The organism is Pseudocitrobacter vendiensis (assembly GCF_943590815.1).
In the GTDB taxonomy this organism is placed as follows: domain Bacteria; phylum Pseudomonadota; class Gammaproteobacteria; order Enterobacterales; family Enterobacteriaceae; genus Pseudocitrobacter; species Pseudocitrobacter vendiensis.
Genome location: NZ_CALSBS010000032.1, coordinates 1 through 46,541 on the forward strand (window position 1 = coordinate 1; position 46,541 = coordinate 46,541).

Here is a 46,541-nt window from a genome sequence, read left to right on the forward strand (position 1 = left end):
CTTTCCAACGTATGATTTGTTTGATTTTTTATCCTATCTATATGAATTTTATTGATTTTATTTTTTTTGTTCATTTCCTTCTTCTCGTGTTCGTTCATATGAATATCGCTTCTTTTTTCAGTGGAAATCATCACGTTTCAATAGAATCAACATTTGTCTTAATAGATTCCATTATCACTAGAATCACTTTTTTTCAGTGTTTAAAGTCACCGTGAACTTAAGTAGAACACGGAGTAACAAGATGGAATATGCAAACAACCTTTCAGATAATCAGACTCTTATCTCAGCAAAAGAGGTGTTAAGACGCGTTCAGCGTAGCAAGGCATGGCTTTACAAACAGCTTTCAAACAATACATTTCCCCGCCCGGTGAAAATAGGAACTCGTGCAATTTCATTTGTTGAAAGCGAAGTCGATCACTGGATTCAAGAGCAAATATATGCCTCTCGTGGTGAACGGCATGAAAATCACTAATAAAAAAGCCCGACATATTGAGTTTGTGGGCTTAAAAATATTGTCGCTTGCTGAAATTAGCATGGAGCCTGAGAGAGCGTCTGTTAGCTTCTCTATTCAGCTTCCTTGCTCTGGCTTAACTTTCCTGCGCTGGCGGCGTTTAATCTCACTTTGCATGGATGTAATGATGAATTGTGACGTACTTTCGTCCTCTTCTTTCACCATTTCCATTGCTTCAACTACGTCATGTGGCACTCGTGCCTTTAAGGCTTGTGATTTAGCATTCTTTGTACCGGTAGCCATTACTGAATCTCCGTATGTTTGGTGGGCCACAGTATACACGAGAAAAGAACAAAGAAAAGCATTGACGTGGGCCACACCTAGAATCTATAGTGGGCCACACCTTAAGTGTTCTAGGGTGAAAAAGGCGAAGCCCGGCAGTGCAGCAACACTAACCGGGCCTCTGACCAATCCGCTGTATGAGGAAACGAAGATGGCTAAACAGAAGTGTACCTGGTTATTTGCGGCGATCAACCGCAGTCAACGCAATGCCCGCCCTGTGATGTTAAGGATAACCGCAGATAATGAGCGCTCAGCGCGGCGCAGACTTGCCCAGGACTACGTGCTGAGTTTTGCCGGTCGCATTCCCTGCGGAGGTGAACATGCGTAATTATCCGCAACCAGGCGAACGCTGGCAGCATGAGCGTGGCTGGACTGTCACGATTATCAGATTAACTGAAGCCTCGCCCTCCGTGGCGCTGGTTAACCCTGAATTCAGCTGTGAAGTGCTGATTCGTCATGACAGCGACAATAAGCTTTCTTCCTGCCCTCTGGCATGGTTTGAGCAGCGGTATACGCGCCTGTTTAATGCCCCGCTCTTTAAACCTTCGCCAGCTCCCGCGGGGGGTAGCGGCTCTGGCTCGCTGACGCTGCATCCGTCGGTGGTATTTACCCGCTGGCGGGAGCGCAGCATACGGCGTTCTGCTGAACCTGACGACAGTCACTATTCAAAGTTTCTCTGACAAAACACCGCTGAAAACGGAGTAATCCACGATGAATATTTCAAACGGGCACAACGGTGCTCAGGGCCACGCTTTGCCTGAAAAACACAATAGCGGTGCTTTTGCGTATGGGTTGTCAGAGGACGGTTTCGGAAAGCTGGCCCGCGCCAGAAAGGCCTGCGACATGTTGCAGCTTCTCTTTTCTGAATACCCCTCGCAGGGCGGAACGCTGGATGCAGGATGTGCGCCAGGCATCGCCGCGCTGATGGAGTACCTGCGGGCAGATTTGACGGATATTGCGCACAGTTGCGAACTGATTGAAGGAGGCACCCAATGAACCAGCCGCAGGTTTCTATTTTTCCGGCAGAAATGACCACTGCGCTTTACCGGCGGGCTATTGCATCGGCCTGGCGCCAGAAAGCGCTGACCGAAACCGGCTGCGATCACTATGGTCCGCACAGCCTGACGGTTGAACGTATTGAAATGGCCATTGCCCTGCATATCGAGTGCGCACTGATTAACGAATATGGCGAAGCACAGGGAGCAGCGGCTGCACTGGCGCTGCTGACTGACATGCTGGAGCCATCATTGCTGACCGCGCCACCGGTACTGACTGTGCGCGGCTGTGAAGTGATGGCGGAGCTGTACCGCACACTTCCGGCGGCATTTGATGACTTCTGCAGCTCGGGTGTATCGCTGTATCAGGGGGAAGTATGACAACACAGACGGTTACGCAGATTTCAGCCGCAGCGCGGGGAAAATGGCCCGTTATTCTGCAGATGCTGCGTATTGATGTACCTGAAAACGGCAGGCACGGTCCCTGCCCGAAATGTGGGGGCAAGGATCGCTTCCGCCTCGATGACCTCGACGGGCGCGGGACGTGGATTTGCAGCCAGTGCGGCAATGGTGATGGTCTGGATCTGGTTAAGCTCATAACCGGTTACGGCGTCAGAAAGGCAGCGCAGGAGGTGGCGCAGGTGCTTAATGTGCCGGATGTGCAGGAACTGCCCGTTAAGCCCGCCAGGCAAAAAGCCCCTAAACGCGATATGAGCCTTACCGTGGCGGCCCTGATGAAAGAGAGTCACACGGGAGAAAGCCCCTATCTGACCGGAAAAGGGTTCGCCGGATACCCGGCCTCCCTGACCGGGAGCGTGCAGCATATCAGTGGTAAGGATTTCCCTGCCGGTTCCCTGTTGTTACCGCTCACGACGAACGCCGGAGCCGTGACCGGTGCACAGCTTATCGCCCCGACGGGTGAAAAAAGCATACTGCCCGGCAGCACGATGAAAGGCGCGTTTGTGGCGCTCAGCCCGTTACCGTCTGAACCGCCGGTACAGGTGGTGATTACCGAAGGTTACGCCACGGCGCTGACGGTAAGCCAGCTCACCGCCGGATGCGTAGTGGCGGCCATATCGGCGGGCAACCTGCCCAACGTCGCACAGGCGCTGCGGGCACGCTGGCCTGAGGTAAAAATTATCATCGCCGGTGATAACGATTTTCAGGACGGGGGCGAGAATCCCGGCAGATCCTTTGCTGAACGGGCGGCAAAATCAGTCGGTGGCTGGGTGACGCTGCCACCGGGAGAAATTAAAGCTGACTGGAATGACTTCCACCGTGAGCACGGTATTACACGTGCCCGTGAAGCCTTTCGTAACGGTCTTGTACTGTGCGGAGAAGGCCGAACGCAGTTGCCGCACGGGTTCCGTCTTACCCAGGAATATCTCTGGTATGAAAAACAGGTACAGCGCAACGGTGAGACGGAGATCCAGAACGTCAAAATATGCAACCCGTTGCGCGTGACGGCAATCACCTGCGATGCCGATGGCGGTAATTTCGGGCGACTGCTGGAGTGGGAAGATACATGGGGAGAGCGCCGCCGCTGGGCGATGCCGATGGAAATGCTCAGTGGTAGCGGTGAGGAACTACGCCGGGTACTGCTGGTTAACGGGCTGTCCTATATCAGCACCACCGGTGAGGCCCGCGCCCGCCTGATGGAATATATCTCGCTGTGTAAACCGGAACGCCGCGTGACCTGCGTCAGCCGTACTGGCTGGCATGGTCAGGTTTATGTCCTGCAGGATGAGGTCAGCGGTGAAGGTGCTGAGGGTGTCATTCTACAGACCACTTCCGTGCAGGGGCGCGATTTCCGCGTGTCGGGCACAACGGAGGAATGGCGGGAGCACGTTTCCCGGTACTGCACCGGCAACTCCCGCGTGGCGTTTGCCGTCAGTCTGGCCTTTGCTGCACCCCTGTTACGGCTGGTTGGTATGGACGGCGGCGGCTACCACCTCAAGGGAGAATCGACGGACGGTAAGACCACCACCATGAAAGCGGCAACTTCCGTCTGCGGCGGGCCTGACTACTGGCAGACGTGGCGGGCAACCGGCAACGCGCTGGAGGGATGCGCAAGCCGCCGCAACGATGCCGCCATGATGCTCGATGAGATCCGGGAGGTGGACGGACGCGAGGCAGGCAATATCGCCTACATGCTGGCAAACGGTCAGGGCAAGGGCCGTGCCGGTACGGACGGTGAGCTGCGCACCCGTAAGCAGTGGCGGCTGCTGTTCTTTTCAACCGGCGAGCTGTCACTGACTGAACATGCGGCAAAAGCCGGTGAGCGTACTTTTGCCGGGATGGAAGTCAGGATGATCCAGATCCCCAGCGATTCCGGAAAATTTGGCGTATTTGAGGAACTGCACGGCTTCGACAGCGGCAAGGCACTGGCAGAACATCTGGAATGGGCTACGTCCAGCTACTACGGTTCGCCGTTCCGTGAGTGGCTGAAAGCCCTGACCGCTGACCTTAACGGGCTGACGGCACAGGCAAAGTCACTGATGAAGGAATATACCGCAGCTCTGACCCCGAAAGATGCGGGCAATCAGGTGGGCCGGGCAGTGAACCGCTTTGCACTGGTGGCGATGGCGGGCGAGCTGGCAACCCGCCTGGGTATCACCGGCTGGCCTGAGGGGGAAGCCCTGAGGGCAACCCGCGTCTGCCTGAACGCATGGCTGAAAGAGCGCGGGCACACCGCCAACCAGGAAGATATTGCCGCACTGGAGCAGGTACGTAGTTTCTTTACCGCGAATCAGTACAGCCGCTTTGCAGACTGGCACGACGAGCGCAACCGCCCCGGCAATATGGTGGGCTGGCGCAGGGTGGAGAAAGGGAGTACCGCACAGGGCACGGAAGCCGTCACCACGTTCTACGTCATGCCGTCCGGCTGGAAAGAAATCTGCCGGGGATTTGACCCGCGCAAGGTGGCGCGTTTGTGCGCAGATCGTGGATATCTGCTGCCTTCTGCCGACGGAAAGCTCCAGACAACCGTTCGCCCGCCAGAGATGAATCCCCGCAGGCTCTATGTCTTCAACAGCGAGGTACCGGGTTAAGGCTTTGCGTGAGTCTTATTTATTAAGGGTAACAGGTGAAACAGGTGGAACAACCTTATTTTACAAGGGCTGAACCTGTTCCACCTTCTGAAATGGTGAGGTGGAACAGGTGGAACGCCAGCCGATCCGCTGTTCCACCTTGTTACCTGCGATGTTCCACCTGCGCTGTGCATGTAAATGCCTTACAAAACAATGCTGTAACACATGTTTCACCTGTTCCACCGCATCGGGGACATCAAGCAGACTGAAACAGAGGGCATTTTTATCTGGCTGGCTGTCATAGCCACGTCTGAGTAACCGCAAATGTGCGATGTGCCAGCCACCACACACTGAGCACTGATAGTGAGCTTGTGTCAGCCACGACACAATTGACGTAGCGAACCAACCCGACAGGAGAAGTCATGAACAACATCGTAGAAAATAATAACCTTTCCACTTTTCCGGCTGTAACGCAGCGGGCACTGGAAACCCTGAACACAGCCAGAAACGCATGGCTTGATGCACGTCGTAAGCAGAAAGCGGCGGCGGATAATGTTGCGACAATCCGCCAGCGTCGCGCTGAAATGGAAGCCACAACGAACGCACTGAATGAGGAGTGGCGTACGCTGTTTCGCAAAAGTCAGGGCGTAGTCTCAAAGGAAATGAAAAAGCTGCGCGCGGAAATTGCGCTGGGGCGTGAAACGCTTGAGGATTTTGACGATCTGCTGACGGCTCAGGAATCCGAGAATGCACTTTTGCCGCAGGAGGCTGCAGAATTAGCCGGGAAGTATATCCACGCGCACGATGCCCTTGTGGGTATTCGCGCAAAACAAATCTGGGAGGATTTTATGCAGTCGCATGGTAAAGCCCTAATCCAGACACTGAGCCTGCTTAAATCCACAATGGGCCGGGAAGCCAGCGCAGTTGTCGGTGTGGTGCATTCAGTTAATGACCCGGACACAGTGCTGAAAGACTTTATTCATAAAAATATCACCAAACCAGCTCTCACTAACGATGCGATGCCGGACCAGGACCCTGTGTTTAAACTGGCGGGCGTAGCCCCGGATTATGCGGCCCGTCTGGATTTCAGTAAGCAACTATCCCCTGCAGCCCTGCATAAGATGAAGATACGTCAGGAACAGATGTTGCTGCAAAAAAACAATAGTGTATCGGAGGGGTTGTAATGGCGCTGAAATGTCCTGAATGCGGCACTATGGCCCATGCCAGAACCAGTTCTTATGAAGCACCTTCGGTTAAACGCTCATGGTACCAGTGCCAGAATCTTGAATGTTCCTGCACATTTACAGCGCTGGAAAGCGTTGACACGATAATTATGAAGCCGCATAAACCCGTGCCATCTGAACCTGAGTCGCAGGATGATTCTCCCGCACGTAAGCCGCAGACGCTGGGCCGCTACGGTTCGGCCTGTACCCTTAAAGACCGTCATGCACAATAAAATGGAGAGGAACCATAATATGACAGAACAACAATTGACGGAAAACCAGATTCAGGCCGCAACCGGACATGTAGTGACACTCCTCGCCAGGGCAAAGAAACCACTTCAGGATGCGGATTGGCTCATGCGGTTGCCTGCAGATGAAATCGCCCGCCAGACGGAAACACTGACAAAAGGCCTTTCTTCCGACTGGCAGTCCAGGATAATTGACCTTTACCAAAAAATGCAGGCCTGGGTGGAGGCCAGACAGGCCGAAGATGCAGCTATTGAAAACCTCAGGGCTCTGCGTCAGCATCAGGCCGAAACTGAACAGGCGAGCAAAGACAATCGGGTGCAGTTCAGGGAATTGCTTAGCCAGAACGGCGGTATCGTGACCCCAGAGATGAAAGCTCTTCGGGCTGAGTATCTGGAACAACAGGAAACCGCCGCCGAGCTGGCCGGTCTGATTACTGAAAAAGAAGAGCAGTTGCCGGTACTGGCTAACGCGACCGGTCGTAAGGCAAACGCCTACGTAAACTGCCATCATAGCATCACGGAAGAGCGTATTGATGAGCTTCTTCGTGACTTCTTTATTTTCAACGGTGCTGAATTGAGCAGCCTGCTCAGGATGAAGTACAGACAATTTGAACGGGATAGCTCAGCACATATCCCGGGGATTATTGAAGGAACAAATGATGCAGATACACTGTATCGTGAATTTATCCTGAATTTGATGCTGAAATGGACGAGTGAAATATTGCCGCTGAGATTCCGGGACGACGTGATGAGCCTGGCCGGTTCAGCGCCGGTATCAGGCTCAAATGATGACAGGAAAAAAAGAAAACTGTTTTGATCTGAACAGAACCACTCACTTAAGCCCGGCCTGTGCCGGGTTTTTGATGCCTGTAGCCTGATGCATGTCTATGCTGCATGAAAACGCATGACAGTCATGCGCTATTTTTGACGCAAAAGCCCTTGTGCGGCGGCTTCTGAGACGATTTACGGGGTGCATGAAAACCAGTCTGTTAAGCGAAGCGGGCAGGCGGGCGGGGCTGCGCACGTAAGCGCTGAAAGTAATGGTTTTTATCAAAAAAAGGAACGATAGTATTATTCGATAATTTGGAACGAATTTTATTCAATACGTAGAGGGTTGGTTATGGACAATGGTTACGATGAGGATTACATATCTGGTCTGACTGATCGTGTTTTCTTAATCAAGAGACAACTTGAAGCTGGTAAAATGCATATCGCTAGCCATCTTGTGGATGGATTTAAAGAAAGTTTCGATAAAATTAGGTTAAGGCCTGATGGAAAAGTTGACCCAACTACCGTTGATGGACGCATCAGAGCGATGGGTGCAGCAGTAAATCATTTTTTTGAACGTAATGAAATTAAGAAAAAGTACAATATAGTTGACTTTCAAGAAGCGTATTTTAAGATTCTATTCAGCAATTTCTATCAATTTTATGATGACTTTATTAAAAGTAAGGCTCAACCGTATCAAGTAGCTCATTTCATTTCTGAACAAAGTGATTTCGTAGATCATCTAGATCAGATTTTTCCAGAGTTGCTTTCTGATGTTAAGGAGTTTTGGGAGACAGCTTATGAAATTGGTGAAATTCATCTCCAAGATGGTGAACAGTTAAAAGCAAATTTTGCAGGTGATCTTTTTCCTGCATATACAGAAAATGCAGTATCTTGCACTGGTCTTTATATCGATACAATAATATTACCGTGCCCTATATTGAGAGTGGGGAAAATACATGGTGTTACTAATAAAAAACATTTTTGTTTCTTATTAATGAAACACGTTTTAACATGCATGACTTACAGAAATTTAGCATTGGAGGATATTGAACCTGCTATAGTACTAGTTCTTCCTGATAAACGTGATTTTAGTAGTGATGATAACGAGGGGCTGCATGAGCGCGCAACGCCTTTTGTTCTTGCCCATGCTCAATATCTATATGGCAGAAGTTTTGAGAGTAAGGATGAATTGTTTGATTTTAGTTTATCATTAACTGATGTTGATAAAGTTTTTAGAGAATTAAAACGCCCTGAAAGATTAATTTTTGATACCGAGTGGGGACCCGGCGGACGAGCGCAACTAGAACGGCATTTAGCCGATCCTGAGAAAATGAAATCACCAGTTCATAATGGTAATCCAGGAATTGAGGTGATGTTCACATGCACTGGTCGCATGCCACAGGCACTTGCAGCAAGAATAAATGCTCAAGATTTTAGAAGTACGCCATATATTAATGCAGAAACCTCTTGGCTTTATTACACTTGGTTGATGGAATATGAATCTCTTGACTTTAATATTGATAATGAAAATTTAAAAGAGTTACATATGGTCAATGCTTTATCCAAAGGGATGCAAGGCGGTTTTTCTTGGTTAGGAGATATCCCTTTGAATAACATCCTTGAAATAAGGCGTAACGGATTAATGCCGGAAATACGAAATATTCTATCAATCGGTATTTCTGAGGTAATTAGTGCATCTCCTCGTGATTATAATGCTTCTTCACAAAGGGTAATTGATAATGTGGATAGGGCATTTATTCAACATCAACGTTTTCTTGAGAAAATCAGAAAAGAAAAACTAAGAATTTTAGGTGTGGAAGTTGCACCATTTATAGTTAATGGTGCTTTCGGTATTGCTTCTGCATTAATTAACAAACCTGAATTAGCCTTGGCTAGTTTTACACTTGGGACATTGGGTTTGCCAACTCTAAAAGATATTAGAACTAGTTTTAAAAATAGAGAGGAAAAACTAACCAATTATAAAAGAACAGCTACAGGCTTGATGTTTAGCAAAAAATAAAATGTGGGCCGTTTAAGGCCCTTTCATTTAATCTAATAAGTATGGCCTAAATTTTATTACTTCTTCATTTAGCCATTCATTCAACTCTTCGCAACGTTTTTGGAGGGGGAGTAATTCATTACGAACAAACACACGACTTGCTTTTTCCACATCGCCAAAACCACCAGTGTTGTTAGGTATGATACCCATCATCTGCGGTGGCACGCGGTGCGCTGCCATCATGTCATCACGACTCACATTCTTGATATTCATAAACTCATCTTTTGCCGCCACCTCTGACAGCGGGATGATCTGGATGCCGTCCTTTTTACCATTGGGCGAGTACATAAAAAGATTGCGAAAGTTTCCCGGCCCTTTGGCACTTTTCATTGCCTTGCGGATGTTGTTCACGTCCTCCTGATTCTGCGCCGCGTCTGTCATGTACATGATGAAACCCGCATGACTACCGTTGATGTAATACTTCCGGCGGAACAGCGTTGCGGACTCGTTGAGCAAGGTTGACGGAATGGCAGAGAGATAACCGGGCAGCCCGTAAATCTCCTGGTTAATATCCGGCTCCATCAGGTGAAAAATATTGCCTCTGGTGAACTCATAAGGCTGCGTCGTCAGGCTATAGTTCACAAACCAGTAGGATTCTAGGTCAACACCGCGCCGGGTATACTTTGCCAGCGCTGGCTCCAGTGAGAGGACACCACCCAGCCGGTTAGTGCGCTTTTCCAGATAGGCATTACCAAACACCAGATAATCCTGAACGAAACGGGTGAAAGACTGCTGGCTGAGCAGGCGATGCGGGATATAGGTACTGCTGAGAATGTCGCGCTTAACGGCAATTGGTGAACTGTGATGTACGGCTGCGCGGTAGGTACGTGCCAACCCTGCAAAACTCACCGGCGGCTCATACCAGCGATCCATTTGCACGCATTCCACATAGTCCAGCAGTTCGCGCCGGTCCAGTACTGGAATGGGATCGCCAAAGGTGAAACATTCTGCAGAGGACTGCGGCTCTGCCGTTGCAGTAACCTCACGGTCAGAAATTTTGTCCTGATCATCCATATTCTTTATCGCTGTGAACAACTCTTGAGGGATCAGGTGTGTAATGAACAGCACAACGATATTTGCTTGACTGTTTGATTACTGCAGGCGGGCATTGTGTCAAATTCGATACAATTAATAGCGGTTCTGGTGATAGGTTCTGTTCGGGTTTGGATCCGTAAAGCGAACACAAACCAAAATATTTATGTAATCTGGTTATTAATCAAACAAAGTGATAGTAGTGAAATTTCTGTGGGGGCATAAAAAGGGGCATAAAAGAGAATGTTGTTTTTAATTATTAGTTAATACATATGGTTATTTGGTTTTTCTATTCCGGCCTTCGCCCCAATCCCCCTAATCCTCAAACACCACACTCCTGTGCCACTCCAGATTCTCCAGCGATCTCTCCGGAAACGGACTAATCCTCCCCGGCAAATTCAGCGCCTTATACGTTTCATAATCCAGACGATTGCTGACAATAACATCGCCCTGGTCAGCAAAAGAGATCCACCCACCATCAAACAACACATCAATATGCGCAGCCAACATGATCCCATTAAACGGATCCAGTCTCTCTGTAGATGTCGCACAGTCAGTCCACGGCTTGATATGGCTGGCGCGAAGCAAAGGTTGAAATGCGAAATGAGTGACCGGGCAAGCAGGATAGAGATTCAGGCATCCAGAACGGAACTGGCCCTGGCCCAGTCGGGCATTGATCAAACGTTGACGCGTTGTGGCATCCAGAGAGGCGTCTTTTTCTAAAAGCGCGATATCGCGCTGAATAATCGTAATCTTACTGGAGGGTTCAGGCATCTTATGCGCGCTAAATCCCAGCTCTTTCATTAACGCTTGTTGATGCTGCGCAGGAATAAATGCGCGGGCGACATCAAAGGCTAACGTATCGATAAACGAGGGATGCTGCTTCAGAAATGCAAAGCTGGCGTCATCGAAACCGCCAGCCACCTGAAATGCCTTAAGCTCAGTGTCTTTGGGTTCACGGATACTTTGTGAAGAGCAAAGTTCTGCATTTTTGAGCTGCCAAAAGCCATCATGTCGTAAACGCCAGAACGGCATATCGGTGGCATAGCCGCTACGTTCTGCCCCATAGCGCTTCAACAGCTCACGAAGGTTCGGCTTCACCTCGCTGGCATAATCAAACCAGCAGCCATGCCCTTTTTTGTACTACGAGAGGGCGTAAAGTACCAGCAGCGGCTTGTTTAACGTGATGTCATCGCCGTATTTCGCGGTTTTCATTGCCAGAACTTTTTGGCTGAGGTGCTGTGCTCCGGGCATAGTCAAGTTACCTATTAACGTAATTATTCGCGATGATGCTCGCAAAACGCCCTATGTTCAACCCAGCATCGGCAGCCCCAACCCGCGTTTTACTTCCTCCAGCGTCGCCTGCGTCACTTCCCGCGCTCGCTCACTCCCTTCACGCAATATCGCCATCAGCGCGCCTTTATCCTGAATAAATGTGTTCCGCCGCTCGCGCATCGGCGCAATCAACTCCTGCAAACAGGTTTCCAGTTCGTTCTTGCAAACGCGATCGCCGAGCCCGCCCTGTTGATAGTGCGCTTTCATCGCCGCGACTTTCGCCGGGTCTGGATGAAACGCATCCAGCCAGGTGAATACCACGTTGCCTTCCACGCACCCCGGGTCGTTCACCCGCAGATGATTGGGATCGGTATACATGGCGCTAACGGCCTTGTGGATCGTTTCCTCGCTGGCAGAAAGGGTTAGCGTATTGCCCAGCGATTTGGACATCTTGGCGTTACCGTCGATGCCCGGCAGGCGGCTGGTCTGGCTAAGCATCGCCTGGCAATGGCGCAACACCGGGGTGCTCAGCAGGCTATTCATCTTGTGGACGATCTCATTGGTCTGCTCAATCATTGGCAACTGATCATCGCCTACCGGCACCAGCCCAGCCTTAAAAGCGGTAATGTCCGCCGCCTGGCTAATGGGGTAGACCATAAATCCGACCGGCAACGAACGGGCGAATCCTTTCTGGGCAATCTCATTTTTGACCGTCGGGTTACGCTCAACGCGCGCAACGGTGACAATGTTCATATACAGTACGGTCAGTTCCGACAGCGCGGGCAGGGTGGATTGCAGGCAAATAGTGGTGAGGTGAGGGTCGATACCTGCGGCCAGATAGTCGGCCAGCACTTCAGGAATATTATCGTGAATTTTCTGCGGGTTACTGCCGTTATCCGTTAGCCCCTGAAGGTCGGCAATTAGCACGAACTGTTGATGGTCGTGCTGCAATGCCACGCGCTGGCGCAGCGAACCGACGTAATGGCCCAAATGCAGCGGGCCGGTTGGACGGTCACCGGTGAGGATCGTAGGTTTGTTCATGTGAAGCTCCTTTGGCTTGATCAGCCGAAAGGCGCCCCTGAAATGCGATAGCCGCCTTTCGGCGGCTATAAAAAATGGGATGAGATTATCCGTGCCGCCTTTAGAAAGGCAGCCACCAACGAGTGTGACGTGAGGTGGAGATGACGGTACGGTTCATGGCTTCATCCTGTCACTATCCATCATGAAGGTCAATGTGTTGTATCTCTCCGATGCCATTCGTAGCCGCTGCATCATCTTGCTGAGCCCTGAAGGGTAACCTTACTCAACAATACATAAGCCGCGATGAACTTGAGAAAAAGCGCCCTATCATAACCAGCATGATTGGATGGTTATCTGCTGCGTTTCAGGAACAAGCTGATGAGAAAAGCACTGCGTAATACTCTCCGGGTTCCGATTCTGCTGGCCCTCGCGGTGGGCGTTTTATTCCTCCTGCTTCCCATTCAGGAGAGCGAATCGGCGACGGAGTGCCGTCGTAGCCTGACCCGGCAGGCAAAAAATCTGGTGCAGGAAGATTATCTGAAGAGCCGTTTTCCCTACTGGCAGATTGAAAAGAAAATGCTGGGCACGCTGACGCCCAACTTAAGCTTTGGCAAAGTGACGATTGAAGACGACGCTTACCACGTGCCGTTCACCGCCGTGGGGCCCGACGCCACGCTTGCGCGCGTCGGGATTATCGATTGTGAGCTTCAGGAGATTGATTACGCGTTCGCATCCTGATCCATCGCCCGATGCACGGCTTCACCGAGTTGTTCCATCACCTGCCGATGCTTCTCGGTGGTGGGCAGTGCGCAGTTGATGCGCAGACAGTTGCGGTATTTCCCCGATGCGGAAAACAGCGAACCCGGCGCCACCTGAATCTTCAGGCGGCACAGCTGTTTGGCGACGCACACCATATCCACCACTTCCGGTAGCTCCACCCACAGCATATAGCCGCCGAGCGGGCGGGTAACGCATATGCCACAGGGAAAATACTGACGCAGCCAGCAGGTGTAGGTTTCCATATTGTTCTGATAAATCTGCCGCATGCGCCGGACGTGGCGGTGATAGTGCCCCTCGCGCACAAAGGTGGCTACCGCAAGCTGTGTGGCGGGTGGGGTGGTGCCGCTTGATGCGTATTTCATGTGCATCACTCGGTCACGATAGCGGCCCGGCACAATCCAGCCAACCCGCAAACCCGGCGCCACGGTTTTGGTAAATGAGCTGCATAGCACCACGCGGCCATCAATATCGAACGAATGAATGGTGCGCGGGCGCGGGTACTCCATTGCCAGTTCACCGTAAATATCATCTTCAAAAATCACAATATCGTGGCGCTGCGCCAGCGCCAGCACCGCGCGTTTACGCGCCTCCGGCATGATAAATCCAAGCGGGTTATTGCAGTTGGGTACCAGAATCACGCCCTTGATCGGCCACTGTTCCAGCGCCAGTTCCAGCGCTTCGATGCTGATACCACTTTCGGGATCGGTCGGGATTTCAATCGCTTTAATGCCAAAGCCGCGTAGCAACTGCATAGTGCCGTAAAAGGTCGGCGATTCCACGGCGACGATATCGCCAGGTTTACACACCGCCAGCAGGGCAATCGACAGCCCGCTGTGACACCCGCTGGTAATGACCACATCGTCGGCGTTCACGATTGACCCGCCATCCAGCATCAGGCGAGCCACCTGTTCGCGTAGCTCGCGTCGCCCGGCCAACTCATCGTAGCTCAGAATTTCCGTCGGATGGTGCTGCACCACGCGGCTCATCTCGCGCCACAGCGGTTTCAGGCTGGGCTGGGTGACATCCGGCGAGCCGCCGCCAAAGAGAATAACCTCTTTATCGCGACGCGCATCGAGCATCTCCAGCACCTGATCCCACTGGGTAACCTCTACCGGGCGCTGCACCGGGCGGCTCATCGCCGGCACCGGGGGCTGCGCTTTACGCGACGCCACGAAATAGCCCGAGCGCGGCTGTGGCGTGATAAGCCGCAGCGTTTCCAGCGTCTGGTACGCCTGCTGAACGGTGCTGATGCTGACGCCGTGTTCCTGACTCAACGTACGCACCGAGGGCAGCTTTTCGCCTGCGCGATACAGCCCCTGTTCAATACGTTCCGCCAGAAGATTCGCCAGATGTTGATAACGCGTCATGCTGTATTCCTCGGAGCCGCCATACAGATCGCAGGACCAGTACAGATGAAGATGAAAACTGCCGTGCAGATCTCTTTTTAGACCATCTGTATGTTAAAGAAAAGTTATTTGTGAATCTGTATTGCTTAGGTGCTTTTTGGCGAAGATAAAGCCTCTGGCAACGCGTGGAGGTGCGATATGGAATTTTACGAAAACCGTTCGAAAAGGCCGTTTATCGGGCTGGTGTGGCTGTGGCAGGCGCTGCGAAAATGGTACGACCGCGAGCGCACACGCCGCGTCCTTGACCGGATGACCGATGCGCAACTGAAAGATGTCGGGCTGAGCAGGGATGATTATCGGTGAGGATATCACCCCTCACCCCGGCCCTCTCCCGCAGGGAGAGGGAGAAAACCAGCTCAGTTCTGTAAGACACGCACAATCCAGCCCCTCTCCCTGAGGGAGAGGGTCAGGGAGAGGGAGAAAACCAGCTCAGTTCTGTAAGACACGCACAATCCATCCCCTCTCCCTTGAGGGAGAGGGTCAGGGTGAGGGGGAACATCCCGCACTACCCCCCTATTTTTCACATTCAATGCTATCCATCCCGCCGTTTCTTGATACTTACCGTGATAAGTATTATCTTCCTCAAGGTAATCACTGAGGAGTTCGCCATGACTGAAGATGAATTGTTTGCCCGCAGGCCGATGGGGATGCGGATGGCGATGGTTGTTCGCCAGTGGCGGGGCATCATCGATCGGGCGATCACCGACACGGGATTAACACAATCGAGCTGGACGGTGCTGATGCAGCTTCAGCAACTGGGCGATAATGTGTCAGTGAGCGAGCTGGCGGAAGTGCAGGGCATTGAACTGCCGCCGCTGATGCGCACGCTGACGCTGCTGGAAAAGCAAGGTTACCTGCTGCGTACGGTGTCGCCATATGACAAGCGCATTCGCCTGCTGACGCTCACGCCGGAAGGTCAGGCTGTGCTGCAACGATTGACGCGGGTTATTGAGGATTTACAGGCCCGCGTGTCCGAAAACATCCCGCCGGAACAGATCGCTCTGTTCAGCGAAACCCTGAATCATATTGCCTGCAATTTGCGGATGCTCCGCGAAGAAAATAATAAAACCGAATAACACCATGATGACGCCAGAACAGAAATTTGCCCGCTGGGTAAGGGTCAGTATTGCCTCTTTCCTGCTTATGTTTGTCTATTTTATCATCGCTGATATCTGGATCCCGCTCACGCCGGACTCCACGGTGATGCGCGTGGTGACGCCGATATCGTCGCGCGTCTCCGGCTACGTTGCGCAGGTGTATGTGCACAACAACAGCCAGGTGAAGAAAGGCGACCTGTTGTATGAGCTCGACCCGACGCCGTTTGTAAATAAGGTGGAAGCCGCGCAGATTGCACTGGAGCAGGCGAAGCTGAGCAACCAGCAACTGGATGCGCAGATCGTCGCCGCACAGGCGAATCTGAAAACCGCGCAGTTCACCGCCCGCAACGATCGCGTGACCTACGAGCGTTACCAGCGTTTAAGCACGATGCAGAACGTTTCGCAGTCGGATCTCGATAAGGTGCGTACCACCTGGCAGACCAGCGAACAGTCGGTGAGCGCGCTTAACGCGTCCATCCATAATCTGCAAATTCAGCGTGGTGAGCGCGATAATCATCGCAACGTCACCATCCAGAAATACCAGAATGCGCTGGAAGAGGCGCAGCTTAATCTTGGCTGGACAAAAATCCGCGCCGAAGAAGATGGCACAGTGAGTAACCTGCAATTAAGTCCTGGGCTGTACGCCAGCGCCGGAACAGCGGTAATGGCGGTCGTGAACGATCATACCGACATCGTCGCCGATTTCCGCGAAAAAAGCCTGCGTCACACCAAAACCGGCACCGACGCTGCCGTGGTTTTTGATGCGTTGCCGGGTAAAGTCTTTAGTGCCAAAGTGACCAGCAGCGACGCCGGGATCTTAGCCGGTCAGGAAGCGGTAAACGGCCAGCTTTCTCAGCCAGATACTTCCACGCGTTGGGTGCGAGATGCCCAGCGTATGCGCATTCACGTGGCGCTGGATGAACCGCTTGCGCAAACACTGCCGACCGGCGCACGCGCCACCGTTCAGCTCTATAACAGCGATGGACCGTTCGCCCGCTTTTTCTCCGGGGCGCAAATTCATCTTGTGAGCCTGTTGCATTATGTCTATTAAAACACTCGCTCAGGTCTTCACGCCGCACGGCAATATCGTCTACACGGCGAATGATTTTCGCCAGACGCTGCGCACCGTGTTCACCGGCATGACGGCGCTGAGCATCTCCACTTTCTTCGATACCCAGTACGGCGTGTTCTTTGTCGTTTTCCCCATTTTGCTGGTGTCGCTTGTTCCGGTCTTCAACGGCCATATCGCACGGCAGTTTTTGCTCAGTGCGGTGCTGAACTGCATCGAAATGGTGATTATCGTCGGCTATCTGATTGAATGGCCGTTGATTATGACCATTGTCGTTTTCGGCATGTATGTGATGCGTTTCCGTTTTATGAGCAAGGGCCCGTTGTTCCTGTTCGGCTCTATGGGCGTGGTATGCCAGAGCGTCATGCTTAATTTTATGAGCTATCCGACCACTAACTGGCACACGCTGCTGTTCTCCAATATGGAAGCCAGCGTCATGGCGGTGGCGCTGAGCGCCCTGTTCCACTATCTCATTCCTGATGTTGAACCGCGTAAGCTGCCGCCGCTGATTGAAAAAGACGCCGCGCGCGTGCGCCATGAATCGCTGCTGTCAGGCACCGTGGCAACGATGCTGTTTATCGTCTTTCAGATAAGCGATTTACAGGATTCATTGTCGGCGCTGATGGCGGGGATCTTAATCCTCTTCCCGATGCACTATCGCGGCTCGGTGGTCAGTTCCCTGTGGCGCGTGGTCGGCGTGGTGCTGTCGTGTCTGTATATTCTGGTAGTGCAGCTGATTTTGTACGATCACAGCAGCCACATGATCCTGATGATGCCGCTGATTGGGCTGGGTCTTGCATTTAGCGCGCGAATGCACGTGATGGAAAAAGTGGGCGCAGGCGTCGGTTTCGCCAGCATTACCACCATCGGCATCATGTTCGGTCAAAACCTTCAGCCGGACCAGGATCTGGTCTTCAGTGACATGTACCGTGTTACGTCTGTTACCGTTTCGTTATTGGGAACGCTAACAATGGTGTTTCTCGTGCACCGAATTTTGAACTGCTTCCAGGCAACGCGTTTTATTGTGAAGTAGCGCACTTCCGGTCCCAGACGCGTGGTCGCGTTTGTGCGTAGAATAGCTCCCCCCGCAATGGATGGAGAAGGACGATGTGGCAAACGCGCGCGCTGGAACTCAATAACCAGGAGTTCTGGAACTGGGATAAAGCCTGTGAATTAGTGAAGTGGGCCATCAATCACGATTTCAATACGGTGATTGTCGGCCAGGCCAATTTGTTCGACAAACTGGTCTCGCCAAAAGGCTTTACGCCGCATCAGTACAATGATGGTCTCTCCAGCCATCAGCGCGCCCGCTGTGTTTACCTCAACCGGCTGGCCGGTTTTTGCCAGCAGCACGGCCTGAAATTTTACCTGCAGGCGAAAGAGTTTAGCTTCCCCGTTGACCTGCTGGCGGCGCATCCTGAACTGCTGAACAAAAACGGCGGCGTACTTTTCGACGCGGAGTTCTGGTGCCGCTACCTGGCGGATAAAATGACCCTGCTGTGTCAGCGTATTCCGCTGATGAGTGGCCTGCAGGTGGCGCTCTCGAATACAGACGGTCTGCTGCCTATCTCGCGGCCTAACTGGGAGCTAACCGGGCACGACGATCCTTCCCCTCATATCGATCCGCGTAGCTTATCGCTTTACAGTCAGTGTTTTAGCGCGATGGCACGGGCGGTGATGCGCGAAGGCAAGCATCTGGTGCTGCGTGCGTTTCCGGCGGGCAATCACGATATCAGCAACGTTCTGGAAGCGATCAGCACATTACCGGAAGCCGTTTCAGTCTCGATTAAAATCACCCCGGAGCGTTTCTGGCCTAATTTTCCCAATAACCCGGCGCTGCAAGCGGTGCAAAACCGCGACGTGTGGGTCGATCTCGATCTGGTCGGTGAAGAAGTGGGGTGGGGGATTTTCCCGTTCCCGCGCATCGACGAATTACAGGGGCGCCTGCTGTGGTGCCGGGGGAATCCGGCGATTCGCGGCGCAGTGTGCAAAGCCAGTTGGGAAGGCGTGGATAACCACTGGATCATGGGCACGTTGAGTGAGTGCAATCTGGTCGCCTGTAGTCAATTGCTGGCTCATCCTGAAAAAGCAGTAACCCGCACCTCGCTGATGATGCATTGGCTGGATGAATGTTACGGCTGGCGTCCGGACGACGAGACGTTCACTGAATTTCAAACGCTGTTAGAGCAGGCCGGGCAGGTACTCTATCGCGCCATTTACGTGCGTGATCACGTTTTCCATCGCCACAGCCAGGTGCCGGAAAGCTACGGTCAGGGCGTCTGGAGCCTTTATGGCCAGCTCAACCGTAACCACTGGCTGCCGGGCTCTGAGCGTGATATCGCCTTCAGTCCCCATGATGTCGCGACCGCCGGGCGTAATTTATCGTTGATTGCCAAAGAAAAAGATGAAGCCTGGCAGGAGGCGCAAACTCTACAGGCTGAGGCGCTCAGTTTTGTGCAGCGCGCAGCATTCCCCCATGCCCTGGCCCGGCGCTGGCAGGAGGAATGGCAAGGGTTTGCGCTTTACTGTCAGTTGTTTATGCATGCGCAGAAAGCTTTTTTTACTCTGCATTATGCCACCGTGGTGGAGAATAACTGGAGTATGCGTGAAATTTGTCATGTGAATATTCAGGAGCTTTATCGCTGCGCCGTCGAAATGGACACATTTTGTGCGAAGCATCCCGATGCCTCGCCGGGCATGCACGTTATCTTTGACGCATCGCGCGTGCGGGCGCTGGCAGACAGCCTGCATCATCAACTGACTCAGCTAAAAGCGTGATTTAAATCACATCGAAAAACCACGGATCGCGGAATAAATGCGATCCGCACCGTTTTCACCCCCTACGGTAAATAGCAAAATGTGATGAAAGTCTCATTTCTCTCCCTGCTCATCGGTGGATTGTGAATCTTCGGGCAGATCCATAAAACCTCGTATTCACTCACATAGCCCAAACGCCTCTGAATCCTGATGATACGACGCAAACACAAGCGTAGTGAGTGAGGAGATAACATGAGGCTGGCAGCGGGTGACGCAGTCATGCGTTTTGCAGTTTCAGCGCCGCATAATGAGCGGTTTGCTGAGTTTTATACGGGTGAAACCCTCGATGCATCAACAGGATACGTGGTGGCGGAGGATGCCGGGCCGGAACAGACTTCATTCTGCCGCCGCGTATTTTGCGACAGCACCGCCCAGCGCGACGTATCACTTTCCCGCGCGTTGCCTGCCAGCCACACCGTACAGGCGGACGAAAGCGGAATGGTTCACTTCTCGGTGTTTAAACCGATCGCCACCCACAGCCAGCGCTGGCTTTACGTTAACCTTCATGCTGAAAAATCGGGTGAATACGCTTTTCAACTGGCGACGTGCGGTGGCATGCGTATCTGGGTTAACGGTGCAGAAGCAGCCCGATTCACGCCTTTTACCCGCAACAGGCTGCAAATTTGCCAGGTTAACCTGCCGCTCCAGCAGGGGAAGAACGCGTTGTTTATTCATCTTGAAGAACTCTGCGAGCGTAGAACGCAGTTTGTCCTGCGCATGATTTATCAGGGCCAGGCACCGCTCGACGCGCGCCTTAATGAACAGGATGACGCGCTACCGTTGCATCAACGCGCTACCGCCGAACCGACCGAAGACGAAGGCGACGCATTGCTGGCAATGCTCCGGCAGGGGAACGCAGGCGAGCAGGCGCAATCGCTGCTGGTGCACCTGTTACAGCGTGTTAGCGCCCGGGAAGAGGGCTCAAGCTCTGCGCTTATTTCGCTGCTGTGGATCTGGCATGACTATCACGGTGAAATTTTTGCGCCGGCGCTGTGGCGTCGCGTGCGCTCGGCGGTATTGGGTTATCGCTACTGGTTTGATGAACTGGGGAACGACGTCATGTGGTTTACCAGTGCAAACAATGCCTTAAGCTTTCACACCGCGCAGTATCTCGCCGGGCAGATGTTCCGCGATGAACGCTTCACCGCTTCTGGCCGACTCGGGCGCGAACAGCAGGAAATCGCCGCGCAGCGTCTGGCCTGGTGGTCGGTAAACGTCGCCCCGCAGGAAGGCGCTTCTCCCAGCCTGCGTGCACTGTCGCAACTGGCGGACGACGCCGGGCTTCGCGCTCGCGCGCAGCGTCTGCTGACCAGCAATCTTTCTCTAACGTCCTCACACGCAGGAGCCGCATGATGCGCCACGCTGAATTACATCAAACTCTGGAACAGATCGTGCAGGGATTCTGTCGCCTGAAAAATATCGGCGAAGTGAGCAGCGGTGAAGGGTTTGCCATCAACTTCGAAGAGTGGGAATGGGAAGTGGGCGTCGGCCTGTACGGCTTCTGGCAGTATGCGTTATCGCAGAATGATGCCGGGTTGCAGCAGTCGATTCTTGCCTGGTATGAAGGACAACTGGCGAAGGGCCTGCCTGCGGTGCAAATCAATACCACCGCGCCAATGATCGCGCTCTCGCTGGTGGCCGGGCACACGGGCCGTGAGGATCTACTGAAGGTCGTCAATGACTGGGCGGATTCTCTGCTGCAAACGCTGCCAAAAACAGAGGAAGGCGGTTTTCAGCATGTCGTCAAAGAGCAGCCAAATACCGGGCATCTGTGGGATGACACACTGTTCATGACCTGTCTGTTCCTCGGCTCGGCGGGTGTGGTTCTTAAGCGCAACGATCTGATTGACGAAGCGTCGTATCAATTTTTGCTGCATACCCGCTATCTCAGCGAACCCGCCAGCGGCCTGTGGTATCACGGCTGGACGTTCGTCGGTCAGCATCACTTCTCGGGCGCATTCTGGGCACGGGGTAATGCGTGGATCACCGTGGCCATCCCGGAATTCATCGCTCTGCTCGGCGACAGCCTGGACGCCAGCGTGAAGCGCTATCTCTCGCAGGTCGTGGCGCGGCAGGTGAAAACCCTGTGCCAGATGCAGGCTGAAAATGGCATGTGGCACACGCTGGTGGACGATCCGCTCTCGCCGCAAGAATCGTCCGCCACGGCGGGGATCGCCTATGGCATGCTACGCGGCGTGCGGATGGGGATTCTGGATGCTGACGTAGCCGGTTCGGCGCTACGAGCATGGGAAGCGTTGCGCGATCGCATTGATGAACGTGGGATCGTGCTGGAAGCATCGAAAGGGACGATGGTGGGGCCGGATCTACAATATTACTGTGATATCGAAATGGCCCCGGTACCCTACGCACAGGCGCTGATGATGCTGCTGTTGCTGGAGTTGCAGCAGGGGGAGTGGCTGGCGTAATGGTACCGGATGGCGGCTACGGTGCGGTTTTTTGCCGGATGCGACTGCGCCTTATCCGGCCTACGGGGCGGCGATCTGAAGGTCGGATAAAGCGTTGCCGCCATCCGACATCGCAGCGTTCTCCGCCCCCTAAATCAGCGCAGGTATTTGCGACAACAGCCACAATACCAGCCCGATCGTCCCGCCGACCAACGTTCCATTGATGCGAATAAATTGCAGATCTTTGCCGATATTCAGCTCGATCTGTCGCGACATATCGCGTGCATCCCAGCTCTTCACCGTGTCGCTAATATGGCGAGTAAGGAAGGCGGAAAACTCCGGCGCCACGCGCATCGCCGCCTGTTCCAGATGGTTGTTGAGCGACTCACGCAGCGCGGCGTCGTGAGTCAACGTTTCACCAAACCACTGCCCGGCTTCGGCGATCCGCGTTTTCACCCGCGAATCGTCAGAGGCCATATCGTCCTTCATCCACTGGCGATAATCGGCCCAAATCTGCCCCAGATAGCGGTTAAATGCCTCATCGTTTTTCAGATAGCTTTTAATGTTCTCAGCTTTGGCCTCCATCTCCGGCGACGTTTTCAGGTTCTCAATAAAGCGGTAAATTACCCGATCAAACGCCTGGCGGATCTGATGATGGCGATTCTCAGTAATATCGTCGAGCACCGAATCCACCGCGTCGGCAACCAGATCCGCTCCCTGATCGCCCAGCCACTCGGTCGGCAGAAGCCGCGCTTTGATCGGGTGCTCCTGCTCCATCCAGTGCACGATCATCTGTGCTATCACATCGCGCGTGCTCTCCTTACGCAGCAGCGCAATCAACTGCGCCACCAGAGCATCGAGCAGCTTCTGATGGCGATTATCTTTGGTCATACTTTCGAGGATCACCGCGCTGGTCTGAGTGAGATCGACCTTATCAATCGCCTTGTGCACCGCGCGTTTCAGCAGCCCCTGCACTCGTGAATCATCGGTAAGCTCAATAAAACCGCTCATCACCTTCACCAGGTTTTGCCCCACGCGTGCGGCGTTCTCCGGCTGGCTAAACCAGTTGCCAATGAGCAGCGCCGGTTCGTGGCGGCGGATCAACGCACCCAGCGATGGCGTATCGAGGAATTTCTCCTGCACGAACTGGCCAAGATTGTCGCCGATTCGGTCCTTATTGCGCGGGATAATCGCCGTATGTTGCGAAATAAACGGCAGCGGCACGCGACGAAACAGCGCTACCACCGCGAACCAGTCCGCCAGCGCGCCGACCATCGCCGCTTCGGAGATAGCCTTTAACGCACTGACCCACGGCGAAGGTGGCAGCATCAGCGTTGTGATAAAAATGGCTGCGGCAATCAGCAGCAGCGACAGCGCCAGCAGCTTGGCGCGTTTGAGTTCAGTCTGTTTTTCCATAGGGGTAAGCATATAACCTGGCGGCGAGAACGTCATGTTAGCTGCTGAAGTTGCTTGTGAATTTACGAGAAGCCTTCCGGGAAAATGTTGTGTTTGCAGGTGATGAAATTTTGTTTGCGTGGCCCTCCGCAGCGCGACACATTGCCGGATGAACCGCTTAGTGAGCTGCGCTACAGTCCCGACACTTTCACAACGGGCAAGGGACAGCGGGATCTCACTCTGCTGGTGGAGAAACTGGTTGCTCTTCTGGCCTTGGGATACACTAGCGACACTCAGGTGAAAACGCTGTTTAACTATATTGTCCAGTATGGCGGAGCGGCTCGCGCCAGCGCATTTTTTCGCGAAATGGCGGAATGCTCGCCAAGGCATAAGGAGGAGCTAATGACGCTTGCTGAGCAGTTACACGAAGAGGGAAGAGTTGAGGGTTTGCAGATAGGGCGGCAAGAAGGACGCCGTGCCGAAGCACTTCGAATTGCCCAATCCATGCTGGCTAACGGGCTTGATAGTGAAGCCGTGATGACCATCACCGACTTGTCTGCAGACGACTTGTAGACCGTTGCACACTAATTTCTATTGTGCCGGATGCGGGCAATCCCCATTCGGCATCCTTCCTTTTTCTTAAAAGCGTGCCGCGTTTCCTCAGAACACTCCGTTTCTCTCCCTAAGCCAGATATCTCTACTACCCTTAATACTTTGAATGGCATTTTTGACTGCTTTCATCACTAAACCAGGAGCGAGATATGGCCTATCAGACAGTAAATCCTGCTAATAACCAACTGATTAAAGAGTACACTCCACACAGCGACAAGGACATTGAGGCCGCGCTGCAAAAAGCCGATGCGCTTTACCACTCAGAGTGGGCGAAGGGCGACATTAGCCAGCGTCTTCCTGTTTTGCATAAGCTGGCCGATCTTATCGACAGCCGCGTCGAGGAACTGGCGAAAATCGCCAGCCAGGAGATGGGCAAGCTTATTGAACAGAGCCGTGGCGAGGTGAAGCTTTGTGCGCAGATCGCCCGCTATTACGCGGACAATGCGAAGCAATTCCTGGCACCCGTACCGTATAAAACCGAGTTTGGCGACGCATGGGTAGAGCATCATCCGATTGGTGTAATCATGGCGGTCGAACCGTGGAACTTCCCGTATTACCAGTTGATGCGCGTCCTGGCCCCGAACCTGGCTGCCGGTAATCCGGTGCTGGCGAAACACGCGAGCATCGTGCCGCACTGTGCCGAGACCTTTGCGCATCTGGTACGTGAAGCGGGCGCGCCGGACGGCGCATGGACCAACCTGTTTATTTCTTCCGATCAGGTGGCGAACATCATCGCCGACCCGCGCGTTCAGGGGGCAGCACTGACCGGTTCTGAAAAAGCGGGTAGCGTGGTCGCCGCGCAGGCTGCGAAGCACGTTAAAAAATCGACCCTCGAACTGGGCGGTAACGATGTGTTTGTCGTGCTGGATGACGCGGACCTCAACAAAGCGGTGAAAATCGGCGTACAGGCGCGGCTGAACAACGCCGGACAGGTTTGTACGGCGGCAAAACGCTTTATTCTGCATGAGAAAATCGCCGATAAATTCCTCAGCGAATTCACCGATGCCTTCAGTAAGGTGAAAGTCGGCGATCAGATGGATTCCTCAACCCAGCTTGGCCCGCTGTCGTCGAAAGATGCGCTGGAGACGCTGACCAAACAGGTGGAAAATGCGGTAAAAAACGGCGCGAAACTGCACTTTGGCGGCAAGCCGCTGGAGAGTAAAGGCAACTTCTTCGAGCCGACGATTCTGACGAACATTTCTCGCGAAAACCCCGCGTACTTTGAAGAGTTCTTCGGCCCGGTGGCGCAGATTTATGTGGTGAAGGATGATGACGCGGCGGTGAAACTTGCCAATGACTCTCACTACGGCCTCGGCGGCGCGGTGTTCAGTCAGGATATTGAACGCGCCAAACGCATGGCCTCGCGGATTGAAACCGGGATGGTCTATATCAACTGGCTGACTGACACCGCCGCAGAACTGCCGTTTGGCGGCGTGAAGCGCTCCGGGTTTGGACGCGAGCTGTCGGACCTGGGGATTAAAGAGTTTGTGAACCAGAAGCTGGTGGTAGTGAAGAAGTAAGTTATTGATGAATGGCGCAGCGCCGGATGGCGGCGCTGCGCGCCTTATCCGGCCTACGGGTGCACCATCCGACGCTTTTTACATCACCTTCCGCGTTTTACCCGCAATCACTCCAATAAATTCCTGCACCTGCTTTTGTTTACGTGCCGACAGCTTGCACACCTTGCGCAGCGACTGCATCAGTTCGCTCTCTTCGACAGCGGGTGGTTGGGCGGTAAGCACAATGCAGCCGTCCATCACTTTGACATCAACAGGCGTGCCGGTGGCAAAACCGGCGGCTTCCAGCCACTGACCTTTCAGGGTGAGCGCCGGAATATGCGCGTGATCCGGCTAGCGGCTCGCATAACCGACGGTGACATGACGCTTATTTGCCGGAGAGACTTCTGGTTCGAATGATTCTGAAATAGAATGCGTGTCAGTCATGATTACTATTCTCGTGAAATAGAGATTGTGATGAGCGGTGCGGGTGTGTTGGCGCACACCCGCACCGCGCTAAATACCTGAATATATCAACAGTAAATAAAAATAAAGTCCAGCGAATAACAGGACATAATAACGATGTAACTGGAAATATTCAGCGGAGAAATACACACGCGGAACTGATGCTCCGCACAGAATCCCACCCTACTTCCTCAACCCCGCAAACGCCGCCCTTACCTCCTCTTCCGGCAACTGTATCCCAATAAACACCAGTTGGCTGCGCGGCGTTTCACCGCCCCACGGTCGGTCCCAGTCGGCGCTGTAGAGGCGTTGCACACCCTGGAATAGCAGGCGGTTTGGCTCGCCGTCAATCCACAGCATCCCTTTGTAACGCAGCAGTTTGTCGGCGAATTGCAGCAGCAGGTTTTCCATTACCCGCGAGACATCGCTGATATCAACCGGGTAATCCAGTTCCACCACAATGGAACTCACGTCATTCTGCTTATCCGCCATAAAGTGGAAGCGCGGTTTATCCGCCAGCACGTTCTCTTCCAGCATAAAGCCGCTGGTGTTGAACAACTGCGCCAGGTCGATATTGCCATGCACCACGGTGTAAATCGGTGCGCGGGCGTTGATGCGCGCCAGACGTTCGCGCAGTTTCTCGGTGTCGCCTGCGACGTCGGTTTTGGTCAGCAGGATGCGGTCGGCGTAGCCCACCTGCGACTGGGCGATGGTGAACTGGTTCATCTGCTCGTTAGCGTGAACCGCATCAACCAGCGCAATCACCCCGTCCAGCAGATAGCGTTCGCACAGGACGTCATGAGAGAAAAAGGTCTGAATAATCGGGCCGGGATCGGCCATGCCGGTGCACTCAATCACCAGACGGTCGAAATCAATTTCGCCGCGATCGCGGCTGTCGAGCAGGTCGAGCAGTGCGTCTTCCAGTTCATTGGCGCGGGAGCAGCAGATGCAGCCGTTGGTGAGGGTTTTGATTTGCGTGGCGCGGTCGCCAATAAGCTGAGTATCAACAGAAACTTCGCCGAACTCGTTTTCGATGACGGCGATTTTGAAGCCGTGCTGTTCGTTGAGGATATGGCGCAGCAGGGTGGTTTTGCCTGCGCCAAGAAAACCGGTAAGTAAGGTAACTGCAATCGGGGTCATGTTTTCTCCTTCTAACAGCAGCGCATGCCGCCTTTTCCGTCTCCGCCGTAGCGCGCCTGTTGCCGCTCGCGGAAGAACTCTTCGTAGGTCATGTACGGCTTGTCCGGATGCGTGGCTTTCATGTGTTCGACGTAGTTGTCGTAGTCCGGGATGCCAATCAGCATCTTCGCCGCCTGACCGAGGTATTTTTTCGCCTGACCTAAGTTACCAAACATTGTGCTATCCAGATATGAATAAAGCCCGGCGAGTCATCTCTGACGGGCCGGGGAGTGCGTTTTCCCTCACCCCGGCCCTCTCCCAAAGGGAGAGGGCGGGTTTGGTTATTTAGTGGTGTGAAGAGGTCTTCACGCCGCCTTCCGGCACAGGAACGTAAGGCGTTTCTTTGTCGGAGCGTTCTTCGTTATTGCGCACCTGCATCCAGGTTTTAAAACCGTAGAAGATGATGCTGTACACCACCACCAGGAACAGAATACTCAGGCCTGCGTTGGTGTAGTTGTTGATAACGATGTGGTTCATGTTGGCGATTTGCTGCGCCGTCAGTTCACCACCTGCCGCAATTTTCGCTTTGTACTGGCTCGCCATGTAGAAGAAGCCTTCCATCTGCGGGTTGGTGCTGAACAGTTTCAGACCCAGCGCCCAGGTGGTGCAGACCAGCAGCCAGAATGCCGGGATGATGGTGACCCAGACATATTTGCTGCGTTTCATCTTCACGAGGATAACGGTGCCGAGAACCAGAGCAACGGCTGCCAGCATCTGGTTAGAGATACCGAACAGCGGCCACAGGCTCTTCACGCCGCCCAGCGGGTCGACAACGCCCTGATACAGCAGGTAGCCCCACAGGCCTACGCAACCTGCGGTTGCGACAACACCCGCCACCAGAGAATCGGTTTTCTTCAGGAACGGAATGAAGTTGCCCAGCAAGTCCTGCAGCATGAAGCGACCCGCACGGGTACCGGCGTCCAGCGCGGTCAGGATGAACAGCGCTTCAAACAGAATACCGAAGTGGTACCAGAAGCCCATGTCCGCCCACGGCAGCACTTTGTGGAACACGTGTGCGATACCCACCGCCAGGGTAGGTGCGCCACCGGCACGGTTCAGAACAGACGGTTCACCGATGTCTTTCGCGGTTTGCAGGATCTCTTCCGGCGAAATCACGAAGCCCCAGGAACTGACCGTTGCCGCCGCATGAATGGTCACTTCTTTCAGCTGTGCCGCAATCATAGCCGCGTTTTCACCGCCCATTTCGTGCAGGTTCGGCATGGTGATGCCAAGGCCAGCAGGCGGGGTGTTCATCGCGAAGTAGAGGCCCGGTTCGATGATGGATGCTGCAACCAGCGCCATAATCGCCACGAAGGACTCCATCAGCATTGCGCCATAACCAATGAAACGCGCGTCGGTTTCATTAGCCAGCAGCTTCGGCGTGGTGCCGGAGGAGATCAGCGCATGGAAGCCAGACACCGCACCACAAGCGATGGTGATAAACAGGAACGGGAACAGCGCACCTTTCCACAGCGGGCCAGTACCGTCGATGTACTGGGTCACGGCTGGCATTTTCAGATCCGGGTTGAGGATCACGATGCCGATGGCCAGGCCAACGATAACGCCGATTTTCAGGAAGGTGGCGAGGTAGTCACGCGGTGCCAGAATCAGCCAAACCGGCAGCAGAGCGGAGATAAAGGCATAACCGATCAACGTGAAGGTGATGGTAGTGTCTTTAAAGGTCAGCGCCGGGCCCCAGTACGGGTCGTGAGCGATGACGCCACCGAACCAGATGGAAGCAACCAGCAGCACGATACCGATAACGGAGACTTCACCCACACGGCCCGGGCGAATAAAGCGCATGTAGATACCCATAAACAGCGCAATCGGCACGGTCGAGCAGACGGTGAATACACCCCACGGGCTTTCGGCCAGAGCTTTTACCACGATCAGCGCCAGCACCGCCAGGATGATGATCATAATCAGGAAGCAGCCGAACAGGGCGATAGAGCCCGGCACACGGCCCATCTCCTCTTTGACCATCTCACCCAGTGAAGAACCGTTACGGCGCGTGGAGATAAATAGCACCATGAAGTCCTGCACCGCACCGGCCAGCACTACGCCCGCCAGCAGCCACAGGGTACCTGGCAGGTAACCCATCTGGGCGGCCAGTACCGGCCCAACCAGCGGGCCCGCGCCTGCGATAGCCGCGAAGTGGTGGCCGAACAGGACGTAGCGGTTGGTCGGCACGTAGTTCAGGCCATCGTTGTTAATGACCGCCGGCGTCGCACGCGTCGGGTCGAGTTTCATCACCTTCTGGGCGATGTAGAGGCTGTAGTAGCGATATGCCACCAGATAAACAGAAACCGCCGCGACCACGATCCACAGGGCGCTGACGTGTTCCCCCCGACGTAATGCCACAACTGACAGGCAAAACGCACCGATGATTCCGAGAATCACCCAGGGTATGTGCTTGAATAACTTTTTGGTATCCATAGTAAAACCTGGTTTTTTAAGATTAATAATGAGCCGAAGCTGTATGGGTTTTGTGTTAAATGAGTGAGGAGGTATGACTGCTATGCTGATGAGCATCTTGCCAGAGATTCACGCGCGTAAAGTTGGGTAAAGTCGTGAGTGGTTGTATGGGGAGTTAAGCGGTTGTGTGTCAGGGCGAGCGGTTGGGTAAGAAGTGAGCGGCTGGGGAATATGTGATTGAGATCACAGTGTAAATTACACTTCCACCCTCACCCTAGCCCTCTCCCTGAGGGAGAGGGAACCGGCCGCACCCGGGTTTGAGTCCTGCGCTGTTTTCTCCCTCTCCCTCAGGGAGAGGGCGGGGTGAGGGTGTCGGTTTTACACCGCCACGTCCATCTCCATCATCACCGGATGGAAACGGCGCTTGAAGTAAATCAGTCCATGCCCCTCATCGCTGAGGATAATGTTCTTAATCTCTACCAGATACACCAGATGCGTGCCGATGGTCTGCACCTGGCTAATCTCGCCTTCCAGGCTTGCCAGCGCGCCCTTCAGCACCGGTTGCGCCAGCGGCCCTTTTTGCCAGCAGGAGAGGGTAAAGCGTTCTTCCATCTCCATCCCGGTCATCCCGGCGAAGTGGCGCGCCATCAGCTCTTGTTCGTGGTTAAGCACGTTAATACACAGCTTACCGTTGCCCTGGAATACCGGGTTCATGGCGCTGTTGGCGTTGATACACACCATCACCGATGGCGGCGTATCGGTTACCGAGCATACTGCGGTGGCGGTGATCCCGCAGCGACCCGTCTCGCCTTCGGTGGTGACGATATTCACCGCCGCCGACAGGCTGGACATCGCATCGCGAAAACGCAAACGTTGTTCATCTACTTGCATGGTGATCTCCCGCTGCATTACTTCAGCAGCTTGTCTAACATGTTGATATCAGCGTTGTTGTGCAGGTGCGGCACGGTCCAGCCGTGTTGGTCGTACTCGGAAAGGCAGCGGTCAACCATTGCCATCATTTTGTCCATGTTGCCGGAGGTTTGCGCCTGACGCAGACATTGCAGGCGAATCTCATCCTGGCTGCCGGAATAGTTGATCTCGTAAAGCTCATGACGCCCGCCGAATTCGCTGCCGATGGCATCCCACATCAGTTTGAGGATCTTGATGCGCTGGACGTGATCCATGCCGTTCGATCCGCGCACGTATTTCGCCAGGTACTGGTCGATCTGCGGGTTATTCAGATCGCGCGCGCTCGACGGCAGGTAGATCAACCCGCTGGTGACGTTGCGCTCGATGATGTTTTTGATCTTCGCGTAGGCCATCGGAGCCATGACGCGGTAGGTTTGCAGGGCAGCGTGATCCGGCAGATAGGCGCCATTCACCCACGGTGTCGCTTCCGAACACATGGAATCACTCAGCGCCCAGAAGGTATTGCGCCAGGCCACGACCTCACCGAGATCCGCCTGAACGCCACGGAACTCCAGGGTGCCGGTGCATTCGAGGGATTTTTTCAGCAGCGCGGTAATAAAGTCGAGCTTCACCGCCAGACGCACACAGGCCTGCAACGGATACATACGGGCGAAGCCGCCTTCCATGGTCCAGCGACGGCAGCGATCGAAATCACGGTAGATCAGCACGTTCTCCCATGGGATCAGCACGTTATCCATCACCAGGATCGCATCGTTCTCATCGAAACGGCTGGAGAGCGGGTAGTCGTACGGGGAGCCGGTTGCGCCCGCGACCATTTCATAGGACGCGCGGGAAATCAGCTTCACGCCATCGGCATCCATCGGCGCGACGAACATCAGCGCGAAGTCCGGGTTTTCGCCCATCACCTGTGCTGAGCCGAAGCCAATCATGTTGTAGTGGGTCAGGGCTGAGTTGGTCGCAACCACTTTTGCGCCGCTGACCACGATCCCGGCATCGGTCTCTTTTTCCAGCTTGATATACACGTCTTTCACTTGATCGGTCGGTAAATGGCGATCGATCGGCGGGTTAACGATAGCGTGGTTGAAGTACAGGCCGGTTTCCTGAATGCGCGAGTACCAGTTGCGGGCGTTCTGCTCGAACTGGCCGTAGAAGCCCGGGTTTGCGCCCAGCGCGCAGCCGAAAGCGGCTTTGTAATCCGGTGTGCGGCCCATCCAGCCGTAGCTCAGGCGAGACCACTCCGCGATGGCGTCGCGCTGCTGGCGCAGATCGTCCGGGCTTTTCGCCACACGGAAGAATTTGTGGGTATAGCCGCCGCTGCCGGTGTCGGTGTTCCAGCACAGGGAATCCTGCATTTCCGGTTTGTGTAGCGCGTCGTACAGTTGCGCGACGGACGCCGCCGCATTCCGAAACGCCGGATGGGTGGTGACATCCTTCACGCGCTCGCCGTAGATGTATATTTCGCGGCCATCCTGCAAACTCTTCAGGTACTCTTCACCGGTAAACGGACGCTGGGTACTGGCGCGGAAATCTTCAGGTTTCATATTCAGACTCTCTTTTTGTAATCGGATGGAAAGCCAGCGCCAATGGGCGCTACTGGCTTTAATGTTAAATTTGTGTTTTGTTTTTGTTGTTTAATTGAAGCGGCTAGACCGGTGTTCGTGAAGAGACTTTTGGGTCAATGGCGGGTACTTTTCGTGGAGGTGAGGGTTTTGTGATCGGGCCCTCACCCTAACCCTCTCCCGCAGGGAGAGGGGACCGATTGTGCCCGGTATGTATGTGAGTGCGTTTTTCACCCTCTCCCTGCGGGAGAGGGCCGGGGTGAGGGGCAAGGCTCACGACACCGGCACTTTCCTTGCCCGGTAAACGCTCGGCGAGCACCCCACCAACCGATTGAAAAAACGGGCGAAGTAGGCCGGATCTTTAAACCCCAGTTGCCAGGCGATGTTATTCACTGCACTGTCGGAGAAAAGCAGTAATCGTTTGGCCTCGCGCAGTTGCCTGTCGAAAATCAGCCGCTTCGGCGGGCGGTTGGCGAAGCGGCGGCAGATGTCGGTGAGCCTGGATTCGGTAATATGCAGCTCGCTGGCGTAATCTGGCACCGTCCAGTGCTGGTGGAAGTGGCTGTCAATCATCAGGTTGAAGCGCTGGAACAGTTTTAGCTCGCCACGCATGCCGCTGGCGGCATGATCGTCGAGCCGGGCATTACGCAGCAGCAGAGTAAACGCCGCCTGCGCCAGCAGCGTGAGCGTATGTTCGCGCCCCGGCAGTTGCTCAAGCGACTCCCGTTCGATCAGTCGCCAGTAATGTTCCAGCGCCGCCAGTTCATCGGGTTTATCCGCCAGCGACAGGCAGATCCCCGGCAGGCCGAAGGTTTCCCGCGTGCCGGGATAAAGCACCTCCAGCAGCGGCCAGATCAAATCCTCATGCACCGTCAGCACATGCCCGTCAGCGTCTGATTCGGTGATAAACGCGTGTGGCACCGACGGTGGCGTCAGCACAAACAGCGGCGCTTCCACCGAGTAGCGATGATCGTCAAGCTGCAGCTCGATCTGCCCGGTCAGCAGGAAATGCATCTGGAAATAGTGCTCGTGGCGATGAGCCTGCATATCGCGGCCAAAAAAAGCCGCCATCCGCGCAAACGACTGATAATGCACATCATCCGTACCCAGGCTTTCATCGTATTCGGTGCTGATATCGATGTTGTAGATAGGGTTCTCGCACATGCCTGCTCCTTACGGTGTCGCGCGCGGGCGTGACGATTTCATTGGGATTGCCCAGATGATGGCAGCTCCAATAACCAGCAACGCTGCCACAAACCACAGGCCGCTGTTGAAGCTGCCGGTCACATCTTTCAGCCAGCCGATCATAAACGGACTCAGCGCCGATCCAATATTGCCGGTGGCGTTGATCACCGCGATACCGATAGCCCTGGCGCGCAGGCTGATCGACTGATCCGGCGTGGTCCAGAAAATGGCCATCGCGCTAAACGAGCCGGTAGAAGCCATCACGATCCCTAAAAGCTGGATCAGGTTATGATCGGTGGCGGATGCCAGCAGCCAGCCCACGGCGGCAAACAGGAATGGCAGGGCGGTGTGGTGTTTACGCTCCTGATGTTTATCGGAATGACGGCTCCAGTAGATCATACCCAGAATGGTGCAAATCTGCGGTACGGCGGCGAGCAGCCCGATGGTGATGTTGCTGCTGGCCTGATTGAAGCTTTGCAGGATCTGCGGTGTCCAGATGCTGATGGCGCTTAAGGTGTTGGTCAGGCAGAAGTAGGCGAGGGTGTACATCAGCACGATCGGCGTGAAGATCTCGCGCCACAGGTTACGCTGCTGTGCTGCATAGTGGCTGATTGCGCCTTCCGGCTGAACCAGCGTCAAGCGATCGTTATCCATCATCTGCTGAAGATTTTTTTTATCCTCAGCGGTCAGCCATTTGGCTTTGTCCGGGGAATCATCAAGATAGAACCACACCATGATTCCCAACAGCAGCGACGGGAAGCCCTCCAGCAAAAACAACCACTGCCAGCCCTTTAGCGACATCACACCGTCCAGGGCGAGGATATAACCGGAGACGATGGAACCGAGCGCGGTTGTCACCGGCATTGCCACCATAAACAACGCGTTAGCGCGGGCGCGGAAATAGGCCGGGAACCAGTAGGTGAGATAAAGCAGAATGCCCGGCAGAAAGCCGGCTTCGGTGATGCCGACCAGAATACGCAACACATACAGGCTGGTGGGGCCGGTGGCGAACATCGTCGCGGTGGAGGCAATACCCCACAGCACCATGATAGTGGCGATCCAACGTCGCGCGCCGACAATCCCCAACATGATGTTGCTCGGAATGCCGAAAATCACGTAGGCGGCGTAAAAGAGCGTCGTCGCGAGACCGAACATGGTGGCACTCAGGCCGAGATCGCGCCCCATCGTTAGCCCGGCAAAACCAATATTGATGCGGTCGAGAAACGAAAAGATAAACAGCACGAACAGAAAAACGATCAGGCGACGGAAGAGTTTATTGATGACCGCCTGCTGGCCTGCCGTCAGCGATTTATGTGCGTCCGCAGGGGTTGGCAGTGCAGATGATGTGTCGCTCATGGCTATTCCTCTAAGGGGATTTTTGTAGGGTACGACAACAGTTTTTTGCCGGATGCGGCGTTGCCTTATCCGGCCTACGGTTTGGTGCTGCTGTTTGCCGGATGGCGGCGTTGCCTTATCCGGCCTACGGTTTAATGCTGCTGTTTGCCGGATGGCGGCGTAAACGCCTTATCCGGCCTACGGTTTGGTGCGCGTGTAGGCCGAATAAGCGCAGCGCATCCGGCATTAATACACGCCGGGCTTCACGGTCGTGGACTGCGCGCCAAAACGGGCGGCCAGTGCTTCGGCGGCGCGGGCGAGCAGGGTGGTGTCGACGCCGACGGCGACAAACAGCGCGCCTAATTCCAGATAGCGTTTCGCCAGCGGCTCATTGGCTGTCAAGATCCCCGGCGCCTTGCCCGCTTCACGGATCTGCACAATTGCCTGTTCAATCGCGGCCTGCACTTCCGGGTGCTGCGGATTACCGGCATAACCCATATCGGCGCTCAGATCCGCCGGGCCGATAAACACGCCATCCACCCCTTCCACATCCAGGATCTGCTGCAGTTTTTTCATTGCTTCACGGGTTTCGATCTGCACCAGCACGCACATTTGGTCGTTGGCTTTTTGCAGGTAATCAGGAATACGATTCCAGCGTGAGGCGCGTGCCAGCGCACTGCCCACGCCACGAATACCGGCGGGGGGATAACGGGTGGCGCGTACCGCTTCACGGGCTTCGTCGGCGTTTTGTACCATCGGTACCAGCAAGGTTTGTGTGCCGACGTCCAGCAGTTGTTTGATTTGCACCGGATCGTTCCACGACGGGCGCACTACCGGTTGACTGTGATAGGGCGCGATCGCCTGCAGCTGGGTGAGCACTGTTTGCACGTTGTTCGGCGCGTGTTCACCGTCGATCAACAACCAGTCGAACCCCGCGCCGGCCAGTAACTCCGCGCTGTAGCTGCTGCTCAGCCCCAGCCATAAACCGATTTGTGGGCGACCTGCTTTCAGCGCCGCTTTAAAGGTGTTTTCCATGATTCTCTCCTTAAACAAAGCGGCAGCTAATGGAGCCCATGTTGCCGTAATCGACGTGGAAGGTGTCGCCTTTACGCGCCGGAACCGGGCGGGTGAACGATCCGCCGAGAATGATTTGTCCGGCTTCCAGTTGTACGTCATACGGTGCGAGTTTGTTCGCCAGCCATGCCACGCCGTTGGCCGGATGATTCAGTACACCCGCGGCGACGCCGGTTTCTTCAATCACGCCATTGCGGTAAAGCAGCGCGGAGATCCAACGCAAATCAAGTTCGTCAGGCTTGATCGGGCGACCGCCGAGGATCACCCCGGCGTTGGCGGCGTTATCGGAAATGGTATCGAACACTTTACGCGGGCGCTGGGTTTCTGGATCGATGTTGTGGCAGCGAGCGTCGATCAACTCCAGCGCCGGAATCACGTAGTCCGTGGCGTTGTAAACGTCGAACAGCGTGCAGTTTGGTCCACGCAACGGTTTTGCCAGCACGAAAGCCAGCTCCACTTCGATGCGCGGCACGATAAAGCGATCGGTCGGGATATCGCTGCCATCGTGGAAGAACATGTCGTCCAGCAGTGCGCCGTAATCTGGTTCGCTGATTTGTGAGCTGGCCTGCATGGCTTTCGAGGTCAGGCCGATTTTGTGACCTTTCAGCGTGCGGCCTTCGGCAATTTTCAGGCGGACCCATTCGCGCTGTACGGCGTAGGCGTCTTCAATGGTGATCTCCGGGTAATCCAGGGAGATCGCGCGGATCTGTTCGCGCTGTTTTTCTGCCTGATCCAGACGCTGGGCGATCAGGGTGTGGGTGTGTTTATCGAACATGGCGATATCCTGTGGCATTGCCGGATGGCGGCTGCGCCTTATCCGGCCTACGGGTCGGTGCTATCTTTTGCCGGATGCGGCTGCGCCTTATCCGGCCTGGGGTTCGGTGCTGTCTTTTGCCGGATGCGGCTGCGCCTTATCCGGCCTACGGTGTACGGTTTAGGGTTTTGTAGGCCCGGTAAGCGCAGCGCCACCGGGCAACCTGCACCTTACTTAAACAACGCGTGCACGTTGTTTTGTTTAAAATTCAGCGTCGGGTGTAACTCTTCAATCTCAAACGACAACGCCAGCAGGCGGCTCTCCATCAGGGTGGCGAAATGCGTTTTAATCAATGCAAACAGCATTTCACCCGCCTGCTGACGGCTTTCCAGACTGCGTCCCGCACCGATTTTCAGCGTCATATGTACGAAGGCGTAATCGTGTTGCCCGTCGGCCATCTGCCAGGTATCGACCCAGTGCACGCGGCTGCGAATACCTGCCAGCGGAAAAATACCCGTGGCCGCCAGCGCCGGGTTCACTTTGGCAAACAATCCCGGCAGGTCGGCTTCTTCGCGGATGTTGTCACTGCATTCAACGATAAAGTGCGGCATAGCAATTCCTTACGCGGGGAGCGGGAAAACAGCGTTAACCTGACCGGTGCCAGAGCTTGGGAACAGCTCGGTGATGAATTCGACTTTGCCGTCGTATTTATCCCAGCCAAGCATCCCCAGCAGCATCACCGTGTCGTGCATATTGCCTTCGCCGTAGCAGTAGTTGGCATACTCCGGCAGCATATTGCAGAACTCTTTGAACTGGCCTTCTCGCCACAGCTTCACCACGCGCTCGTCCATCTGGCGGTCGAACTCGCGGGTGTAGCTGTTCATCCCTTCTTCGGCCCGTTGGTCGTCAATAAAGCGGTGCGATAACGAACCGCTGGCCAGGACCGCCACGGTGCCGTCGTACTGTTCGATCGCTTTCAGAATTGCTTCGCCCAGCTTGCGGCTGTCGGCAAAATCGTGAACCGTGCAGAACGCCGAAATGGAGACCACTTTGAAGTGCTTGTCTTCATTCATGTAGCGCATCGGTACCAGCGTGCCGTACTCCAGTTTCAGGCTGGGAATGTTGTGCGCTTTTGCGCGCACGCCGAGTTTTATCGCTTCATCGGTAATAAGCTGCCCCAACTCCGGGTTGCCCTCGTAGTTGTAGGTCATATCGCGGATAAAATGCGGCAGCTCGTTACTGGTGTAGACGCCTTCAAAATGGTCTGCACAGTTGATGTGATAAGCACTGTTCACCAGCCAGTGGGTATCGAAAACGATAATGGTATCGACGCCCATTTCCCGGCAACGCTTGCTGATCTCTTTATGCCCGTCGATCGCGCCCTGGCGACAGCCGTGGTTTTTCCCTGGCAGTTCAGAGAGATACATCGACGGTACGTGCGTGATCTTGGCGGCTAACGCTAACTTACCCATATCAGACTCCCCATTTCGGAATGGGATGGTCGCCCATGGAAATGCAGACGTTCTTCATTTCCGCGAACACTTCGAAGCTGTACTCACCGCCTTCACGCCCTGTGCCGGAGGCTTTTACGCCGCCAAACGGCTGGCGCAGGTCGCGCACGTTCTGGGTGTTGACGAACACCATACCCGCTTCGATGCCACGCGCCAGGCGTAACACTTTGCTGACATCCTGTGTCCAGATGTACGACGCGAGGCCGTACTCCACGTCGTTTGCCAGGCGAAGACCTTCGGCTTCGTCTTTAAACGGCAGCAGGCAGGCGACCGGCCCGAAAATTTCTTCCTGGGCGACGCGCATACGGTTATCAACGTCTGCCAGCACCGTTGGGCGCAGGAAGTTTCCGCCTTTCAGGTGTGCAGGCAGGTCAGACGGTTTATCCGGGCCGCCCGCCAGCAGGGTTGCGCCTTCTTCAATGCCGAGACGGATATAGCCGGAGACTTTTTCCCAGTGCTGTTGGCTGATAAGCGCCCCAACCTGGGTGTTTGGATCGTTTGGATCGCCCACGCGCAGACGGTTGGCGCGTTCGGCAAAGCGTTTAACAAATTCCGGGTAGATGCTTTGCTGAATAAAGATGCGCGAACCGGCGGTGCAGCGTTCGCCGTTGATCGAGAAGATGGTGAACAGGGCGGCGTCCAGCGCGCGCTCAATATCGGCATCTTCAAAAATCAGCACCGGCGATTTACCGCCCAGTTCCATGGAGTATTTTTTCAGCCCGGCGTTTTTCATGATGTTGCGCCCGGTGGCCGTACCGCCGGTGAACGACACGGCACGTACGTCATGATGACGGACCAGTGCATCGCCTGCGGTTGCTCCGTAGCCCTGTACCACGTTCAGCACGCCCGCCGGAATACCGGCTTCCAGCGCCAGCTCACCCAGGCGGTCAGCGGTCAGCGGGGAGAGTTCCGACATTTTCAGCACTGCGGTATTGCCCAGCGCCAGACACGGCGCGACCTTCCAGGTGGCGGTCATAAATGGCACGTTCCACGGTGACACCAGCGCACAAACGCCCACCGGCTGCACCAGTGTGTAGTTGAGCATCTTGTCATCAACCGGATAGGTTTTGCCGTTCATCTGCTGGCAGACTTCCGCGAAAAATTCAAAGTTGTGAGAAGCGCGTGGGATCAACACATTTTTGGTCTGATGGATCGGCAGGCCCGTGTCAGCGGTTTCCATCGCGGCGATCTCTGGCACGTTCTGGTCGATCAGTGAGCCCAGACGGCGCATCAGTCGCGCACGCTCTTTCATCGGCAGATTGGCCCATTTTGGGAACGCCTCTTTCGCTGCCGCTACCGCCTGATTGATCTCCGCTTCTCCGCCGGAGGCCACATCCGCCAGCACTTCACCCGTTGCTGGATTAGTGGTCTGGAAGTAGTCGTTACCTGCAACATTTTTGCCGTTGATCCAATGATTTACTTTTTTCATTTCGCTGTATCCTCACTCACAATTCGGTTCACCAGGCGGCCCACGCCTTCTACTTCCACCACCACTTCATCGCCAGGCACCACGTCAGATAAGCCTTTTGGTGTGCCGGTGGCGATCATGTCGCCCGGATTCAGGGTCATAAATTCGCTTAAATAGGCGATCAGGAAGGGCACGCTGAAGATCAGATCGGCGGTGGTGCCTTGCTGGCGTAACTCGCCGTTGACGAAGGTGCGAAGGGTCAGATTATGCGGGTCCGGGATCGCCTCTTTCGGCACGATGGTTGAAAGCATCGGCGTCAGTCCGTCGCGGCTTTTTACCCGCAGGTTAGGGCGGTAGTAGTTTTCCAGATAGTCGCGAATGGCGTAGTCGTTACACACGGTGTAGCCCGCGACATAATCCATAGCATCGGCGTCGCTGACGTTACGCGCCTGCTTGCCAATCACTACCACCAGCTCCGCTTCGTAGTGCATGTATTCAATATTGTTCGGGCGCACGGAGGTCTGGTTATCGCCCGTGAGAGTATTCGGCGCTTTCAGGAATACCAGCGGCTCTTCCGGTGGCTTAAATTCCAGTTCGCTGGCGTGGTCAGCGTAGTTCAGGCCGAGGGCAAACAGTGTGCCGTGCGGGTGTGGCTGCGTTGGGAAGCTCTTTCGCGTGGTCACTTCACGTTCGTCCACTACCGGATTTTCCAGCGGCGGGAAACCTTCTGCGAGAACACGAACGCGATCGCCTGGCTGTATTTCCACGCGTGCCTGTGGCGTGCCGAGCAGAATGGCATCGCCTGGGTTCAGCGTGGCAAATTCGCTGAGGGCGCTCAGCAACTGTGCGGCGTTACGTTGTAAATCGGCGGTGTTCCAGCTATCCGCTTCGCGACCGTTTATTTCGGTAATAATTGTCAGGTTATCGACATTTTTCAGCGCTACCGTTTCGCCTATCGGACAGAAGCCATCACGGCATTTCGCTTTGATCGCCGGACGGTAGAAGCTCTCTTCCGGCAGGCTGACCTCATTCGCCAGCGCGTATTCCGCGATGTACTCTGCGGCGTCCTCTTCGCGCACTTTGGTTGCTGTTTTGCCGACAATCAGCGCTACGGTTGCGCCGCTTTGTACCGTTTCGCCCTGTGGGAAAGGAATGGGCTCTCCCGCGCCAGTCACGGTGTTACGCGGTTTGATAAACCATACGGCGGTTTTCGGGGGAGTTTTATAGGGCGCTTGCTGGAACGCGTTGTGCCAGGCGTCAATCTGGCTGCGGTGGTTCAGGGCGACGGCGAAGACGGTGCCTTTCATTGACCTCTCCTCAGGACTAATCCGGTGAGTTTCAGTTTCATTAATATGTTAATGATCTCTTTTATTCCTGATCGCGTCGTTTGGCAAAAATAAGTGAAATATTTGTGATGACATTAACAATATATTTACAGTTATTTTTTATAAAATTAATAAAATCAGTGTGTTATGTTGAGTCTTTCATTTTGTGTAGACGACAAAACAAAGAAACCGGTTGCCGAACAACGTCGTGTTTGCTAATTGTTTCGTTATTAATGATTTTTTGAGTACTCTGGGGAAGCACGATGCACGAATCTTTGACAATCGCGTTGTTGCAGGCGCGCGAAGCGGCGATGAGCTACTTTCGTCCCATCGTTAAACAGCATAATTTGACCGAGCAGCAGTGGCGTATCGTGCGCATTCTGGCGGAGAACCCATCGATGGATTTTCACGATCTGGCGTTTCGCGCCAGCATTTTGCGCCCGAGCCTGACCGGTATTTTGACGCGAATGGAACGCGATGGTCTGGTGCTGCGCTTAAAGCCGGTTAACGACCAGCGCAAGCTGTTTGTGTCGCTGACCAAAGAAGGACAGGCGCTATACGCGCGCGCGCAAACGCAGGTAGAAGAAGCCTATCGGCTGATTGAAAATGAGTTCACGCCGGAGAAAATGCAGCAGCTTACCGCGCTGCTGGGCGAGTTTATCGCGCTGGGCAGTTTGCGCCAGAGCGACAATACGGACGACAAAAACTAGTTAGCACACAGCAAAAGCGGTGAGTAGAAATTGCCGATGATAGTGGCGTGTTCCGGCGTGCGCTGGATGCTGAGTAAGCGCTTCTGGCCCAGCAGAATACCGGCGGTGTAGGCTTCGAAAATTTTATCCGGTACGCGATCGTGGCTAAAACGTTCGATGTTCTGAATGTGAATTTCGTACAAACTGTCGTGCAGATTGCGCCAGCTGAAATTCTCCTGCCGCGAGACGGTATGCGTCTTCTCGTTCGCCATCAGGCTTCCGGTCATGATGAAATAGCCGCTGCCATCCGGATTAAAGTGCATCACAATCTGGCCATCAAAATTAAACGGGTTATTGTCGCGGCTTTCCTTGAAGTTGAGTTGCCCCTGACAGGTAAACGCCAGCGGTTCAGGCTTATTCAGCCACCATATTGTCGCGGCTATCAGTGCGATGTTCGTGAATAAAAAGGCAATGATTAGCAGAGTACGGGACTTCATCTGTCACCACTCATAAAAGTAATTGGTGCTACAGGTGCTGGTGTTTTGACTTGAGCGTGAGCACTGCGATAGCACCAGTCGACCCCTATCCCCATAAAACAGCGTGTTCTGAATATGCACATAGAATACGGAATTTTCCAGGCAGGATAAGCCGCTGTTTTCTTTGATTTGACGAGTTAGCGCCACGGCCTGCTTCTGGAAAACGTCGGCAATAGGCGTGAAGGTATAAACCGGGCAACCATCAATCTGGGTCAGTAAATAACGACCGGTCACTAACGGCGACTGTTTTTGCGAGAGATAACTGCCGCAAATGGCCGCGACGATCATCGTGGCAATGGTCAACCAAATGGCTAATGTCGGGCGAGAACGCGGCGCACGTTCCGGCGCGGGAAGCGCGGGCGCGCTTTCACGGCTGAGCGGTTGCACACTTATCTCGGCATTCAGCATAAAACCTGTTTTCGGAACGGTAATAATAAATGTGGTGCCGGGCGCCATGTTATCCAGCAGTTTGCGCAAGATGCTAATGTACTGATTAAGCGAGTTATTGGAGCCTGTTAAACCGCGCTCATCCCACACCTCTTGCAAAAATGTCTCGCGATCAACCACCATGCCATGATGGGTAATTAATAAACCGAAGATGTAGTTTGCGGTACTGGTCAGCGTCTGATGCTCGTCGCTCTCTTCTCCCTTCAGGGAGAGCGAGCCATCTTCGTTGTCATAGATGATCGCGTCAGCGAGCAGATATTTCATGTGCGGTAAGCGCGTCCGGAATCGAGAGAGCCACAGGCAAAGTGCCTTTATATTAGCTTAAATTATAGGTCGTTATGTTACCTATAACATTGATCCCAGCGATGATCACCGCCTGCACATTAGTTATACAGGGCCTGTTGTTCCATAAGATTCATTTTGCGGTTGAATTCTACCAGCGTATCGCAGTGGAATTTGTCCATCGCATTGCGCTTGTGGGTATAAATCGTTTTCGGCGACTTATTGAGGATTTGCGCAATCCGCACCAGCGTAAAGCCCTGACGGATCAGCGAGCAAACGCGCGCTTCGGAGCGGGTGAGTTGTTTATCGCGGCGGCGGCGATTGAACGTTGGATTTTTCAGCTGTGTTTGTAATTCCGTCATTGTCAGACGATCGGAGAGAATATTCACCCGATCATCCGGCAGCATCACACTCAGGTTGTCTACCTGCTCGCTTTCGGTAAAGACCAGCCACTTATGCGTAATCGGCGTGGCATAAATTTCCTGGCACAGTAAACGCTGCTGACTGTTGCTGCTCTCTTTTACCCACTGAATATCAGCGGTCGGTTTTCCCTGCTGACGCACCAGGTTTTTCACGCCCAGCCAGAAGAAATAATTGTTACTCAGAACCCGGACCTGATAGCGAGGTTCTGCCAGAGTTGTTGCGGTCATCATCATTATTACACCCATTCTGGCCCGCGATGACATTATCGCCGGCTCGGAGAAGAATGAGAAAAAGCCTACCCCGCCGGTGGCGTTTAAAGATATTTATAAATACATTTGGCTTTTATATGGTTATTTATTCCAATTTATAATCGATATATATGTTTTTTATCTGTTTAGTGATAAGGCTTGTGCCATTGTTGTTAAGTGAAAATTAAGATACGGTTAAGGAACCCTGCCGTCTCTGATCAACGTTATTGGAGATGAAAACCATAAAGGAGCTTTTCATGGAAACAGTAAACCTCTCTCTGGAGGAGGCTTACGCGCTGGCGTATCACGCGCTCAGTAGTAACGGATTTAGCGAACAACATGCGGCGGTGATTGCGCAAAACGTCACCGCTGGTGAACGTGACGGCTGCGCATCACACGGCTTGTGGCGATTGTTGGGCATTGTCGACACGTTGCGTAAAGGAAAAGTGTCAGCAGATGCGCTGCCCACGGTGATTTCTCAGGCTCCGGCGATTGTCAAAGCCGACGCGCATGGCGCGTATTCGCTGCTGGCATTTGAACAGGCATTGCCGCTGTTGATTGAGAAAACGCAGCAATGTGGGATTGCGGCGCTGGCGATTAACCGTTGCGTACACTTCTCCGCCTTGTTTGCCGACGTAGAACCGCTGACCGATGCCGGGCTGGTGGCGCTGGCGACTACGCCAAGCCATGCCTGGGTTGCACCGGCGGGTGGCACGCAGCCGCTTTTTGGTACTAACCCGATAGCCTTTGGTTGGCCGCGTGGCGAAAAGCATCCGTTTATTTTTGATATGGCGACCAGCGCGGCGGCGCGTGGGGAGATCCAACTGCTTCATCGTGCGGGGAAAGCGATTCCTGAAGGGTGGGGGATCGACAGCGAGGGTAATCCCACCACCGATCCACAGGCGGTGCTTGAAGGCGCGATGCTTACCTTTGGTGGGCATAAAGGTTCTGCGCTGGCGGCCATGGTTGAGCTGCTCGCCGGGCCACTGATTGGCGACATGACCAGCGCGGAATCTCTGGCGTGGGATAACGGCGCGGGCGGCCTGCCGTACGGTGGCGAATTAATTCTGGCGTTGGACCCGACGCGCTTCCTTGGCGAGGATGCCAGTGCACACCTGGCGCGGGCAGAAACGTTATTCAGCGGTATGCAGGCGCAGGGCGCGCGGTTGCCGGGCGAGCGTCGTTATTTATCGCGGCTGAACAGTGAAAAGCAGGGCGTTGAGATAACACAATCGCTTTACGATGATATCCGCGCGTTAAGCGCCTGATTTAAACACTGTGCGAAAAGTAGGCCGGATAAGGCGCAGCCGCATCCGGCACCGGCACAGTGCCTGATGCGCTTCGCTTATCAGGCCTACCCCGATTTAAACATTGTGCGAAAAGTAGGCCGGATAAGGCGCAGCCGCATCCGGCAACGGCACAGTGCCTGATTTAAACATTGCGCCAAACCGTAGGCCGGATAAGGCGTCGCCGCCATCCGGCAATTCAGGGTTGCACCTTTTCTTAAAGTTTTCTCTTTCCAGGCCGAAAACCGTAATTCGCCAGGAGGAAGAGAAAGCATGTTAAAACGTATCAAGATCGTGACCAGCTTAGTGCTGGTTTTGGTGTTATTTGGACTCTTACAACTCACGTCGGGCGGGCTGTTCTTCAACGCGCTCAAAAACGACAAGGAAAACTTCACCGTTCTACAAACCGTTCGCCAGCAGCAATCTGGCCTCAACGGCAGCTGGGTGGCTTTGCTGCAAACCCGTAATACCTTAAACCGCGCCGGGATCCGCTACATGATGGATCAGAACAATATCGGCAGCGGCGCGACGGTGGCGGAACTGATGCAGGTCGCGCAGAAATCGCTGAGCGATGCGGAAAAGCGTTGGGCCGAGTACGAAGCGATGCCGCGTGACCCGCGTCAGAGCGAGTCGGCGGCGCTGGAAATCAAACGCAACTATGACATCTACCACGGTGCGCTGGCAGAGCTGATTCAACTGCTGAGCGCAGGAAAAATCAACGACTTCTTCGACCAGCCTACCCAGGGCTATCAGGACAGATTTGAGCAGGCGTATGTCGATTATCTGCAACAGAACGATCGTTTATACGATTTGGCCGTCGCCGATAACAACCGTTCGTACGATCAGGCGATGTGGATTTTGGCCGGCGTCATGATTGCCGTATTGCTGGCGATTGCGATTGTCTGGTTTGGCATCCGCAAAACCCTGATTCTGCCGCTGCAAAGCCTGATTGAAAGCATCCGCCACATAGCGGGAGGCGATCTTGTTCGCCGCATTGATGTGGAAGGTCGCAACGAAATGGGGCAACTGGCCAGTACCTTGCGTCATATGCAGGGTGAACTGGCGCGCACCGTCGGTGAAGTGCGCAACGGCGCGGATGCGATTTATAGCGGCGCGAGCGAGATCGCGATGGGCAATAACGATCTCTCTTCCCGTACTGAACAGCAGGCCGCTTCGCTGGAAGAGACCGCTGCCAGCATGGAAGAGCTGACCGCGACGGTGAAGCAGAACGCCGAGAACGCACGTCAGGCGAGCAACCTTGCGCTGAGCGCGTCGGAAACGGCGCAGAAGGGCGGTAAAGTGGTGGATAACGTGGTGCAAACCATGCGTGACATTACTGCCAGTTCGCAGAAGATTGCCGATATTATCAGCGTAATCGACGGTATTGCCTTCCAGACTAACATTCTGGCGCTCAACGCGGCGGTCGAAGCGGCGCGTGCAGGCGAGCAGGGGCGCGGTTTTGCGGTAGTGGCGGGAGAAGTGCGTAATCTGGCCCAGCGCAGCGCGCAGGCCGCCCGCGAAATTAAGAGCCTGATTGAAGACTCTGTTAGCCGTGTTGATCTCGGTTCCACGCTGGTGGAAAGCGCAGGGGAAACCATGGATGAGATAGTCAATGCGGTAACCCGTGTGACCGACATTATGGGCGAGATTGCCTCTGCGTCTGATGAGCAGAGCCGGGGTATCGACCAGGTCGGGCTGGCGGTGTCCGAGATGGACCGCGTCACCCAGCAGAACGCCTCACTGGTGGAAGAATCCGCCGCTGCGGCTGCGGCGCTGGAAGAACAGGCTAGCAGATTGACCCAGGCGGTGGCCGTGTTCCATATTCAGCAGGAAAAAGCGCTTCAGGAGAAAGCGGAAGAGCGCGTGGTGGCGGTGAAGCCAGTGCAACGCAAAGCTGCGGCGACGGATGCCGGGGAAAACTGGGAGACGTTTTAAGGCCCTCACCCCTCACCCTAACCCTCTCCCACA

General features: G+C 54.4%; 45 protein-coding genes and 1 pseudogene. 23 read left to right on the plus strand and 23 right to left on the minus strand.

Translation table 11 applies throughout. The features are described from left to right. Positions 1-241: 241 nt before the first annotated feature. The gene (locus NMC31_RS22225; protein WP_001670042.1) at positions 242-472 is read left to right on the plus strand and encodes a helix-turn-helix transcriptional regulator; all 231 of its coding nucleotides are present in this window, start codon (positions 242-244) and stop codon (positions 470-472) included. Positions 473-568: 96 nt separating this feature from the next. Here the strand turns inward: NMC31_RS22225 and NMC31_RS22230 are convergent, their stop codons facing one another. Next, positions 569-754, minus strand: coding sequence for a YlcI/YnfO family protein (locus NMC31_RS22230; protein WP_032238512.1), 186 nt, complete (start codon positions 752-754; stop codon positions 569-571). A 190-nt stretch (positions 755-944) separates the two neighbouring features. On the opposite strand from NMC31_RS22230, the gene NMC31_RS26205 reads away from it, so the two are divergent. The 9 genes from NMC31_RS26205 (at position 945) to NMC31_RS22275 (ending at position 9,079) form a co-directional block, all read left to right on the plus strand. Then, positions 945-1,121 (plus strand): host cell division inhibitor Icd-like protein, encoded by a 177-nt coding sequence (locus NMC31_RS26205; RefSeq protein WP_140236574.1) that lies wholly within the window; start codon positions 945-947, stop codon positions 1,119-1,121. Next, positions 1,114-1,473, plus strand: coding sequence for a hypothetical protein (locus NMC31_RS22240; RefSeq protein ID WP_032418135.1), 360 nt, complete (start codon positions 1,114-1,116; stop codon positions 1,471-1,473). Before NMC31_RS26205 ends, NMC31_RS22240 begins: the two co-directional genes overlap by 8 nt. 31 nt (positions 1,474-1,504) lie before the next feature. Next, positions 1,505-1,789, plus strand: a complete 285-nt coding sequence (locus NMC31_RS22245; RefSeq protein ID WP_001027148.1) for a hypothetical protein — start codon at positions 1,505-1,507, stop codon at positions 1,787-1,789. Beyond that, positions 1,786-2,169, plus strand: coding sequence for a DUF5375 family protein (locus NMC31_RS22250; protein ID WP_001075576.1), 384 nt, complete (start codon positions 1,786-1,788; stop codon positions 2,167-2,169). Before NMC31_RS22245 ends, NMC31_RS22250 begins: the two co-directional genes overlap by 4 nt. Then, positions 2,166-4,838, plus strand: coding sequence for a TOPRIM and DUF927 domain-containing protein (locus tag NMC31_RS22255; protein ID WP_253899101.1), 2,673 nt, complete (start codon positions 2,166-2,168; stop codon positions 4,836-4,838). The genes NMC31_RS22250 and NMC31_RS22255 overlap by 4 nt, the downstream gene beginning before the upstream one ends. A gap of 401 nt (positions 4,839-5,239) precedes the next feature. Beyond that, positions 5,240-6,001 carry a phage polarity suppression protein gene (locus NMC31_RS22260; RefSeq protein WP_193165520.1) on the plus strand — a complete coding sequence of 254 codons (762 nt, stop codon included), beginning with the start codon at positions 5,240-5,242 and terminating at the stop codon, positions 5,999-6,001. After that, positions 6,001-6,273 carry an ogr/Delta-like zinc finger family protein gene (locus NMC31_RS22265; RefSeq protein ID WP_048958009.1) on the plus strand — a complete coding sequence of 91 codons (273 nt, stop codon included), beginning with the start codon at positions 6,001-6,003 and terminating at the stop codon, positions 6,271-6,273. Before NMC31_RS22260 ends, NMC31_RS22265 begins: the two co-directional genes overlap by 1 nt. A 19-nt stretch (positions 6,274-6,292) precedes the next feature. Further along, positions 6,293-7,105 carry a phage polarity suppression protein gene (locus tag NMC31_RS22270; protein WP_253899102.1) on the plus strand — a complete coding sequence of 271 codons (813 nt, stop codon included), beginning with the start codon at positions 6,293-6,295 and terminating at the stop codon, positions 7,103-7,105. Between the two features lie 303 nt (positions 7,106-7,408). After that, positions 7,409-9,079, plus strand: a complete 1,671-nt coding sequence (locus NMC31_RS22275) for a hypothetical protein (protein ID WP_061350295.1) — start codon at positions 7,409-7,411, stop codon at positions 9,077-9,079. Positions 9,080-9,106: 27 nt separating this feature from the next. Here the strand turns inward: NMC31_RS22275 and NMC31_RS22280 are convergent, their stop codons facing one another. The 3 genes from NMC31_RS22280 to trpS all read right to left on the minus strand — a co-directional run bounded on the left by NMC31_RS22280 (position 9,107) and on the right by trpS (position 12,466). Continuing rightward, on the minus strand, positions 9,107-10,132 hold the full coding sequence (locus tag NMC31_RS22280) for a phage portal protein (RefSeq protein ID WP_253899103.1): 1,026 nt from the start codon (positions 10,130-10,132) through the stop codon (positions 9,107-9,109). 333 nt (positions 10,133-10,465) lie between these two features. Next, positions 10,466-11,251, minus strand: a complete 786-nt coding sequence (locus tag NMC31_RS22285) for an HNH endonuclease (RefSeq protein WP_495553255.1) — start codon at positions 11,249-11,251, stop codon at positions 10,466-10,468. Positions 11,252-11,461: 210 nt separating this feature from the next. After that, positions 11,462-12,466: a tryptophan--tRNA ligase gene (gene trpS, locus NMC31_RS22290; protein ID WP_253899105.1), complete on the minus strand. Its 1,005-nt coding sequence runs from the start codon at positions 12,464-12,466 to the stop codon at positions 11,462-11,464. Between the two features lie 357 nt (positions 12,467-12,823). Here trpS and NMC31_RS22295 point away from each other — a divergent pair, with 357 nt between their 5' ends. After that, complete coding sequence (locus NMC31_RS22295) at positions 12,824-13,183, plus strand: protein YebF (RefSeq protein WP_253899106.1); 360 nt, start codon at positions 12,824-12,826, stop codon at positions 13,181-13,183. On the opposite strand, the gene NMC31_RS22300 is transcribed toward NMC31_RS22295, so the two are convergent. Next, positions 13,165-14,592, minus strand: coding sequence for an aminotransferase-like domain-containing protein (locus NMC31_RS22300; RefSeq protein ID WP_253899107.1), 1,428 nt, complete (start codon positions 14,590-14,592; stop codon positions 13,165-13,167). The genes NMC31_RS22295 and NMC31_RS22300 overlap by 19 nt on opposite strands. Before the next feature lie 177 nt (positions 14,593-14,769). On the opposite strand from NMC31_RS22300, the gene NMC31_RS22305 reads away from it, so the two are divergent. The 7 genes from NMC31_RS22305 to bglB all read left to right on the plus strand — a co-directional run bounded on the left by NMC31_RS22305 (position 14,770) and on the right by bglB (position 22,040). Then, positions 14,770-14,934 (plus strand): DUF1127 domain-containing protein, encoded by a 165-nt coding sequence (locus tag NMC31_RS22305; RefSeq protein ID WP_113858164.1) that lies wholly within the window; start codon positions 14,770-14,772, stop codon positions 14,932-14,934. A gap of 305 nt (positions 14,935-15,239) precedes the next feature. Further along, positions 15,240-15,707, plus strand: coding sequence for a MarR family winged helix-turn-helix transcriptional regulator (locus NMC31_RS22310; protein WP_253899108.1), 468 nt, complete (start codon positions 15,240-15,242; stop codon positions 15,705-15,707). Between the two features lie 4 nt (positions 15,708-15,711). Continuing rightward, complete coding sequence (locus NMC31_RS22315; RefSeq protein WP_253899109.1) at positions 15,712-16,779, plus strand: HlyD family secretion protein; 1,068 nt, start codon at positions 15,712-15,714, stop codon at positions 16,777-16,779. Further along, positions 16,769-17,830 carry a DUF2955 domain-containing protein gene (locus tag NMC31_RS22320; protein ID WP_149462946.1) on the plus strand — a complete coding sequence of 354 codons (1,062 nt, stop codon included), beginning with the start codon at positions 16,769-16,771 and terminating at the stop codon, positions 17,828-17,830. The genes NMC31_RS22315 and NMC31_RS22320 overlap by 11 nt, the downstream gene beginning before the upstream one ends. 74 nt (positions 17,831-17,904) lie before the next feature. Further along, complete coding sequence (locus NMC31_RS22325; RefSeq protein ID WP_253899110.1) at positions 17,905-19,575, plus strand: hypothetical protein; 1,671 nt, start codon at positions 17,905-17,907, stop codon at positions 19,573-19,575. Positions 19,576-19,806: 231 nt separating this feature from the next. Next, on the plus strand, positions 19,807-20,967 hold the full coding sequence (locus tag NMC31_RS22330) for a hypothetical protein (RefSeq protein WP_253899111.1): 1,161 nt from the start codon (positions 19,807-19,809) through the stop codon (positions 20,965-20,967). After that, complete coding sequence (gene bglB, locus NMC31_RS22335; protein ID WP_253899128.1) at positions 20,967-22,040, plus strand: beta-galactosidase BglB; 1,074 nt, start codon at positions 20,967-20,969, stop codon at positions 22,038-22,040. The genes NMC31_RS22330 and bglB overlap by 1 nt, the downstream gene beginning before the upstream one ends. A gap of 129 nt (positions 22,041-22,169) precedes the next feature. Here bglB and NMC31_RS22340 read toward each other — a convergent pair whose 3' ends face one another. Beyond that, positions 22,170-23,447, minus strand: a complete 1,278-nt coding sequence (locus NMC31_RS22340; protein ID WP_253899129.1) for a DUF445 domain-containing protein — start codon at positions 23,445-23,447, stop codon at positions 22,170-22,172. Positions 23,448-23,519: 72 nt separating this feature from the next. On the opposite strand from NMC31_RS22340, the gene NMC31_RS22345 reads away from it, so the two are divergent. Then, positions 23,520-23,987: an Rpn family recombination-promoting nuclease/putative transposase gene (locus tag NMC31_RS22345; RefSeq protein ID WP_253899112.1), complete on the plus strand. Its 468-nt coding sequence runs from the start codon at positions 23,520-23,522 to the stop codon at positions 23,985-23,987. Positions 23,988-24,175: 188 nt separating this feature from the next. Then, positions 24,176-25,546: an NAD-dependent succinate-semialdehyde dehydrogenase gene (locus NMC31_RS22350; protein WP_253899113.1), complete on the plus strand. Its 1,371-nt coding sequence runs from the start codon at positions 24,176-24,178 to the stop codon at positions 25,544-25,546. 78 nt (positions 25,547-25,624) lie between these two features. Here the strand turns inward: NMC31_RS22350 and symE are convergent. From symE to hpaG, 14 genes and pseudogenes are all read right to left on the minus strand, one after another. Beyond that, a pseudogene (symE, locus tag NMC31_RS22355) lies at positions 25,625-25,969 on the minus strand (endoribonuclease SymE). A gap of 201 nt (positions 25,970-26,170) precedes the next feature. After that, positions 26,171-27,127 (minus strand): GTPase, encoded by a 957-nt coding sequence (gene yjiA / locus NMC31_RS22360; RefSeq protein ID WP_253899114.1) that lies wholly within the window; start codon positions 27,125-27,127, stop codon positions 26,171-26,173. A gap of 11 nt (positions 27,128-27,138) precedes the next feature. After that, positions 27,139-27,342, minus strand: coding sequence for a YbdD/YjiX family protein (locus tag NMC31_RS22365; RefSeq protein ID WP_015966066.1), 204 nt, complete (start codon positions 27,340-27,342; stop codon positions 27,139-27,141). Positions 27,343-27,451: 109 nt separating this feature from the next. Next, positions 27,452-29,602, minus strand: coding sequence for a carbon starvation CstA family protein (locus tag NMC31_RS22370; RefSeq protein ID WP_149462955.1), 2,151 nt, complete (start codon positions 29,600-29,602; stop codon positions 27,452-27,454). A gap of 357 nt (positions 29,603-29,959) precedes the next feature. Then, positions 29,960-30,472, minus strand: a complete 513-nt coding sequence (locus tag NMC31_RS22375) for a 4-hydroxyphenylacetate 3-monooxygenase reductase subunit (protein ID WP_253899115.1) — start codon at positions 30,470-30,472, stop codon at positions 29,960-29,962. A 17-nt stretch (positions 30,473-30,489) separates the two neighbouring features. Next, positions 30,490-32,052 (minus strand): 4-hydroxyphenylacetate 3-monooxygenase, oxygenase component, encoded by a 1,563-nt coding sequence (gene hpaB / locus NMC31_RS22380; RefSeq protein WP_231825487.1) that lies wholly within the window; start codon positions 32,050-32,052, stop codon positions 30,490-30,492. Positions 32,053-32,343: 291 nt separating this feature from the next. Beyond that, positions 32,344-33,234, minus strand: coding sequence for a 4-hydroxyphenylacetate catabolism regulatory protein HpaA (hpaA, locus tag NMC31_RS22385; RefSeq protein ID WP_253899116.1), 891 nt, complete (start codon positions 33,232-33,234; stop codon positions 32,344-32,346). Between the two features lie 9 nt (positions 33,235-33,243). Further along, on the minus strand, positions 33,244-34,611 hold the full coding sequence (gene hpaX / locus NMC31_RS22390) for a 4-hydroxyphenylacetate permease (RefSeq protein WP_253899117.1): 1,368 nt from the start codon (positions 34,609-34,611) through the stop codon (positions 33,244-33,246). Between the two features lie 225 nt (positions 34,612-34,836). Beyond that, entirely contained in the window at positions 34,837-35,625 is a 789-nt protein-coding gene (gene hpaI / locus NMC31_RS22395; protein ID WP_253899118.1) for a 4-hydroxy-2-oxoheptanedioate aldolase, read from the minus strand. Positions 35,626-35,635: 10 nt separating this feature from the next. Then, positions 35,636-36,439 carry a 2-oxo-hept-4-ene-1,7-dioate hydratase gene (gene hpaH / locus NMC31_RS22400; protein ID WP_000459744.1) on the minus strand — a complete coding sequence of 268 codons (804 nt, stop codon included), beginning with the start codon at positions 36,437-36,439 and terminating at the stop codon, positions 35,636-35,638. 209 nt (positions 36,440-36,648) lie between these two features. After that, on the minus strand, positions 36,649-37,029 hold the full coding sequence (locus NMC31_RS22405; protein ID WP_149462959.1) for a 5-carboxymethyl-2-hydroxymuconate Delta-isomerase: 381 nt from the start codon (positions 37,027-37,029) through the stop codon (positions 36,649-36,651). A gap of 9 nt (positions 37,030-37,038) precedes the next feature. After that, a complete protein-coding gene (hpaD, locus tag NMC31_RS22410; protein ID WP_253899119.1) occupies positions 37,039-37,890 on the minus strand; it encodes a 3,4-dihydroxyphenylacetate 2,3-dioxygenase in 852 nt (283 codons plus the stop codon). Position 37,891: 1 nt separating this feature from the next. Continuing rightward, positions 37,892-39,358, minus strand: a complete 1,467-nt coding sequence (hpaE, locus tag NMC31_RS22415) for a 5-carboxymethyl-2-hydroxymuconate semialdehyde dehydrogenase (RefSeq protein WP_000757520.1) — start codon at positions 39,356-39,358, stop codon at positions 37,892-37,894. Next, positions 39,355-40,644 carry a 4-hydroxyphenylacetate degradation bifunctional isomerase/decarboxylase gene (hpaG, locus tag NMC31_RS22420; RefSeq protein WP_253899120.1) on the minus strand — a complete coding sequence of 430 codons (1,290 nt, stop codon included), beginning with the start codon at positions 40,642-40,644 and terminating at the stop codon, positions 39,355-39,357. Before hpaG ends, hpaE begins: the two co-directional genes overlap by 4 nt. A gap of 281 nt (positions 40,645-40,925) precedes the next feature. On the opposite strand from hpaG, the gene hpaR reads away from it, so the two are divergent. Next, on the plus strand, positions 40,926-41,372 hold the full coding sequence (gene hpaR / locus NMC31_RS22425) for a homoprotocatechuate degradation operon regulator HpaR (protein WP_253899121.1): 447 nt from the start codon (positions 40,926-40,928) through the stop codon (positions 41,370-41,372). Here the strand turns inward: hpaR and NMC31_RS22430 are convergent. From NMC31_RS22430 to NMC31_RS22440, 3 genes are all read right to left on the minus strand, one after another. Beyond that, on the minus strand, positions 41,369-41,848 hold the full coding sequence (locus NMC31_RS22430) for a FidL-like protein (RefSeq protein ID WP_253899122.1): 480 nt from the start codon (positions 41,846-41,848) through the stop codon (positions 41,369-41,371). The two genes, hpaR and NMC31_RS22430, sit on opposite strands and share 4 nt — an antisense overlap. Before the next feature lie 3 nt (positions 41,849-41,851). Beyond that, positions 41,852-42,598 (minus strand): winged helix-turn-helix domain-containing protein, encoded by a 747-nt coding sequence (locus NMC31_RS22435; protein WP_253899123.1) that lies wholly within the window; start codon positions 42,596-42,598, stop codon positions 41,852-41,854. A gap of 119 nt (positions 42,599-42,717) precedes the next feature. Continuing rightward, positions 42,718-43,272 carry a helix-turn-helix transcriptional regulator gene (locus tag NMC31_RS22440; protein WP_253899124.1) on the minus strand — a complete coding sequence of 185 codons (555 nt, stop codon included), beginning with the start codon at positions 43,270-43,272 and terminating at the stop codon, positions 42,718-42,720. A 272-nt stretch (positions 43,273-43,544) separates the two neighbouring features. Between NMC31_RS22440 and NMC31_RS22445 the strand changes: the two genes are divergently transcribed. Continuing rightward, positions 43,545-44,555, plus strand: coding sequence for an Ldh family oxidoreductase (locus tag NMC31_RS22445; RefSeq protein WP_253899125.1), 1,011 nt, complete (start codon positions 43,545-43,547; stop codon positions 44,553-44,555). A gap of 291 nt (positions 44,556-44,846) precedes the next feature. Further along, positions 44,847-46,508 carry a methyl-accepting chemotaxis protein gene (tsr, locus tag NMC31_RS22450; RefSeq protein WP_253899126.1) on the plus strand — a complete coding sequence of 554 codons (1,662 nt, stop codon included), beginning with the start codon at positions 44,847-44,849 and terminating at the stop codon, positions 46,506-46,508. The last annotated feature ends 33 nt before the right edge of the window (positions 46,509-46,541 follow it).

Excerpts from the sequence above, each read along its gene's own strand:
- NMC31_RS22225 (WP_001670042.1), top strand. The coding sequence starts at position 242 with ATGGAATATGCAAACAACCTTTCAGATAATCAGACTCTTATCTCAGCA.
- NMC31_RS22230 (WP_032238512.1), bottom strand. The coding sequence starts at position 754 with ATGGCTACCGGTACAAAGAATGCTAAATCACAAGCCTTAAAGGCACGA.
- NMC31_RS26205 (WP_140236574.1), top strand. The coding sequence starts at position 945 with ATGGCTAAACAGAAGTGTACCTGGTTATTTGCGGCGATCAACCGCAGT.
- NMC31_RS22240 (WP_032418135.1), top strand. The coding sequence starts at position 1,114 with ATGCGTAATTATCCGCAACCAGGCGAACGCTGGCAGCATGAGCGTGGC.
- NMC31_RS22245 (WP_001027148.1), top strand. The coding sequence starts at position 1,505 with ATGAATATTTCAAACGGGCACAACGGTGCTCAGGGCCACGCTTTGCCT.
- NMC31_RS22250 (WP_001075576.1), top strand. The coding sequence starts at position 1,786 with ATGAACCAGCCGCAGGTTTCTATTTTTCCGGCAGAAATGACCACTGCG.
- NMC31_RS22255 (WP_253899101.1), top strand. The coding sequence starts at position 2,166 with ATGACAACACAGACGGTTACGCAGATTTCAGCCGCAGCGCGGGGAAAA.
- NMC31_RS22260 (WP_193165520.1), top strand. The coding sequence starts at position 5,240 with ATGAACAACATCGTAGAAAATAATAACCTTTCCACTTTTCCGGCTGTA.
- NMC31_RS22265 (WP_048958009.1), top strand. The coding sequence starts at position 6,001 with ATGGCGCTGAAATGTCCTGAATGCGGCACTATGGCCCATGCCAGAACC.
- NMC31_RS22270 (WP_253899102.1), top strand. The coding sequence starts at position 6,293 with ATGACAGAACAACAATTGACGGAAAACCAGATTCAGGCCGCAACCGGA.
- NMC31_RS22275 (WP_061350295.1), top strand. The coding sequence starts at position 7,409 with ATGGACAATGGTTACGATGAGGATTACATATCTGGTCTGACTGATCGT.
- NMC31_RS22280 (WP_253899103.1), bottom strand. The coding sequence starts at position 10,132 with ATGGATGATCAGGACAAAATTTCTGACCGTGAGGTTACTGCAACGGCA.
- trpS (WP_253899105.1), bottom strand. The coding sequence starts at position 12,466 with ATGAACAAACCTACGATCCTCACCGGTGACCGTCCAACCGGCCCGCTG.
- NMC31_RS22295 (WP_253899106.1), top strand. The coding sequence starts at position 12,824 with ATGAGAAAAGCACTGCGTAATACTCTCCGGGTTCCGATTCTGCTGGCC.
- NMC31_RS22300 (WP_253899107.1), bottom strand. The coding sequence starts at position 14,592 with ATGACGCGTTATCAACATCTGGCGAATCTTCTGGCGGAACGTATTGAA.
- NMC31_RS22305 (WP_113858164.1), top strand. The coding sequence starts at position 14,770 with ATGGAATTTTACGAAAACCGTTCGAAAAGGCCGTTTATCGGGCTGGTG.
- NMC31_RS22310 (WP_253899108.1), top strand. The coding sequence starts at position 15,240 with ATGACTGAAGATGAATTGTTTGCCCGCAGGCCGATGGGGATGCGGATG.
- NMC31_RS22315 (WP_253899109.1), top strand. The coding sequence starts at position 15,712 with ATGATGACGCCAGAACAGAAATTTGCCCGCTGGGTAAGGGTCAGTATT.
- NMC31_RS22320 (WP_149462946.1), top strand. The coding sequence starts at position 16,769 with ATGTCTATTAAAACACTCGCTCAGGTCTTCACGCCGCACGGCAATATC.
- NMC31_RS22325 (WP_253899110.1), top strand. The coding sequence starts at position 17,905 with ATGTGGCAAACGCGCGCGCTGGAACTCAATAACCAGGAGTTCTGGAAC.
- NMC31_RS22330 (WP_253899111.1), top strand. The coding sequence starts at position 19,807 with ATGAGGCTGGCAGCGGGTGACGCAGTCATGCGTTTTGCAGTTTCAGCG.
- bglB (WP_253899128.1), top strand. The coding sequence starts at position 20,967 with ATGCGCCACGCTGAATTACATCAAACTCTGGAACAGATCGTGCAGGGA.
- NMC31_RS22340 (WP_253899129.1), bottom strand. The coding sequence starts at position 23,447 with ATGCTTACCCCTATGGAAAAACAGACTGAACTCAAACGCGCCAAGCTG.
- NMC31_RS22345 (WP_253899112.1), top strand. The coding sequence starts at position 23,520 with ATGTTGTGTTTGCAGGTGATGAAATTTTGTTTGCGTGGCCCTCCGCAG.
- NMC31_RS22350 (WP_253899113.1), top strand. The coding sequence starts at position 24,176 with ATGGCCTATCAGACAGTAAATCCTGCTAATAACCAACTGATTAAAGAG.
- yjiA (WP_253899114.1), bottom strand. The coding sequence starts at position 27,127 with ATGACCCCGATTGCAGTTACCTTACTTACCGGTTTTCTTGGCGCAGGC.
- NMC31_RS22365 (WP_015966066.1), bottom strand. The coding sequence starts at position 27,342 with ATGTTTGGTAACTTAGGTCAGGCGAAAAAATACCTCGGTCAGGCGGCG.
- NMC31_RS22370 (WP_149462955.1), bottom strand. The coding sequence starts at position 29,602 with ATGGATACCAAAAAGTTATTCAAGCACATACCCTGGGTGATTCTCGGA.
- NMC31_RS22375 (WP_253899115.1), bottom strand. The coding sequence starts at position 30,472 with ATGCAAGTAGATGAACAACGTTTGCGTTTTCGCGATGCGATGTCCAGC.
- hpaB (WP_231825487.1), bottom strand. The coding sequence starts at position 32,052 with ATGAAACCTGAAGATTTCCGCGCCAGTACCCAGCGTCCGTTTACCGGT.
- hpaA (WP_253899116.1), bottom strand. The coding sequence starts at position 33,234 with ATGTGCGAGAACCCTATCTACAACATCGATATCAGCACCGAATACGAT.
- hpaX (WP_253899117.1), bottom strand. The coding sequence starts at position 34,611 with ATGAGCGACACATCATCTGCACTGCCAACCCCTGCGGACGCACATAAA.
- hpaI (WP_253899118.1), bottom strand. The coding sequence starts at position 35,625 with ATGGAAAACACCTTTAAAGCGGCGCTGAAAGCAGGTCGCCCACAAATC.
- hpaH (WP_000459744.1), bottom strand. The coding sequence starts at position 36,439 with ATGTTCGATAAACACACCCACACCCTGATCGCCCAGCGTCTGGATCAG.
- NMC31_RS22405 (WP_149462959.1), bottom strand. The coding sequence starts at position 37,029 with ATGCCGCACTTTATCGTTGAATGCAGTGACAACATCCGCGAAGAAGCC.
- hpaD (WP_253899119.1), bottom strand. The coding sequence starts at position 37,890 with ATGGGTAAGTTAGCGTTAGCCGCCAAGATCACGCACGTACCGTCGATG.
- hpaE (WP_000757520.1), bottom strand. The coding sequence starts at position 39,358 with ATGAAAAAAGTAAATCATTGGATCAACGGCAAAAATGTTGCAGGTAAC.
- hpaG (WP_253899120.1), bottom strand. The coding sequence starts at position 40,644 with ATGAAAGGCACCGTCTTCGCCGTCGCCCTGAACCACCGCAGCCAGATT.
- hpaR (WP_253899121.1), top strand. The coding sequence starts at position 40,926 with ATGCACGAATCTTTGACAATCGCGTTGTTGCAGGCGCGCGAAGCGGCG.
- NMC31_RS22430 (WP_253899122.1), bottom strand. The coding sequence starts at position 41,848 with ATGAAGTCCCGTACTCTGCTAATCATTGCCTTTTTATTCACGAACATC.
- NMC31_RS22435 (WP_253899123.1), bottom strand. The coding sequence starts at position 42,598 with ATGAAATATCTGCTCGCTGACGCGATCATCTATGACAACGAAGATGGC.
- NMC31_RS22440 (WP_253899124.1), bottom strand. The coding sequence starts at position 43,272 with ATGATGATGACCGCAACAACTCTGGCAGAACCTCGCTATCAGGTCCGG.
- NMC31_RS22445 (WP_253899125.1), top strand. The coding sequence starts at position 43,545 with ATGGAAACAGTAAACCTCTCTCTGGAGGAGGCTTACGCGCTGGCGTAT.
- tsr (WP_253899126.1), top strand. The coding sequence starts at position 44,847 with ATGTTAAAACGTATCAAGATCGTGACCAGCTTAGTGCTGGTTTTGGTG.